Source organism: Vibrio sp. 1069, from assembly GCF_033340555.1.
In genome coordinates this window covers 173,015-230,685 of sequence record NZ_JAWOWP010000005.1, presented here as the reverse complement: position 1 = coordinate 230,685, position 57,671 = coordinate 173,015, and the positions used below count along the sequence as shown (strand labels likewise).

58 protein-coding genes (2 of these 58 running past the window's edge) are annotated in these 57,671 nt (G+C 44.3%); 25 read left to right on the top strand and 33 right to left on the bottom strand.

Annotation, left to right across the window (positions count from 1 at the left end):
* Window positions 1-2,089: the 3' portion of an efflux RND transporter permease subunit gene (locus R7040_RS11040; protein ID WP_213967454.1), read on the top strand. 1,013 nt of this gene lie to the left of the window's left edge; the window shows 2,089 of its 3,102 coding nt (coding positions 1,014-3,102); the start codon falls outside the window, past its left edge; it ends in the stop codon at window positions 2,087-2,089.
* 507 nt (window positions 2,090-2,596) lie between these two features.
* Here R7040_RS11040 and R7040_RS11035 read toward each other — a convergent pair.
* The 5 genes from R7040_RS11035 to R7040_RS11015 form a co-directional block, all read right to left on the bottom strand.
* Window positions 2,597-3,436 carry a hypothetical protein gene (locus R7040_RS11035; RefSeq protein ID WP_064354529.1) on the bottom strand — a complete coding sequence of 280 codons (840 nt, stop codon included), beginning with the start codon at window positions 3,434-3,436 and terminating at the stop codon, window positions 2,597-2,599.
* A gap of 170 nt (window positions 3,437-3,606) precedes the next feature.
* Entirely contained in the window at window positions 3,607-4,455 is an 849-nt protein-coding gene (locus tag R7040_RS11030) for a DNAase (protein WP_213967455.1), read from the bottom strand.
* A gap of 395 nt (window positions 4,456-4,850) precedes the next feature.
* A complete protein-coding gene (locus tag R7040_RS11025; protein WP_064354527.1) occupies window positions 4,851-5,117 on the bottom strand; it encodes a hypothetical protein in 267 nt (88 codons plus the stop codon).
* Window positions 5,118-5,441: 324 nt separating this feature from the next.
* Window positions 5,442-8,600 carry an efflux RND transporter permease subunit gene (locus R7040_RS11020; RefSeq protein WP_064354526.1) on the bottom strand — a complete coding sequence of 1,053 codons (3,159 nt, stop codon included), beginning with the start codon at window positions 8,598-8,600 and terminating at the stop codon, window positions 5,442-5,444.
* Window positions 8,601-8,613: 13 nt separating this feature from the next.
* The gene (locus R7040_RS11015; protein WP_025767993.1) at window positions 8,614-9,771 is read right to left on the bottom strand and encodes an efflux RND transporter periplasmic adaptor subunit; all 1,158 of its coding nucleotides are present in this window, start codon (window positions 9,769-9,771) and stop codon (window positions 8,614-8,616) included.
* A gap of 518 nt (window positions 9,772-10,289) precedes the next feature.
* Between R7040_RS11015 and R7040_RS11010 the strand changes: the two genes are divergently transcribed.
* A complete protein-coding gene (locus R7040_RS11010) occupies window positions 10,290-11,807 on the top strand; it encodes a phospholipase D family protein (RefSeq protein ID WP_213895803.1) in 1,518 nt (505 codons plus the stop codon).
* Window positions 11,808-11,899: 92 nt separating this feature from the next.
* Window positions 11,900-12,487, top strand: a complete 588-nt coding sequence (locus R7040_RS11005) for a class I SAM-dependent methyltransferase (protein WP_318096868.1) — start codon at window positions 11,900-11,902, stop codon at window positions 12,485-12,487.
* 54 nt (window positions 12,488-12,541) lie between these two features.
* Here R7040_RS11005 and R7040_RS11000 read toward each other — a convergent pair whose 3' ends face one another.
* Complete coding sequence (locus R7040_RS11000) at window positions 12,542-13,012, bottom strand: ASCH domain-containing protein (protein WP_005373887.1); 471 nt, start codon at window positions 13,010-13,012, stop codon at window positions 12,542-12,544.
* Window positions 13,013-13,212: 200 nt separating this feature from the next.
* Here R7040_RS11000 and R7040_RS10995 point away from each other — a divergent pair, with 200 nt between their 5' ends.
* Both R7040_RS10995 and R7040_RS10990 read left to right on the top strand, forming a co-directional pair.
* Complete coding sequence (locus R7040_RS10995; RefSeq protein WP_005373890.1) at window positions 13,213-14,058, top strand: tetratricopeptide repeat protein; 846 nt, start codon at window positions 13,213-13,215, stop codon at window positions 14,056-14,058.
* A 13-nt stretch (window positions 14,059-14,071) separates the two neighbouring features.
* Window positions 14,072-14,467 (top strand): DUF2391 family protein, encoded by a 396-nt coding sequence (locus R7040_RS10990; RefSeq protein WP_005373896.1) that lies wholly within the window; start codon window positions 14,072-14,074, stop codon window positions 14,465-14,467.
* 9 nt (window positions 14,468-14,476) lie between these two features.
* On the opposite strand, the gene soxR is transcribed toward R7040_RS10990, so the two are convergent.
* A complete protein-coding gene (soxR, locus tag R7040_RS10985; protein WP_064354523.1) occupies window positions 14,477-14,911 on the bottom strand; it encodes a redox-sensitive transcriptional activator SoxR in 435 nt (144 codons plus the stop codon).
* Window positions 14,912-15,112: 201 nt separating this feature from the next.
* On the opposite strand from soxR, the gene R7040_RS10980 reads away from it, so the two are divergent.
* The 5 genes from R7040_RS10980 to fusA all read left to right on the top strand — a co-directional run bounded on the left by R7040_RS10980 (window position 15,113) and on the right by fusA (window position 21,823).
* A complete protein-coding gene (locus tag R7040_RS10980; protein ID WP_017635140.1) occupies window positions 15,113-16,321 on the top strand; it encodes an MFS transporter in 1,209 nt (402 codons plus the stop codon).
* A gap of 154 nt (window positions 16,322-16,475) precedes the next feature.
* On the top strand, window positions 16,476-17,357 hold the full coding sequence (locus tag R7040_RS10975; RefSeq protein WP_047102778.1) for a LysR family transcriptional regulator: 882 nt from the start codon (window positions 16,476-16,478) through the stop codon (window positions 17,355-17,357).
* A 101-nt stretch (window positions 17,358-17,458) separates the two neighbouring features.
* Entirely contained in the window at window positions 17,459-18,463 is a 1,005-nt protein-coding gene (dgcN, locus tag R7040_RS10970; protein ID WP_064354551.1) for an N-acetyltransferase DgcN, read from the top strand.
* A gap of 49 nt (window positions 18,464-18,512) precedes the next feature.
* Window positions 18,513-19,505: an N-acetyl-D-Glu racemase DgcA gene (gene dgcA, locus R7040_RS10965; RefSeq protein ID WP_064354522.1), complete on the top strand. Its 993-nt coding sequence runs from the start codon at window positions 18,513-18,515 to the stop codon at window positions 19,503-19,505.
* Window positions 19,506-19,798: 293 nt separating this feature from the next.
* Window positions 19,799-21,823, top strand: coding sequence for an elongation factor G (gene fusA, locus R7040_RS10960; RefSeq protein WP_064354521.1), 2,025 nt, complete (start codon window positions 19,799-19,801; stop codon window positions 21,821-21,823).
* A gap of 75 nt (window positions 21,824-21,898) precedes the next feature.
* Here fusA and R7040_RS10955 read toward each other — a convergent pair whose 3' ends face one another.
* Complete coding sequence (locus R7040_RS10955; protein WP_005373920.1) at window positions 21,899-22,093, bottom strand: hypothetical protein; 195 nt, start codon at window positions 22,091-22,093, stop codon at window positions 21,899-21,901.
* Between the two features lie 187 nt (window positions 22,094-22,280).
* Here R7040_RS10955 and R7040_RS10950 point away from each other — a divergent pair, with 187 nt between their 5' ends.
* A complete protein-coding gene (locus tag R7040_RS10950; RefSeq protein WP_064354520.1) occupies window positions 22,281-23,093 on the top strand; it encodes a phosphotransferase in 813 nt (270 codons plus the stop codon).
* Here the strand turns inward: R7040_RS10950 and nqrM are convergent.
* From nqrM to R7040_RS10935, 3 genes are read right to left on the bottom strand one after another with little or no spacing between them, the layout of a single operon-like run.
* Entirely contained in the window at window positions 23,071-23,280 is a 210-nt protein-coding gene (gene nqrM, locus R7040_RS10945) for a (Na+)-NQR maturation NqrM (RefSeq protein WP_017635136.1), read from the bottom strand. The genes R7040_RS10950 and nqrM overlap by 23 nt on opposite strands.
* Before the next feature lies 1 nt (window position 23,281).
* Entirely contained in the window at window positions 23,282-23,788 is a 507-nt protein-coding gene (locus tag R7040_RS10940; RefSeq protein ID WP_064354519.1) for a NifB/NifX family molybdenum-iron cluster-binding protein, read from the bottom strand.
* On the bottom strand, window positions 23,785-24,075 hold the full coding sequence (locus R7040_RS10935) for a DUF134 domain-containing protein (protein ID WP_005373924.1): 291 nt from the start codon (window positions 24,073-24,075) through the stop codon (window positions 23,785-23,787). Before R7040_RS10935 ends, R7040_RS10940 begins: the two co-directional genes overlap by 4 nt.
* A 500-nt stretch (window positions 24,076-24,575) precedes the next feature.
* Between R7040_RS10935 and R7040_RS10930 the strand changes: the two genes are divergently transcribed.
* The 4 genes from R7040_RS10930 (at window position 24,576) to ompV (ending at window position 28,491) form a co-directional block, all read left to right on the top strand.
* Window positions 24,576-25,475, top strand: a complete 900-nt coding sequence (locus R7040_RS10930) for an ABC transporter permease (RefSeq protein ID WP_064354518.1) — start codon at window positions 24,576-24,578, stop codon at window positions 25,473-25,475.
* Window positions 25,468-26,697, top strand: a complete 1,230-nt coding sequence (locus R7040_RS10925) for a quaternary amine ABC transporter ATP-binding protein (protein WP_025768003.1) — start codon at window positions 25,468-25,470, stop codon at window positions 26,695-26,697. Before R7040_RS10930 ends, R7040_RS10925 begins: the two co-directional genes overlap by 8 nt.
* A 261-nt stretch (window positions 26,698-26,958) precedes the next feature.
* Window positions 26,959-27,492: a copper resistance protein NlpE gene (locus tag R7040_RS10920; RefSeq protein WP_005373930.1), complete on the top strand. Its 534-nt coding sequence runs from the start codon at window positions 26,959-26,961 to the stop codon at window positions 27,490-27,492.
* 222 nt (window positions 27,493-27,714) lie between these two features.
* Window positions 27,715-28,491 (top strand): outer membrane protein OmpV, encoded by a 777-nt coding sequence (ompV, locus tag R7040_RS10915; protein ID WP_017635134.1) that lies wholly within the window; start codon window positions 27,715-27,717, stop codon window positions 28,489-28,491.
* Window positions 28,492-28,566: 75 nt separating this feature from the next.
* On the opposite strand, the gene R7040_RS10910 is transcribed toward ompV, so the two are convergent.
* The 3 genes from R7040_RS10910 to R7040_RS10900 all read right to left on the bottom strand — a co-directional run bounded on the left by R7040_RS10910 (window position 28,567) and on the right by R7040_RS10900 (window position 32,074).
* Window positions 28,567-30,234 (bottom strand): ABC transporter substrate-binding protein, encoded by a 1,668-nt coding sequence (locus R7040_RS10910; protein WP_064354517.1) that lies wholly within the window; start codon window positions 30,232-30,234, stop codon window positions 28,567-28,569.
* A gap of 160 nt (window positions 30,235-30,394) precedes the next feature.
* Window positions 30,395-31,009 carry an outer membrane beta-barrel protein gene (locus tag R7040_RS10905; RefSeq protein WP_005373936.1) on the bottom strand — a complete coding sequence of 205 codons (615 nt, stop codon included), beginning with the start codon at window positions 31,007-31,009 and terminating at the stop codon, window positions 30,395-30,397.
* Window positions 31,010-31,189: 180 nt separating this feature from the next.
* A complete protein-coding gene (locus R7040_RS10900) occupies window positions 31,190-32,074 on the bottom strand; it encodes a LysR family transcriptional regulator (RefSeq protein ID WP_005387224.1) in 885 nt (294 codons plus the stop codon).
* A 93-nt stretch (window positions 32,075-32,167) separates the two neighbouring features.
* Here R7040_RS10900 and R7040_RS10895 point away from each other — a divergent pair, with 93 nt between their 5' ends.
* On the top strand, window positions 32,168-33,049 hold the full coding sequence (locus tag R7040_RS10895; protein ID WP_005373940.1) for a DMT family transporter: 882 nt from the start codon (window positions 32,168-32,170) through the stop codon (window positions 33,047-33,049).
* A 63-nt stretch (window positions 33,050-33,112) separates the two neighbouring features.
* On the opposite strand, the gene R7040_RS10890 is transcribed toward R7040_RS10895, so the two are convergent.
* The 4 genes from R7040_RS10890 to pncB form a co-directional block, all read right to left on the bottom strand.
* On the bottom strand, window positions 33,113-33,892 hold the full coding sequence (locus R7040_RS10890; RefSeq protein ID WP_033906303.1) for a methyltransferase domain-containing protein: 780 nt from the start codon (window positions 33,890-33,892) through the stop codon (window positions 33,113-33,115).
* 170 nt (window positions 33,893-34,062) lie between these two features.
* The gene (locus tag R7040_RS10885; protein ID WP_053307172.1) at window positions 34,063-34,581 is read right to left on the bottom strand and encodes a glycine zipper 2TM domain-containing protein; all 519 of its coding nucleotides are present in this window, start codon (window positions 34,579-34,581) and stop codon (window positions 34,063-34,065) included.
* 214 nt (window positions 34,582-34,795) lie between these two features.
* Window positions 34,796-35,155 carry a hypothetical protein gene (locus R7040_RS10880; RefSeq protein ID WP_017819785.1) on the bottom strand — a complete coding sequence of 120 codons (360 nt, stop codon included), beginning with the start codon at window positions 35,153-35,155 and terminating at the stop codon, window positions 34,796-34,798.
* Between the two features lie 320 nt (window positions 35,156-35,475).
* On the bottom strand, window positions 35,476-36,786 hold the full coding sequence (pncB, locus tag R7040_RS10875; RefSeq protein WP_315867689.1) for a nicotinate phosphoribosyltransferase: 1,311 nt from the start codon (window positions 36,784-36,786) through the stop codon (window positions 35,476-35,478).
* A 298-nt stretch (window positions 36,787-37,084) separates the two neighbouring features.
* Here pncB and R7040_RS10870 point away from each other — a divergent pair, with 298 nt between their 5' ends.
* The 4 genes from R7040_RS10870 to R7040_RS10855 all read left to right on the top strand — a co-directional run bounded on the left by R7040_RS10870 (window position 37,085) and on the right by R7040_RS10855 (window position 39,930).
* The gene (locus R7040_RS10870) at window positions 37,085-37,810 is read left to right on the top strand and encodes an NUDIX domain-containing protein (protein WP_005373953.1); all 726 of its coding nucleotides are present in this window, start codon (window positions 37,085-37,087) and stop codon (window positions 37,808-37,810) included.
* 32 nt (window positions 37,811-37,842) lie between these two features.
* Window positions 37,843-38,496, top strand: coding sequence for an isochorismatase family protein (locus R7040_RS10865; RefSeq protein ID WP_053307171.1), 654 nt, complete (start codon window positions 37,843-37,845; stop codon window positions 38,494-38,496).
* Window positions 38,497-38,525: 29 nt separating this feature from the next.
* Window positions 38,526-38,882 carry a VOC family protein gene (locus R7040_RS10860; protein WP_025768007.1) on the top strand — a complete coding sequence of 119 codons (357 nt, stop codon included), beginning with the start codon at window positions 38,526-38,528 and terminating at the stop codon, window positions 38,880-38,882.
* A gap of 154 nt (window positions 38,883-39,036) precedes the next feature.
* Entirely contained in the window at window positions 39,037-39,930 is an 894-nt protein-coding gene (locus R7040_RS10855; RefSeq protein ID WP_005373960.1) for a DMT family transporter, read from the top strand.
* Here R7040_RS10855 and R7040_RS10850 read toward each other — a convergent pair whose 3' ends face one another.
* The gene (locus R7040_RS10850) at window positions 39,931-40,671 is read right to left on the bottom strand and encodes a DNA-binding transcriptional regulator YciT (RefSeq protein WP_017635127.1); all 741 of its coding nucleotides are present in this window, start codon (window positions 40,669-40,671) and stop codon (window positions 39,931-39,933) included.
* Between the two features lie 217 nt (window positions 40,672-40,888).
* Between R7040_RS10850 and R7040_RS10845 the strand changes: the two genes are divergently transcribed.
* Complete coding sequence (locus R7040_RS10845; RefSeq protein WP_054701515.1) at window positions 40,889-41,368, top strand: peptide-methionine (S)-S-oxide reductase; 480 nt, start codon at window positions 40,889-40,891, stop codon at window positions 41,366-41,368.
* A 38-nt stretch (window positions 41,369-41,406) separates the two neighbouring features.
* Here the strand turns inward: R7040_RS10845 and R7040_RS10840 are convergent, their stop codons facing one another.
* The 4 genes from R7040_RS10840 to R7040_RS10825 form a co-directional block, all read right to left on the bottom strand.
* The gene (locus R7040_RS10840; protein ID WP_213967460.1) at window positions 41,407-42,462 is read right to left on the bottom strand and encodes an NAD(P)H-dependent flavin oxidoreductase; all 1,056 of its coding nucleotides are present in this window, start codon (window positions 42,460-42,462) and stop codon (window positions 41,407-41,409) included.
* A gap of 187 nt (window positions 42,463-42,649) precedes the next feature.
* The gene (gene eat / locus R7040_RS10835; protein ID WP_005373969.1) at window positions 42,650-44,053 is read right to left on the bottom strand and encodes an ethanolamine permease; all 1,404 of its coding nucleotides are present in this window, start codon (window positions 44,051-44,053) and stop codon (window positions 42,650-42,652) included.
* Between the two features lie 11 nt (window positions 44,054-44,064).
* The gene (gene eutC / locus R7040_RS10830) at window positions 44,065-44,949 is read right to left on the bottom strand and encodes an ethanolamine ammonia-lyase subunit EutC (protein WP_064354513.1); all 885 of its coding nucleotides are present in this window, start codon (window positions 44,947-44,949) and stop codon (window positions 44,065-44,067) included.
* Window positions 44,942-46,354 (bottom strand): ethanolamine ammonia-lyase subunit EutB, encoded by a 1,413-nt coding sequence (locus R7040_RS10825; RefSeq protein ID WP_053349343.1) that lies wholly within the window; start codon window positions 46,352-46,354, stop codon window positions 44,942-44,944. The genes eutC and R7040_RS10825 overlap by 8 nt, the downstream gene beginning before the upstream one ends.
* 184 nt (window positions 46,355-46,538) lie before the next feature.
* Here R7040_RS10825 and R7040_RS10820 point away from each other — a divergent pair, with 184 nt between their 5' ends.
* On the top strand, window positions 46,539-47,489 hold the full coding sequence (locus tag R7040_RS10820) for a helix-turn-helix domain-containing protein (protein WP_086047546.1): 951 nt from the start codon (window positions 46,539-46,541) through the stop codon (window positions 47,487-47,489).
* A gap of 44 nt (window positions 47,490-47,533) precedes the next feature.
* On the opposite strand, the gene R7040_RS10815 is transcribed toward R7040_RS10820, so the two are convergent.
* Complete coding sequence (locus R7040_RS10815) at window positions 47,534-48,061, bottom strand: TetR/AcrR family transcriptional regulator (protein ID WP_005373975.1); 528 nt, start codon at window positions 48,059-48,061, stop codon at window positions 47,534-47,536.
* A 122-nt stretch (window positions 48,062-48,183) separates the two neighbouring features.
* Here R7040_RS10815 and R7040_RS10810 point away from each other — a divergent pair, with 122 nt between their 5' ends.
* Entirely contained in the window at window positions 48,184-48,405 is a 222-nt protein-coding gene (locus R7040_RS10810) for a hypothetical protein (protein ID WP_017635120.1), read from the top strand.
* 98 nt (window positions 48,406-48,503) lie between these two features.
* On the opposite strand, the gene R7040_RS10805 is transcribed toward R7040_RS10810, so the two are convergent.
* Both R7040_RS10805 and R7040_RS10800 read right to left on the bottom strand, forming a co-directional pair.
* On the bottom strand, window positions 48,504-48,875 hold the full coding sequence (locus tag R7040_RS10805) for a VOC family protein (protein ID WP_318081313.1): 372 nt from the start codon (window positions 48,873-48,875) through the stop codon (window positions 48,504-48,506).
* Window positions 48,876-48,934: 59 nt separating this feature from the next.
* Window positions 48,935-49,825: a LysR family transcriptional regulator gene (locus tag R7040_RS10800; protein ID WP_005388706.1), complete on the bottom strand. Its 891-nt coding sequence runs from the start codon at window positions 49,823-49,825 to the stop codon at window positions 48,935-48,937.
* A gap of 109 nt (window positions 49,826-49,934) precedes the next feature.
* Here R7040_RS10800 and R7040_RS10795 point away from each other — a divergent pair, with 109 nt between their 5' ends.
* A complete protein-coding gene (locus R7040_RS10795; protein ID WP_064354511.1) occupies window positions 49,935-50,546 on the top strand; it encodes a LysE family translocator in 612 nt (203 codons plus the stop codon).
* A 130-nt stretch (window positions 50,547-50,676) separates the two neighbouring features.
* Here the strand turns inward: R7040_RS10795 and R7040_RS10790 are convergent, their stop codons facing one another.
* The 3 genes from R7040_RS10790 to R7040_RS10780 all read right to left on the bottom strand — a co-directional run bounded on the left by R7040_RS10790 (window position 50,677) and on the right by R7040_RS10780 (window position 52,914).
* Window positions 50,677-50,886 (bottom strand): hypothetical protein, encoded by a 210-nt coding sequence (locus R7040_RS10790; RefSeq protein ID WP_005373984.1) that lies wholly within the window; start codon window positions 50,884-50,886, stop codon window positions 50,677-50,679.
* A 105-nt stretch (window positions 50,887-50,991) separates the two neighbouring features.
* The gene (groL, locus tag R7040_RS10785) at window positions 50,992-52,590 is read right to left on the bottom strand and encodes a chaperonin GroEL (protein WP_053304624.1); all 1,599 of its coding nucleotides are present in this window, start codon (window positions 52,588-52,590) and stop codon (window positions 50,992-50,994) included.
* 33 nt (window positions 52,591-52,623) lie between these two features.
* The gene (locus R7040_RS10780) at window positions 52,624-52,914 is read right to left on the bottom strand and encodes a co-chaperone GroES (protein WP_005373989.1); all 291 of its coding nucleotides are present in this window, start codon (window positions 52,912-52,914) and stop codon (window positions 52,624-52,626) included.
* Between the two features lie 267 nt (window positions 52,915-53,181).
* Between R7040_RS10780 and R7040_RS10775 the strand changes: the two genes are divergently transcribed.
* On the top strand, window positions 53,182-53,532 hold the full coding sequence (locus tag R7040_RS10775; RefSeq protein WP_130546452.1) for a rhodanese-like domain-containing protein: 351 nt from the start codon (window positions 53,182-53,184) through the stop codon (window positions 53,530-53,532).
* Window positions 53,533-53,628: 96 nt separating this feature from the next.
* Here R7040_RS10775 and R7040_RS10770 read toward each other — a convergent pair whose 3' ends face one another.
* The 4 genes from R7040_RS10770 to R7040_RS10755 all read right to left on the bottom strand — a co-directional run.
* Window positions 53,629-54,027: a GFA family protein gene (locus R7040_RS10770; RefSeq protein ID WP_213967463.1), complete on the bottom strand. Its 399-nt coding sequence runs from the start codon at window positions 54,025-54,027 to the stop codon at window positions 53,629-53,631.
* Window positions 54,028-54,279: 252 nt separating this feature from the next.
* Window positions 54,280-54,543 carry a DUF3012 domain-containing protein gene (locus tag R7040_RS10765; RefSeq protein ID WP_213967464.1) on the bottom strand — a complete coding sequence of 88 codons (264 nt, stop codon included), beginning with the start codon at window positions 54,541-54,543 and terminating at the stop codon, window positions 54,280-54,282.
* 194 nt (window positions 54,544-54,737) lie between these two features.
* Complete coding sequence (fni, locus tag R7040_RS10760) at window positions 54,738-55,757, bottom strand: type 2 isopentenyl-diphosphate Delta-isomerase (protein ID WP_005373993.1); 1,020 nt, start codon at window positions 55,755-55,757, stop codon at window positions 54,738-54,740.
* A gap of 238 nt (window positions 55,758-55,995) precedes the next feature.
* A protein-coding gene (locus R7040_RS10755; protein WP_213967465.1) for a cation:proton antiporter crosses the window boundary here: on the bottom strand, window positions 55,996-57,671 show its 3' portion. It continues 124 nt past the right edge of the window; the window shows 1,676 of its 1,800 coding nt (coding positions 125-1,800); its start codon lies beyond the right edge, outside the window; it ends in the stop codon at window positions 55,996-55,998.

The window sequence follows — 57,671 nt, the reverse complement described above, 5'->3', positions numbered from 1 at the left end:
GGTCTTCGCCACCATGTGGTTGTTCTTTAGTTTTCGCTATTCCTTTTGGGTCGCAGCTGGTTTACCCGTTGCCTTCTTAGGTGGGTTATTTTTGATGGCGCAACTTGGCCTGTCCATCAACATCATGTCTTTGGTTGGGTTACTCATGGCCATCGGTATCATGATGGATGATGCCATCGTTATTGCCGAATCGATTGCCGCTCACCTCGACCGAGGAGAAGAGATCGATGATGCCGTTATCAAAGGAGTGAAAAAGGTACTGCCAGGGGTCATCTCTTCCTTTTTAACTACGGTGTGTATTTTTGGTAGCTTGTTATTCCTGCAAGGTGAAATGGGTGCGGTACTTAAAGCAGTTCCTCAAGTTCTGATCCTCGTTTTGAGTTTGAGTTTGGTGGAAGCCTTCTTGATCCTACCTAACCACCTTTCTCATTCGCTACATAAACAAAAGCAAGAGCGAAAAACACCGAAGTTCAAACAAAAGCTGCTCGCTTCTTTTGAAAACTTCCGCAACACCACCTTGGTCAACGCAGTAGATAAAGTGGTCGAGTATCGCTATGCCTTTATGGGTGGCGTGGTTGCCTTGCTTCTTATCTCCGCGGCCACGTTAGTAGGTGGTTTACTCAAGTTCCAACCCTTCCCTGAATTGGATGGCGACATTGCAGAAGCGCGTATTATTCTTCCTCCGGGTTCTTCTCTGTCTCAAACGGAAGCTGTCGTCGATAAGATCGTCGCTTCCGCTCAAAAGCTAGATAAAGAATGGACAGAAAAAGTGGAAGACGGCAATCCATTGGTTCTGCACATCACCAGTCAATTCAATGCTAACGCCGACGCGAATGAATCTGGCCCTCACATTGCCACGGTACGTCTGGATTTGCTGGGCGCCGAGAGCCGTAACACACTCATCGATGAATTTATCGACGCATGGCGTGAAGACATTGGTGAACTTGCCGATCCTATCTCACTGGTATTTAAACAACCGACCATGGGGCCAGGTGGACGAGCGATTGAAATTCGAGCGAAACATGATGATCTGGATGCGCTCAAAGCGGCCTCTATCGACATTCAGCAATACTTAAATGAGTTTGACGGTGTCCATGGCGTATTAGATGACATGCGCATGGGTAAAGAAGAAGTCTTGGTTAAACTTCGTCCTGGGGCGGAAGCTTATGGTATTAACGGTCAGCTCATTGCCAATCAATTGCGTGCGGCTTTCTTTGGCCAAACCGCAGACGAGATCCAAGTTGGGGTAGAAAACATTTCCATCGAAGTTCGCCTCGATAAAGCACAAGCCGGTGACTTACAGCAATTGGCAAACTTTCCGATTATCTTGTCCGATGGCAGTCAAATCCCCCTCGCAACCATTGCGACTTTGGATTTCCAACGTAATTACGTAAGAATCCAGCGCATTGATGGCTTGAGGACTGTGAGCGTATTCGGCGATATCGACAATACGAAAGCCAACTCAACCGCCATTATTCGTCAGTTCCAACAAGATGAAGCACCAAAGCTTATGCAAAAGTATCCTGGTCTTCGCTTTGATTTTGAAGGCGAAGCCAAAGATACCGCTGAAACTGGGGCATCAATGGGTAAAGGCTTCTTGCTTGGTTTGTTTGGCGTGTTTGCGATTCTGAGTTACCAATTCCGCAGTTATTTGGAACCATTCGTCGTCATGCTTGCGATTCCCCTCGCCTTTATTGGCGTGGTATGGGGACACATCCTACTCGGTCACTCATTGAGTATGCCAAGTATGATGGGCTTCGTCTCATTAGCGGGGATTGTGGTGAATGACTCGATTCTGTTAGTTCAGTACATACGCCATCATGTCGATGAAGGGGATAATGTGCACGACTCGGTCGTCAAAGCCAGTCGGGAACGCTTTAGAGCAGTATTCCTGACATCAATGACCACTGCAGCAGGTTTGCTTCCGTTACTGACTGAAACCAGCCTGCAAGCACAGGTTATCCAACCACTGGTTATCTCCATCGTGTTTGGTATTTTCGCATCCACTCTGCTGGTGTTGTTTATGATCCCTGCTGCGTATGCCATTTTAGCTGACTTCGGCCTAGTCCATAAGCACGAAGAAATCTAAAACGACTGATAAGTAAACTTATCAAAATGAACAAGAGCGGCTTAGGTCGCTTTTTGTTCAATACCAACGCGTTAAAAAACACACAATCAGTTAACAAACAGAGGGTTATTGTGTCTCATTAAGTGTAAATATGAACAGTTAAGGATTAAGTATGTTGAGTTTTATATAACCAAATCAAATAACCAACACAAGATTTATAATATGTTTTATTGTCAAAAACGGCATTTCACAGAGTAAAAATACACGCAGGCAACACATTCACAATTTAAACTCACGATAATGAAAACATTGATTGAAGAATTAACATTTTAACAATCATTACAACAATGTTAACTTTAGCCTCGTTGGTCGCACTGGTGGTAAGCCTCTCACCAAGCCTATTGTCAGTTTTATATGGACGTTCGACCACCTCCAAAATGAATAGACACCCAATTTGGTGCCCTTTTTTCGCCCGTGAAAGCATTCTTCGCGGGCTTTTTTCTTTAAGTTAAGTATGAACGCTCTGGATCAACTTTTTTTTGCCAACCTTTCGGATTTGGAGGTAGTATGCGAATCAATAAGCGGAGACAGTGCTAGCAACTCTAAAACATTTTTTTCAAAGATTTCATCCGCGTGTCTTACCCAATCTAAAAACTTTTTTTGAGCAAACATAGGCTCGATTTCATATAAAAATTCAATACTAAAGTAAAACTCATTTTTGATAGGCAAATTGTACACTCTTCGATAGTCTTTTTTATACTCCAAATTTCCTTCTACATATTTTGAAAATGTATTTCCACCAATCTTGATATCTTGGCATTTGATTGGAGGGTAACCACGAAGAAACTCTCCTACAAGGAACTCTTCTTTCGCTCTCTTTTTTTCTTCGTTTATCGGGTCCATTCCCCAACGATGATTTGCATACGCAATGGCATCATTCATCAACTCTGTATGATCACCTTTTTGAGAACCGTCAGGTGACTCTACAGCATGATAAAAATCCACGTACTCTTTCTCTATAAATGAAGATAGTTGATTAACACTAGTAATATATTTATCTGAAGATTTAATCCTTAACCGAATATATAAGCTACCTTGTTTATTGATTGGTAATAGTGGATTTATTATTTTATTTTGAAAAGAGAAATAAATCGTGGCCAAGTTTATAAACTTTTCATGCCGCTCTACTTTTGAATCAATATTGAATCGTTGTAATTCAATAAAATCTTGGTATACATGACCTTCATATATATTGTTCGGACATTCAAATGATAGTACTAAGTCATCTATCTGGAATACATTATGTAACAAGTGTGCAAAATCTGGTTTCCCTCTAAACCCATCTTTAAAGATTTTGATAAAATTCATATTTATATCTCTTGTTATTTAAATATGTATTGATATTTGTGATAAGCTCTATACTAAATCCATTGGCTTTATATGCGCCATGGCGTACAAAGGTAAATAGACATCCAATTTGATTCATTTTTCTCTCATGGCTACATACTTTGCTAGCTTTTCTTGACACTGACGCTGTGTTACTCAGCCTTAGTTTTTTCGTTCAATCCCTTTACTGCTTTGGCTGTATACGAGTCGATGAGCGGAGACAAATCCAGTAATTCCAATACTTTTTTTTCAAAGGTTTCATCCGCACTTCTCACCCAATCTAAAAACTTCTGCTTAGCAAACATCGATTCGTACTTATACCAAAACTCGATGCTCAGGTAGAATTCATTTTTTATGGGTAAATTGTATACTCTTCGTAATTCACTCTTATACTTAAGATTACCTTCTGAGTATTTTGAGTATTTGTTTTTTCCAACTTCAACTATCTCACACTTTATTGGTGGATAACCACTTAAGAAACCTCTAATTAAATATTCTTCTTTTTCTCTTTTTCGGTCTTCACTTTCTGGAATTTCTCCCCATTGTTTATTCGCACGCTTAGTCAATTCTTTCATCAAGTCTGTATGATACCCCCTCATAGAGCCTTCACTTTGCTCCGGGGCATGATAAAAATCATAATATTCTCTCTCTAAAAATGAGGACAATTGACTAATATTATCAATATCTTCTCCAGTAGATTTAACCCGTAGCCTAATATATAATCCACCTTGTTTGTTAATAGGAAGCAAAGGGTTTAATATTTTCTTCTGAAACAAAAAATATACCGTAGCTAACTTTACAAACCTTTCATGCCTCTCTATTTTTGATTCAACATCGAACTGTTCTAAATTAACAAGATCCTGGTATACATGTCCTTCATATATGTTGTTCGGACACTTAAATGACAGCACTAAGTCATCTATCTGGAACGCATTATGTAATAAGTCAGAGAAATCCGGCTTTCCTCTAAAACCATCTTTACACATTTTAATAAAACTCATATGTCTATCTCTTACTCTTCAAATATGCATCAATACCTTTAAACGAGAGCCTGCAATATGAGCTCTAATTCAAGTAAAGGTAAGCCACATACTAAGGTATTATGAAGATCAAAAAGGAGATCGGATCTTTTCTAAATTTTAAATATCTAACATCACCTCCACTTTACTGAAATCTACACTTTTGAAAGTTACATCCGCTCCATCCAGCAATAGCTCATCAAACACGCCAACTATTGATAATAAGCTTGAGGATCTGATCTCCACCCATGAAATGAGAAACAAAAAAGCCAGCCTTAAAAGGCTGGCAAGTAGAGCAACAAGGTCAGTGCTTACTGCTAACTAACACCGAACTCGTATTGGATTCATTTTCGTCTGTTAGTCTCTTTTATCGGCGTTTATGACTTGCTTGCTTTCTCTTTGTGGCACGTTACCTTTACTAACTGTTCTTGCTCATCTTTAATGTTTTTCACGATACGCTCATCACGTGCACGAATGGCATCCATGTTCATTTGCTGAATATCTGCTATAGCTTCATGTTTCATTTCAGAAAAGTCCTGACGTAAATCTGAGCTCCACTCCTCTTTGTCTAAAGTGTTAGCAGCAGCGATTGGTGATGACATTACAGCAATAAGACTTAGAGTAGATAGAAATACGCTTTTCATAATAAGCTCCTTGAGGATTAGCAGTTAATTTTAATTACAATTTATATATTGCACATACGATGCCAACTTTTATTTTGTTATTTTTCAACAACTTAAATAAAACCTCATATTCAACGTTATCTTCGTCTGGTAAATTTCGCTAACCAAGCGTCAAATTAACCATGCAAATTTAAAACATTAGAAACATACATATTAGAAATGCTTTGTCAGGCAGTTTTCTCATCAGATAATTACGTAACTGCCCACTAAAAAATCGCTTTGAATCAAAATACGGAAACAAAAAAGCAGCCCGAAGGCTGCTCCTAATCGTTAACATCAAGCTTGTTAACTCGATACGCTTGCTTCAACGCTCGACGTCACTGGCGACTTTCTGAAACGATTAATCAAACGATGGATAAACCTCTTAATCGATCTGAAAATATTTTTAATATCTTCAAGCATTAAATACAAACAAGGCACCAACACTAAAGTCAGAACCGTTGCGTACAACACCGCAAAGCCCAAAGCGACAGCCATCGGTATGACAAAACGCGCCTGCAAACTCGTTTCAAACATTATCGGCAATACACCCGCAAACGTCGTTATTGAGGTGAGCGTGATAGCTCGAAAACGAGCACAACCCGCCTCAACAACCGCTTGTTTGATGTTCATACCCTTTTCTCTCACTTGGTTTACGTAATCTGTCATAACCAGAGAGTCGTTAATAACCACGCCAGCAGCGGCGATCAAACCAAATGTCGACATCATACTTATGTCTAAACCTAGCCAGAAATGGCCCCAAATCGCCCCCGTCAGACTAAACGGAATGACGGACATTACAATCAAAGGTTGGGTATAACTTTTTAACGGTACAGCTAACAAGATGTAGACGATGATCATGCCTGCAATAAAGAACAAAATCTGTTCATTACGCTGCGCAGCCTGCTCTTCAATATCACCGCCCAATTCTGTTTTCACAGTTGGGAAGGCTTGCTTCATGTCCGGTAAGATATTGTCGTCAATGACCTTAACGATTTCTTGAGGCTCAACCAATTCTTCGTCTATGGAACCATAAACATAAACGGTTTGATACCCGCCTTCACGTCGAATGCTACTCACGCCCGGCTGCTCGTTGATCTTCACCACATCACCTAGCATGACCTTCTTACCTGCTGGTGTGGTAATCACAGCGTAACGCAATGATGAGAATGCTTCACGCGTCAATTGCGGGTAACGCACCATAACTTTAATTTCTTCACCATCACGAATAATGCGCTGTGCTTCGCCACCATAAAAGCTGCCACCAACTTGCTCTGCGATCATGGTGAGATCCAGACCGAGATCGTACGCTACAGGCGCAAGAGACAGGAGTACTTCTTTGCTTCCAGAATCAATAGAAGATGAAATATCATATAACCCTTCTTCCTGCTGTAAACGCTCTATCAAGTAACGCCCAGCCTCGTTGAGCTCACTGATGTTAGAACCAAACAACAAGTAGCCAAACTCATCTCTGTCACCACCACCCGCACTCTGCTCGCGGATTTTGATGCTCTTCATACCTGGGATAACAGGCATAGCTTCACGCCAACGTCGAGCCAGTTCAAATGTATTGAACGGGCGTAACTCTTCATCAACCAGAGGCACTAATACACGACCTTCGGTGCGGCTTCTGTTGTACGACAGCACATCACGAATCATTCCTTGACCATGTTCTGCAATGGTCTCAGATTCGATCTTTTGCATGACACGTTCAATAGTCTTGAGTGCACTGATTGTCTGCTCACTTGAAACGGTATCATTCATTTCAATAGTGATCGCAGGATAGTCGGTCGGCACTTTAGGGTTAGGGATCACCCGAACATAATTCGCGTTGATCAAAGCCGCGCTGATCAGCAGTAAACCACAGAACACCGCAAACACTGTCCAGCGCCAATGGGTGCATGTTGTTACAAAGTTACGATACGGACCGTTTACAAAGCCGAAGAAACGTTGGTTGAAACGATCTCGCCATCCACCAGGCTTGACTGGTTTAAAATGGGTATGCGCCAAGTGCGCTGGTAGGATCAACTTTGATTCAATCAAACTGAAGATCAAACAAAGAATCACAACCCCCGCGATACCATAAAAGAAAGCGCTATCAATACCACTCGAAAGCAAGAATGGTGCGAATACAGCAATCGTTGTCAGAACACCAAATGTCGCTGGCGTAGCAACACGTTTGACACCGCGTACCACGTTCTCGACACCGCCGCCCTTTTCTTCGATTTCACTGTACGCACTTTCTCCCATGACGATGGCGTCATCCACCACAATTCCGAGCACCATAATGAAAGCAAACAGCGAGACGATGTTCACTGTAATACCCAAAGCTGGCATCATCATCACCGCACCAAGGAAACACACTGGTAAGCCGATCATTACCCACATAGCCAAGCGGAAACGTAGGAAAATGGTCAGCATAATCGCGACTAATGCAGCGCCTTGCAGCAAGTTTTTCAACATCATGTCGAGACGCCCATTTAAATAATAAGTCGTATCAACTAAGACTTTGAGCTTAACATCCTGCGGTAATGTCTTGTTTTTTGCTTCAATATAATTACGAACGGACTGTGCAACAGGGATAATGTTCTGATCACGAGTTGCTTCAACAGACATGTAGATCGCATTTTGCCCTGAGTATTCAAAATAGCGCTCTTCTTCCGTAAAACCATCTTTGATCGTGGCGATATCTTGCAGTAAAACCTTCGCACCATTTGCGCCAAGCTTTACAGGAATATTTCTAAACTCATCACCACGGTAGTATTGGTTTTCAATCCTTACTGCAATCATCCCTGAATTTGTTTTTACTTCGCCCGCAGAAAAGTTAGCTGAATAACGGCTGATCGCGCTGCTGATATCGCTCAACGTCAGGTCGTATTTACGAAGAACAAGTGGGTCAACTTCAATCGCTATTTCTTCTTCTGGCGCACTCAGGTACACCAGCATGACGTTTTCTAACTGAAGTAATTCATCTTCGATTTGCTTAGCGATCGGTTTAAGCTCCTCGAGCGGTCGGTCCCCAACTAATCCCATTTCGATTACATCTTGGCGCCATTCAACTTGGTAAACATTGATTGGTTCCATACCCGTTGGTAAGTTAGACAATGTATCAATACGTTGGTTTACATCATCTAAGACACGCTTGATATCGGCATTAACGTCTACCTCGATGGAAACATACGCGCTACCTCTAGAGGCCGTTGAGACTGCTTTTTTAATCCCGGTGACGTCTTTAATCGATTCCTCGACCTTAACGAGAATACTCTCTTCTATCTCTTGAGGAGAAGCGCCAGGATAAGTCGCACGAACATCAATGTAGTTCACCTCAATATTCGGAAACATCTGCCTTTGAATAAAGAGAAAGCTCACCACACCCATGATAATGATGAACACCATCAAAAGGTTGGCAGCGACGGGGTTATTCGCAAAATAGGCAATCAAGCCCTTTTGTTTAGTATCTTCCATGACAAACTCCTACTTACTGTACGACGGTTTCGGAGTCGTCACTCTTTTTTGCGATTTGTACCGCCATGCCTTTTTGAGGGTACTCTGGTAAGGTCAGTACCAACTTATCACTTTGCTCTAAGCCTTCGCCCACCAGCAAAAACTCACCTTCTGCTCTCAAAACCGTGACAGTTCTGGGTTGAAGTTGATTATCGCCATTCACTACCCACACGGTACGATTTTTTACTAATTCCTGTGGTAAGCGGTAGATATGCTTAAGTTCCTTACCAGTGAAGCTCACTTCAACGTAGGAGCCGAATTTAATTGGAGGCTGCTGGTTATCGACACCGTATGGGTCCGCGATTTGAATGACCATGTTAATCATTCGGGTAGCGCTATCAATCATGCCTAAATCACGAACTACTCGACCTTCTCTAGTGGTAGAAAATACACCTTGCTGCGTCACTGTCGCAGTGAGTTCACCAATGGATTCGGGTAAAAATGCACTATCAAAACCGGCAATGGGTACATGCACCTCTGCCACTTCGATGTTGTTTAACGTGGCAACTCGAGAACCAGATGTAACAAATTGACCAACACCAATATCACGCTCAACAACCAGCGCATCGTAAGGTGCAACGACTTTGCAATTTTCTAACTCTCTTTTTGCTCGTTTGAGTGCCGCTTGAGCCGACTTCACTTGGGCTTGTGCGCTCAAAACGTGAGGCTTGCGTAAATACAGATCCGTCACTTGCTTATCGCTCAGTCTCTTTGCCTGACGTTTTGCAACTTCGGCTTTCGCTTGTTCCTCAATCAAGTTTGCGCGTGCACTAGCTAAATCGGCTTCAGCTTGTAAAACCGACGCTTCATAGTTGTCACTTTCAATTGTGAAAAGAACCTCTCCTCGTTTCACGATGCCACCCGTTACAAAATTCGGGTGCCAACTTATCACTTCACCACTGACTTGCGCGGAAAGGTGTGTTTTTTCAAAAGGGACTAATTCACCGTGACTGGTAATCACCACTTTGTGATCAGTAGGAAAAAGAGAAGAAGCCTGAACAGTAGGTTCTGTAATTGCATCTTTGGTTGACTCTTTTTCCGGCGCAGTTGCGGCAATTGCAGCATATCCTGCATAAGAGCCTCCAACGACGACGAAGGGTAAAAGCCAACGTAATATGGGTTTTGCTAACATCGAAAATCCTTTTTTATTGTTGTTTTCAACACCACACTTTTATTCAGTCCATTGCTCCCGGTAAGCATGGTGGTGAGAGAATTGAATTTGAATAAACATCAAAGCGGCACTTGCCTAGTCTTTTAAGCAGCGAACTAGATAGTTATTGCCAATTCAAAGTTAATAAAATTAACAAAAAATTAACCAACTGCGCAAGTTGCTCTGACTTAACTTTTATTCTAAACAGCAAATGACATGCCAAGCATTTATTTATTAAAAATCATATGGTTATATAAAAACCATTATTTTATCCAGTGTGCTATTGGTCATAATCACCAGATATTAGTGATTATGACCAATACGGCCATAATGATAATTAAAATAAATGATTATCTGCGCTCTAAAAGTTGAACTTGGTGCAGGCTCTATGGCAATTCATTGATTAATCGCTCGTTATCAAACGGTTCTGGGTGCATGTGGCGTCAGCTTAAGTCTATAATTTGGAGTAGGTAACACTCTGTAAGACAAGGAAATGTGCTTTGTTACAAACGCTCGCCAAGTTGCTCTTCCCCTCGCTGCTCACTATTTTATCGGCATGCTCATCCGTATCGTTGAATGACGCCAGTGAAAAGTCCACCAGCTTTCAGCTCGGTTATCAAAAGGATTCTGTTCTTGCGCAGTACTTTGAAGCTTACGGGAGAGATCCTAAGTCCATAACTGGCTTTGCACCGTTAAATCAGGGACACGATGCCCTTCTTGCTCGAACCTCTTTGATCGAGTCCGCCCAGAAAAGTCTTGATCTTCAATACTATATTTACCGTGGTGACGAAACGAGTCAGCTAATAACGTGGCGCTTGTATGAAGCGGCAAAGCGTGGTGTTCGAGTAAGGCTGTTGCTTGACGATATGCAAAAGCGAAACGACGATGTGATGGCTGCCCTCAATGCACATCCTAATATAGAAATCCGCTTATTTAACCCGCATCAGTATCGCGACTCCCGTTGGTTCGCTCTTGCTAGCGATTTTGAACGCCTTAATCGTCGTATGCACAATAAGTCTCTGATTGCAGACAGTGTTTCCGCCATTGTCGGAGGTAGAAATATCGGCAATGAATACTTCTCTTTTGAATCGCAAGTTGAGTTTGGTGATTTTGATCTTCTGCTCTATGGTGAGGCGGTACAACAAACTGCCGATCAGTTCGACCTCTACTGGAATAGCGCCTATGCGATACCAATGGAATGGATTACACCGAATTCACAGCAAATTACCGACCAAGCGATTCAAAAGCAGGTCAATAAACTCCGGTTAGAGGAAAAGTTTTCAACCGGCCGCTATGACTTCACCCAACTGGATATGTACCAAGATCTAAAACAAGGCAAACTCAAGCTCTACTGGGGAGAAGCGAAAGTATGGTTTGATCTGCCCGATAAAGTCGCAACCCGAGAGAGCCAACTTATTGATAATTTGTCGGAACTGGTTAAAAGTGTTGAGGATTCATTTGTGCTCATTTCTCCCTATTTCGTTCCAACTGAAGCAGGTACTCAAGCATTAAGTAACGCGGCCAAGCGAGGCGTTGATATCACGATTGTGACCAATAGCCTCGCGTCTAACGATGTGTTTGCCGTGCATGGTTGGTACGCAAAATATCGAAAAGATCTACTCGAAGCTGGAATCAAGCTTTGGGAAGTAAAAGCGAGCGCAAAACTCAAAAGTAAGTGGAGCATCACGGGGAGTAGCAGAGCAAGTTTACACGCTAAAGCAATGACGATTGATAACAAAACACTTTTCGTTGGTTCAATGAACTGGGACCCACGTTCGGCAGCTTTGAATACCGAAATGGCAGTTGTTATAGAACAGCCAGAATATGTGCAAATGTTTCTAGAACAACTGCCGAATCAACTGTCGAGTAACGCCTATGCCTTAACTCTGCGCGACGGGGACATTGTCTGGACCGACGTAAAAACAGGCGAAGAATACGACTCCGAACCAGAAGCAGGAGTATGGCGAAAAATGGGTGCTTGGTTCTCCGGAATATTACCAATTGAAGATCAGCTATAACAGTTGCCAATACTGCAAACCTACCCAGTCAAGCGAAACAAAATGGACGCTAGTTTTGGGGCTGGGGGGCACAACCAACATAAGGAAGTTCAATGCCAGCGCAATGGAATGAATACTATCAGAAGATTTTAAGCCAACCTCACCGCCCAAACGTGGAAAATGCCCTGAACCTACTTAAGATAGAAGGCAAAGTCGCTCTCGATATTGGCTGCGGAATAGGTCGAGACAGCCACTTTCTCCTCGAACAGGGATTTAAGGTTCACGCATGTGATAGCAATGAAGATGCAGTAAAAACTTGTTTAACACGCTTTGAAGGTAATAAGCGATTTTCGGTTTCGCAGTGCTGTTTTACTGAATTTAATTACCCTCAGTGCAGCTTGGTTATCGCAAATGCCAGTTTGTTCTTTTGCCCTGACACAGGCTTCAAACAAGTCTGGACAAAACTAGACAGCGCATTACAACCGGGCGGTATCTTCTGCGGCGATTTCTTGGGAGTGAAAGACTCCTGGGTTACCTCCGAAATGCACCCAAACATTACCGCATTAACAAAAAAGGAAGTGGAAAGCTTATTCGAGGGTTACGACCTCATTTCATTGCATGAAAGAGATGAAGACGGGACCACTGTAGTAGGAAGCCAAAAACATTGGCATATGTTTAGTGTGACCGCTCGAAAGCGCTAAAAATGGTCTCTCAATAAAGAAAGCAGCACTTCAAATCAGTGCTGCTATCAGAGATTAATTGACGGGATACACCACTTCAAAACGCTCTAAAACCAGCGTACGTTTCTCATGCCAATCGATGTTCAACTCATCGCATTCAGCTTTAAAAAATGCAGTATGAGCATCACGCCACCAGTTTAAGGTTCTATCACCTTCGCCTTCTGCGAAGGCAAATTCTGCGGTTACATCCTCATATTTGCATGTACTTACGTCAGTAATTCGTATCACGCAAACCGGGTCCCCATCCCAATTCGTCACTACTTGTAAATGACCGACTTGGGGCATGGTTTCACCATGTTCTCGATACCAAAGCTCCAAACTGCACGATGCAGTTTTCTGTCCAATACGAACCAAATCTGCGCATACATTCGCGTTGTATTCGTCGGCACAATAATAGTCAGCACTGACTGATGGTACAGCTTCCCTTTGTTCTGGTGATAATAATTCTAGGAATTGTTCTAAGTAATCCTTAGCTCGCGCGTCCATGCTCACTCCATTAATCATAAATTCGCAAGGAGGATAAAAGATATCACAACAAATAACCACCAGGAACAAACTGAAAAACAACAAGAATATGACTTCTACGAAGACGACAGTTATTTCTTTTGTAATAACTTTGCTAAACGTTTGTGCTATTTGCTATTGTTGCATGGTCTATCTGTACTCTTCTCGTGAAAGGACGTTATATGCGCTTATTTATTGGTATTTTTTTCTCGCTGATACTTGCCTTGCCAACAATGGCATCGGAGGAAAAGTATTCAGAATCGGATCTGTTAGATAGACCATTAATGGAACGCTATATTTTAGATGAACTAAAAGCGCTGCGTCAGGACTATCAAAGCCTAGAAAAGCGAATGATCACAGAGATCACCGATCGCGAGCTAACGGTCGCAGATAAATCGTTGAACTATGCCAACGTGACCGTTACATACTTCTTCTACATCATTGCTGGTGTCGCATCGCTGATTGCCTTTGTCGGATGGCAATCTCTGCGCGAGTTTAAACACAACACCAAAGAGATGGCTGATAAACGATTGGAGAAGATCGCCCAAGAATATGAGAAAAAGTTTGTCGCCCTTGAGCGAGATTTAAAACGCAAAACTCGCATTATCAGCGAAAACAACAAAGAGATTGAGAAAATCAACGAGATCCATAACTTATGGCTACGTGCACAAAGCTCTCAAACTCCAGAACAACGTATTGAAATCTATGATGAAATCTTATTAATTCGTCCAGGTGATTTAGAAGCGTTGACTTACAAAGCCGACGCAGCGATGGAAATCAACGAATACCATTGGGCACTTAGCATTTGTAACCGCGTACTTGAAGTCGATTACACCAACGGCCCTGCACTGTATCAACGCGCGTGTGCATACTCTCGCCTTGGTATCGAAGAGCAAGCTATTGAAGACTTGGAACGCGCAATTGAATACAGCCCATCCATTCGTGATTTACTTGCCGAAGAACGAGACCTCGAATTGCTGCACGGTAATGAGCGTTTTGAAAAGCTCTTACATCTAGCAAGCGAATAATGGAATAAACAGCATGAGCAGCCACTTTAATCTAGAAGACGCTAGCCAAGTATTGGTTGGCGCTTTTGCCCTAGCAGTCCCGATCTCATTTTCGGAGGAAGCGTGGCGATTGGGTGAGAGCCTACCAATGGCAAACTTGCTCATGCTGTTAAGTCTTTCTGTCATTTTCCTCAGTTTTTTCGCGTATCAAAGCGTGTTTCAAAGCCACATCAAGAATCGCGTATCCATCTTTATTTTTCGTGTGGTTATCGCGTACCTCATTGCGGCCGTTGTGGTAGCGTTAGTTCTTTTCTGTCTTGATAAACTGCCACTCATGAATGAGCCTTTGGTTGCGATAAAACGCGTTATCGTCATCACAATGCCTGCTTCGATGGGCGCGATCGTAGTCGACAGTTTCGACAAAGAATAGAGATAATCGCTACTCTTCTTCTAACGTTAAGTTCGACCCCGAGTGGTCTTTCCCTAATATATCTTCTGGGTTTCGAAGTGCGCAGGTTTCTAACGACAAGCACCCGCAGCCAATGCATCCGCCTAAATCGTTTTGCAACGCTTTAAGTTTTTGAATCTTTTGTTCTAACTGTTCATGCCAATGGCTTGCCATTTCTTCCCATTGCGCTTTGTTAGGGGCTTGGTGTTTCGGCAGTTCATCTAACGCATGTTTAATTTCTTCTAACGACAACCCAACTTGCTGCGCTGCTTTGATCACCGCAACACGGCGCAACACACTGCGATGGTAGCGACGCTGATTACCTTGATTTCTCCAGCTCGAAATCAGTCCTTTTTGCTCGTAAAAATGTAGGGCAGATACTTTCACTCCAGAACGTTTTGCCACTTCTCCTACGCTGATTTCCATCCTTGACTCCCTGCGTATCAATTTTGTTAAAAAAATGCTTTACCTCAAGTTTACTTGAGGTTTTAAAGTTGCACCATCTTAATTAACGCTAAACCCCGGCGATCTCAAGATAATGTATTCAGCGCGAACGACTTGGTTGTTAACCACAAGACAGTTGGACATCAACCTTTTGAAATCCATCGGGAGTTAGAGGCAAACATAATGAAAAATAAAACTCAGCCGTACTTAGCTGGCCGCTTCTTCGACAGTATCTCCTCTGGCTTATTCATGATGGCGCTGCCATGGGTCATGCTTTCCGAACCTAACATGGGCACTTTCGTAGCTTTAGTATCTCTGAGCTGCACCGCGATTTCTTTTCTAGCAACGCCTTTCTTTTCCACTTTAATTGACCGACATTCACGCAAAGTACTACTCGTGCTCAATCAATGGATTCAATCGGGTATGGCTTTGGTGGTGTTCATTGCTTATTGGTTAGGGTTCGAGTCACACTGGTTGCTGGCTTTTGCACAATTGGTGTATTGGGTTTCGAGTAATTTTGCATGGACGACCAACAACGCTTTCACCCAAGAAAATTATCAGCACCATGAGTATGCGAAAATTTCGGGTCAGCAAGAAATTGTAATGCAATCCACAACCCTCGGAGCTGGCGCGTTGGGTATTGTTTTGCTTGAAATGTGGGGTATGAAAGAGTTTGCTTTGTTTGCGGCCAGCGCCTCTGCGTTAGCAGCGATGTTCTATATTCTGACGCCTTATACCCAACAATTAAGGGCATCAAAATCCGTTGCTTTCATCGCGCAACTCAAAGAGAGCAAACAAATATTCCGCCTCGAACCCCGATTTTATGGCTTTATTCTGCTCTCTTGCCTCTCTTATCCTGCATTGACGTATTTGAGCAAACTGGTGCCGATTTGGTTTTCTGAACAAGGCATCTCTGGCGATTGGTTTGCAGGGTTCAACATCAGTTTTGGCCTCGGCTCGTTGCTAACCGGCTTTATTGTCACCAAAGTGCTAAGCCGTGCCTCCCATAGCCACATTATGTTCGCTTCGATGGTTATGGTCTCTTTTGCGCTTATCGGGATGAGTTTTGCGATGAGCCCGCTGACCATCTTATTGTTTACGGCGCTGTTTGGCGTATTTAACGCGCTAAATCGCATTGCGAGAGTCAACTGGATGCATCACACCGTAGCGGTTCATCAACGAGGTCGCGTCGATGGCGGCATCAGCATGTTTGCCACCACCATTCAATCTCTCAGTTACGTCCTGATTGCAATGTTGAGTCATTACGAACTAACACAATACGGTTTTGCAATCGCAGCTGCTGTCATGGTGTTAGCAGTGATTTTGATGGGATTACTCAGTCGAGACGTAGAGCCGTTTAACGACCTGCCCCTTCATGCAGCAGCAAAGTGAAGCATAGAAATTGAGAAGTTGAGAAATTGAAAAAGCGAGATAGGAAGGCAACCAACATCGTCTTCCTATTTTTTACGCCAGCACTTTTACCTCTATCGCTCATCAGCAAGGTTGGGTATTCTGAGGTGAGCAACATGAGCAGAGGGAAATCGCAGTGAACTTAAGGCAATTAGAAGTCTTTTACGCCATTATGCAAGCAGGAACGGTGTCAGGCGCGGCTCGCTTACTGCACGTTTCCCAACCTAATGTCACTCGAGTTCTCGCCCATACAGAACAACAACTGAGCTTCGCTTTATTTGAGCGTGTAAAGGGCCGTCTCGTTCCCACTCAAGAAGCCAAAGCCTTATTGCCAGAGGCTGAAAAAGTCTATCAACAACTCGGACAATTTCGCTCTCTGACCAACAAAGTCAAACAGGGAACTCAACATTTACGAGTCGGTGCTCCGCCTGTTTTGGCCGCACACTTGTTAGCGCCGACTGTCGCGTTGCTGTCGAAAGAGCACGGCATCTCCTTTGAGCTCTCAACGGCTAATCGCGATGAGCTGTGCTCAGGTTTACTGAAACATGAATTGGATGTCGCCATTGCGTTCGGTGAAGAAACGCCACCAGCGATCATGGGACACATGTTATTAAAAGAAAACTTGGCGCTAATTGCCCCTAAAAGCGCAGCGATACCCACAGAAAAAACCGTCACTTTAGAAGAACTCATCAGTCACGATTTACCCATTATCGGTTTAGATAGCCGAGACCCTCTGGGCTTATTGCTGCATCAAACCTTATCGGCGCGTGACGAGCATTATCAACATGCCATCACCGTCCGCAGCTACTCCGCGGCGGCTGAACTGGTGAAAAACGAAGCAGGATTCGCGATTGTAGACCCTTGGACTGCAAAACAATATCGCCAAGATAATGCCGTTTCCGTGCATGCTTTGGAGCCAAATATGTCCTTCTCTGTCTCTATTTTATTCGCAGAGCACACACCTCAATCCATTGCGACAAAGCAATTTATCACCGCCCTAAAACAACAGATGGTTTAAAGGTATAACCTGAAGTTATACCCGCCTAACAAATAAGCATTCGGTTTCCTAAATCAGTCTGGCTACATTAATGAGCAATAACGATGACGAAGGGAACCATCATGCAAATTGCTCAACCTTACCTACTCTTTCTTGGCGATGTAACCGATCCACTCGCAGCAAAAACCGCGCGTGGCATATATCAATGGCGACCTGAGATTTGTCTTGGCCAAATCCGCCTGACGCCAGAAACCGTATCGCTTGGTTTAACCGACATGACACTACAACAAGCGCAGCAGCAAGGAGCAAAAACGCTGGTGCTCGGCACAGCAAATCCAGGAGGCGTCATTCCCGAAGCTTGGCAAGCAACCTTACTTGAAGCGGCAGAGATGGGGTTTGAAATTGCATCGGGCATGCACCAACGTTTGGCGGAATTTTCTCCTCTTGCCGATCTAGAACAACGCGGATTAACCAAACTGTATGATGTTCGCCATTATGATGCCCCGCTCAAGGTCGGCAATGGCAAAGCTCGCGCAGGCAAGCGAGTACTTACTGTAGGGACAGATTGCTCCGTTGGCAAAATGTACTCTGCCCTTGCCATTGAGCATGCATTGAAGCGTAAAAACTGTCGTGCAGAGTTCAAAGCAACGGGTCAAACCGGAATTCTCATCGCAGGCAGTGGCATTTCGATTGATGCCGTAGTTGCCGATTTTATCTCCGGCGCAGTAGAAGCGATCAGCCCTGAGTTCACCGATCACGATTGGGACATCATCGAAGGGCAAGGTTCATTGTTTAACCCTTCGTTTGCTGGCGTAAGTTTGGGCTTACTTCACGGCGCACAAGCTGACGCTCTGATACTGTGCCATGAGATTGGTCGCCCGCACATCCGCAACTTACCACATGCGAGCTTGCCAACCATTGAACAAACGATAGAAGCGAATCTGGCCGCTGCTCGCCTAACAAATCCAAACGCTCAATTAGTGAGTATTTGCTTAAACACTTCGGCGCTCAGCGAAGAAGATGCAGCCCAGTTATGCCAGGGTTGGAGCGACAAATACCAAGTGCCCGTCACCGACCCTGTACGTTTTGGCGTTGATGCGGTTGCAGATAGGCTCCTTACGATTTAAGAAACATTTACGGTTTAGAAAATAACTGCGGTTTAGGGAAACTAGTGAGATGAAAATTCATGTAGAACCTGTCACGCTTGCCATGGCGACACCATTTCGCATCTCTCGCGGCAGTCGGACAGAGTGCCACGTAGTCCGCGTGACAATTGAACATCGAGGCATGACCGCCCAAGGTGAATGCACGCCATACCCTCGTTATGGTGAATCGGTTGAATCGGTGATTAAGGCGATTTCTCACGCCGCACATGAACTGCAAAGTTTGTATGCCAAAGGTGATGCTGATGTGATGGCTCTCAAAAGCCAGCTTCAATCGTTATTACCCGCAGGGGCGGCAAGAAATGCATTGGATTGCGCCCTTTGGCATCTTCACGCGCTTTTGAGCCAAAAGCAGCAGGTTCACGACCTCTTTACGTTACCCGAGGCGATTGTGACGGCGATGACGGTTTCTATCGACAAGCCGCAAGCGATGGCAAAACAGGCACAAGCTTACCTTAGCCAAGGCGCAAAACTGCTTAAGGTAAAACTGGATGGTGAAAACGTGATTGAGCGCGTTGCAGCAGTACGCGATGCCGCGCCGCACGCACAAATTGTCTTAGATGCGAATGAAGCGTGGCAAAACCTCGACCTCGCGACGGTATTTGCTCAACTCGAACCGTTTAATATCACCATGATCGAGCAACCGTTGCCACAAGACTGCGACGACGTACTCGCCAGCATTCCGCACCCCATTCCACTTTGCGCCGATGAAAGTTGTCACACCAGAGAGCAATTGCATCAGTTGGTTGGCAAATATGAAATGGTGAACATTAAGCTAGATAAAACTGGCGGGCTCACTGAAGCACTATTATTATCCGACGACGCCCAAAAACTCGGTTTTAGCCTCATGTCCGGTTGTATGTTGGGGACGTCGCTTGCGATGCGTGCTGCCTTACCCATTGCTGCTCAGGCAAGCGTTGTCGATCTTGATGGCCCGGTGCTGCTCGGACAAGATGTAACGCCAAGCTTGGTTTATTGCGACGGCGAAATCGTTCTTTCCAAATAGCCTAAACAATCCAGAGGTTTTGCTCCAAAAGTCAGAACCTCTGAGTTTATGATCTCGATTAAAAAACAATCAGCCCCATCATGAAATAAGTCACATAAATTATATGGTTATTGAGGCATGCTAAGATTCCAGTAGTCCAAGAAGGTGGTCTTATGCATCGAGTCATCCGGAAAATGACGTGGAAAACGAATAGGCGGTAATCCCGCCCTACTCCAATGCAGTGCGTGGGTTTCTATAACAACCCACTTCCTAGCAATTCGTAGGTTTTTCACGCCATCTTGCAAGGAGGCTCTATGCCTATCAACAAAATACGCAATATCGCTTTTGTCGGCCAAACCGGGACCGGTAAAACCACGCTGATAGAAAAACTGCTCTTCACCTGCGATGCCACGCACCATTTAGGCAGCGTAGAAAAAGGCGATACCGTTACCGACTTCGACCCTCAATCCATCCAATATCAACACAGTATTGAAGCAACGCCAGTCGCACTGCGCTGGAATAAACACCGGCTCAATATCATCGACACTCCGGGACAAAACGAGTTACTTGGCCGTACTATCAGCGTTTTTCCTGCCGTTGAAACATCTGCCCTTGTCATCGACCCTCAAACCCCACTTAACCAAACTTCCGATCGCTTATTCACCTTTGCTAAAGAGCAGCAAAAATGTCAGATGATCATCATCAATAAGCTCGATAACCACGGTAATCAGTTAGAAAGATTGATGGAGAACATCGTTGAGCATTTTGGTGACCACTGCTTGCCGATCAACTTACCTTCGGCTGACGGGGAATCTGTAGTTGACTGCTATTTCGAACCAGAATTGGGACGAGAAACCTTACTTGCAACGGTAGATGAAGCTCATGAGACCTTAATTGACCAAGTCATCGAAGTCGATGAAGAACTGATGGAACTGTATCTGGAACAAGGCTCCGAACTCACCGCAGAGCAACTGCATGATCCGTTTGAAGAAGCACTGAGAACTGGACATGTGATTCCGGTCTGTTTTGTCTCAGCACAAACCGGCGCGGGCGTCGAGTTGCTGCTGCGCACCTTGGCGGAGATCATGCCCATGCCAAACGAGGGTAACCCTCCTCAACTGGAAAAGAACGGCAAAAAAATCAAAGTAAATTGCGAAACCTTAGAGCACACCGTCGCACACGTGTACAAAGTCAGCGTCGACCCATATATGGGAAAACTTGCCTACTTACGTGTGTATCAGGGGGAAATCAATGCGGGCAGCCAGCTTTATATTGGCGAAAGCAACAAGGCATTTAAAGTTGGGCACTTATATCAACTGCAGGGCAAAGATAGAACCGAGATCCCTCGCGCGCTTGCGGGCGACTTCTGCGTTTTAGCCAAAGTGGATGATCTCGAATTCGATTCAATCGTTCATGACTCTCACGAAGAAGATGGAGTTCAACTCAAAACGTTGGATCTTCCTGACTCCATGTATTCTTTGTGCTTGAAGCCTCTTAAGCGTGGAGATGAGCAAAAATTAGGAGATGTGCTGAATAAAATTGCCAGTGAAGACCCTTCTCTGCGCATCGAACATCGCGCTCGCACCAACGAAACCATCATCAGCGGCCAAGGGGAGTTTCACCTCAAAGTCGCATTAGAAAAGATGGCGAACGTGTACAAACTGGACGTCGAAACCTGCCAACCAAGCGTCGAATACTTTGAAACCATCACCAAACCTGCCGAAGGGCATTATCGACACAAAAAACAAAGTGGCGGTGCAGGTCAGTTTGGTGAAGTGCAATTGAAGGTTCGTCCACTCGAACGTGGCGCCGGATTTAAGTTCATCAACAAAGTGGTGGGTGGCGCAATTCCAACCGCGCTCATTCCTGCTGTAGAAAAAGGTATTTTGCAAGCGTTAGAGGAAGGCGCGATTTCTGGCAACCCAATTAAGGATGTGGAAGTCACCGTTTATGACGGTAAATATCACTCCGTCGATTCGAAAGAAATTGCGTTTGTCATCGCAGGTAAGAAAGCGTTTTTAAATGCGATTAACAACGCCGATCCTATTGTGCTAGAACCCATTGTCCAGATGGAACTGCACATCCCAACCGCGAATGTTGGCGATGTTTCTGGTGATTTATCTGGCAACCGAGGCTTAATCGAAGGCTCCGAGCCAATCGACAGCAGCTTCACCTTACTCAGAGCCAAGTCACCTGTAAACGAGCTGCAAGATTACGCTCGTCGATTACGCTCTATCACTGGTGGTGAAGGCAGCTTTAGTATGACCTTAAGTCATTACGAGCCTGCGCCACCAGCAGTGCAAAAACAGGTCTGCCAAGGCAGTACACAACAAGGTTAATTCCCTAAGATTCAAATCAATCACATAAACAAAAAAGCGCCCTCATTTTGAGGGCGCTTTTATGTAAAAGAAAAATTATTTATCGAGAGACAAACCTATCTGACTGATTTTGCTTTCAAACTCTTCGATGCTGTTCGCTTTGTAAGTCGGAGCACCGTTAAAGTAGCGCGGTTTCTCTGGCAGCATCGCATTTTTCAGCTCTTGTTCTTGATCGATATTGTCATGGTAAACCGTTACACGATTTGGAATATCCTGCTTCATTACAGCCATTTTGGTTCTCCTTTATTAAAACGAATAGTAAGCGTAGAACGAATTTATCGGAGTACAGGCGAGACTGTGTAAAATTTAGACACTCACAGCAAAATCATATTTAAACAGTTGCATTTAATATTTTTGAGGCACTTTGTCGTGGCTATTGGCAAACGTGAGTGCAGCGATTAAGGTGAGCTCTCTCTACATGAAGACAGGAAGTCCGGTGTCGCAACAAGAACTCAACCAAATGGGCAGTGCCAAAGTTTTTCTCATCGAAAAAGATGGCGTCCAAGTAATAGAAAAACGTAACCCTACTCAAATAGAAGTGGCGTTTTATCAACGCCATGCCGAGCAGTTTAACGCGCTTGGAATACACGTACCGCGCTTGATTCAACTCGACGACCAGAAAAACGTTCTGTACATTGAATACGTTCCCCACGCAGTCGAGCAAGCATTCTTACTTGAAGATGATCGAGTCATTGAACAACTCTTCAAACTGCACCGACTTCCACCAACATCAGATGGTGTTTATCACCGCCACCAGTGGACACCACAAGCGACTCAACAAGCACTCGCAACACTTAAACTGGGCTCAGAGACAGAACAGTTCTTCCACCAGCTACAACAACGATCGGCGCACCTTTTCGATGGGCAGAACTTGATCTCCGGAGACACCAATGCAGGAAACTGGGGACAGCGCCAAAATGGCGAGCTGGTGCTGTTCGACTGGGAGCGCTTTTCTACAGGGCATGTCGCGATAGATTTAGCGCCGCTCATCGAGGGCATGGGCACATTTGATGATTACTTGAAGGTGGCAGGCAAGTATGTAAAGTGCGCCGAGAAAGGTGAAACAACAGAATTGGCGCGCGATATCGGACTAGCAAAAGCGTGGATCGTTGTCGAGGTAGTCAACATACTGGTCTCCAGAGAGAATCCGCAGACCAGCAAGTATTTGGACTGGTTTCGGCAAACCTTGCCGCAATGGGCCAAAAGCCTTAGCGCTCAGGTGATGAGTTAGGCTCTGAGATTTGATATAAACGCCTTTCAGGTTCTGCGCATGAGGTTTCGCAGTTGCATACTTTATCAACACCGACGTTGTTTAAACCGCCGCAACTTCCTTGAATACGCTTGTTATGAAAAATGACGCCAAGTGACATCAACAAAATGATTGCGAGAAAACCAAGAAAGGTAAATAACCAAACCATATTAACCTGCCTTATTAGCCATCGACTCTAGCTTAAGTATAGCAGGGCTAGATGTTGCTTTGAGTAGCGCTTTAGGTCTTGCCAACAAGGAGGGTTTTGATTTTTGGCCACCACAACCACAGGAGCCGCAGCCGCCTTTTTGTTTGTGAACACTTTTCTTATGATTGTTTGATGGGCGTCCTTGAGAGGGCTCAATCAAAGGCTCTCTTGGAACCGCAAGCACATCTTCCAATGAACTACGAGTAGACAGCCTAAATACTGGCGTGCCACTGCTAAGTAGCTTTGCCAATGCACGTTCACCGATATTTCGCACAAGAACAGCATCCACATTGTACCCTTGTAGAGACTGAATCAACTGAGACTTCGCATTACAACCAGCTTGTGGCATAGAAGCAATGTTCGCTAAGTTTTTTAGCATACCGTCAGTATCAGAATAAATAGCAATGTATGGTGCTTTTACAAAGTGGTTTGCCACCCGCTCACCATCATTAGGAATAGCATAAATCATAAGTTTGACTCCTCATTCGGAAAAACTAATGCATGACCTTCAACTAAACTTTTTGCGACTTTCAATCTTGCACTTTTTACTGTGTTACCAAAAGTTTGTCTGGAAACGCCCATCTGCTCCGCAGCTTGCTGCTGGCTAAGCCCCTCTAAGTCGGCTAAACGTAGCGCTTCTAACTCTTCTGGTAATATGGCGACTTGCTCCAACTGATTAAATGGAATGCCATTGGGCTTAAAGCAATGGTGAGCCGCACGTCCGCATATTCGTCTTTCTATCTTTGGTCTTGCCATCATTGTCCCTCAAAAACACAGAGTCAAATTACGCCTTAAACTGGCATATGCCAATAACATTTTTAGCATATGCCAATAAACTAAGTTTGCAAAAATCAACACGACAAATACGTAATACATCAGCATTAATTAGACATCTAATAATTTAGGAATTTTGATGACAAACGAACAAAAAGATCAATTCTAATTAACCGGATAATAAAAACGTTAGTTTGCGCAGATTTTTCATACAAATACACGCTAATGTGTTCATTTTATTGAAGAAGAAAAACTATAATCCAAGCAAATCATTAGTTTGAACACTAATGATTGTTTTATTTAAAAGGATGTATACCTAAGGAACGAAAAAGAGAAGTTTGACAACATTGGTCTGAGCTTAAAGGGTAATACGTTCGATACAGAACCTGTCGAACGACCATTACTTGGCCTAGGTGCCCTACTCTTCTTGCCAAATTAAGTTTCTTGAAAGCGCTTAGGTATATCAGAAAAAGGAAGTACATATGTCTGACTCAAATTGGCTCAGCGAATTCCCGGAAATGGATGCCTCTGATCTCAGGGCGATTCGCAAAACACTCGACGGCGCCTACAGAGATTTCTCTCGCGAGTATGGTGAACTCATTGAGTCTCTGTTTGATCCGCTCCTTTCGTTTCTTGTCTGGTTTGAAAAACTTCTGATTTCTACACCTTGGTTCATTATTTTAGGTGTCTGCACCACTCTCGTTTATGCCGCCAGCCGCTCTTGGAAACTGGCCGCTGCATGTTTTGGTTCGCTGATTCTGATTGGCTATTTTGGAATGTGGGAAGACACTATGCGTACGCTCAGTATCATCACTGTATGTACTATGCTTGCCATCGCACTTGGTATCCCTATCGGCATCGCTATGGCGCGCTCTAATCGCATTCAGTCGGTGGTAACACCATTACTCGACGTCATGCAGACCATGCCGGCATTTGTGTATCTCATTCCAGTTGTGATGTTATTGGGCATTGGGAAAATTCCTGGCCTTATCGCAGTAGTGATCTACGCGATTCCACCGGTTATTCGTTTAACCAATTTGGGCATTCGTCTAGTTGATAAAGAAGTATTGGAAGCCGCAACCGCATTTGGTGCCAGCACTCGGCAACGGCTTTTTGGGGTTCAGCTTCCGCTTGCAATGCCAACCATCATGGCGGGAATTAACCAAACGATCATGATGGCACTGTCAATGGTGGTCATCGCATCAATGATTGGGGTAAAAGGTTTAGGTCAGCCTGTTCTAAAGTCTATTACCAATCAATATTTCACTCTTGGTCTTCTCAATGGTTTAGCCATTGTCGCCCTAGCAATCCTTTTTGACCGTGCTTCACAAGCGTATGCGAAACGCACTCAAGCTCATTTAGGAGACTCAAAACATGACTAGTCCACTTATCGAAATCAGCGGTCTGTATAAAATCTTCGGCCCCAAACCCAATAGCGTGATTGAGCGCGTTAAGTTGGGACATAGTAAAGAGCAGGTTTTAGCGGAAACGGGCCACACGGTCGGACTAAAAGACATCAACCTGCAAATTCAAAAGGGTGAAATTTTTGTCATTATGGGATTATCCGGTTCTGGAAAATCCACCATGATTCGCCACTTCAACCGATTAATCGATCCAACCATGGGGCAGATTTTGGTAGAAGGGGTGGATGTCATGCAACTTTCTAACAAAGAGCTTGAACAGTTTCGCCGTCACAAGATGTCTATGGTGTTCCAACGCTTTGGCTTGCTGCCTCATCGCACTGTTATCGACAACATCGCATATGGTTTAGAAGTTCAGGGAATAAATAAAGAGGCGCGCTTAGAAAAAGCAAATGAATGGTTAGAAACCGTTGGACTGACGGGTTATGAGCACCAGTATCCTGCTCAACTATCGGGTGGACAGCAACAGCGTGTGGGCCTTGCACGGGCACTGGCTACCGACGCCGAAATACTGTTGATGGACGAGGCTTTCTCAGCATTGGACCCTCTGATTCGGAGCGAAATGCAAGATCAGTTGGTAGAGCTGCAACAGAAGCTGCACAAAACCATTATTTTCATTACTCATGATTTAGATGAAGCGCTTCGACTTGGCGATCGCATCGCGATACTTAAAGACGGTGAACTTGTCCAACAAGGTTCACCGGACGAAATCTTACTGCATCCTGCCGATGAGTACGTTGAAGCCTTTGTAAAAGACGTCAATAGAGCGCGAGCACTGACGGTCGAAACGCTGATGCAGCCACCTTCGTACTGTGTTCGCGCTGAAACCATTGAAGATGCGCTGAGTGAAATGAAACGTGTTAAACGTGATTATGCCTACCATGAGACCAATGCAGGCTATCAAGGCGTGATAACACAGCAAGGATTGCTAAACGCAGCGAAGTTAACTCACCTATCAGATTGGCGTGATGATATCTATGAAGAGGTGCCTATCATCTCTCCACATTTAGCCATTGAGCAAGTGCTGACTGAAGTCATGTCGTGTGAATATTCACTGCCCGTCATCGATAAGCACGGCAATTTGAAAGGCGAATTAAATCGTCAGGTTATTGCGGAGCTGTTTTCTGATCAACGAAGCACAAAACGAGGCACTTCACGCTCAAGCTTCAATAACGTTTCTTAGATGATGTTGATAATACAACTCACAATAATGTGGGCTGTTATCAATTAACTCGCTCCCACTCCCCTTTTTAGATATTTGTCTGTGGGCTCAAGCTTGATACCCAAAGCAACATTTACATTGTTCTGATTTTCCTGACAATTTCATGCTCATATCCGGTTTTATTGACATAGTTAGATCATTCTATTGCTTTTTGATGACGCAAATCCTCGATAAATGTCTACTATTACTCTCATACAAAATCTTGATTTAAAGAGGGATAAAATGAAAAAGACAATGTTGGCACTAACAGGCGCGGTAATCATTCTTGCAGGCTGTCAAGATGAGAAACCTGCCGAAACAAGCGCAGTTGAAGTACCTCAGGCAACGGAAACTGAAGTCACCACCAGTGCAGACGTTACGACTGAGACAATTGACACGTTACCAGTAGAAGAAGAACAGGTAATTACTGAAGAGACATTTGTAGACTCTGAACACAACGCACAAAGTGCTCTGGACTGGAACGGCACCTACAAAGGAACACTACCTTGCGCGGATTGTGCTGGTATCGATATGACCATCACACTAAATCAAGATGGCACTTACGTACTTGAAGAAAGCTACCAAGACAAAGAAGACGGTCAATCAAAATCTGAAGGTCAATTCACTTGGGACGCAAATGGCAGCATCGTAACGTTGACAAATGAAGATGCACCAAACCAATACTTTGTTGGTGAAAACGTACTTATGAAGCTAGACATGAATGGCGAAAAAGTAACGGGTGACCTAGCACCACTATACAACTTAACGAAACAGTAAGAAGTTAGTATCAATACCTGATAAATACCCCAAATCCGAGCCACCCCAGCTCGGATTTTTTCGCTGTTTTAACGAAAGCTATTCCAGCAACCTTTCTATTCTGAAGCAACATTCTGCTTCTTACCCTGATTGTTCATTACATTTCCATACGCTTTGCCGATAGATGCTTACAACGTCATTTTGTACAGTGTTCAAAACAAAACAGAACAACTCGGAAAAATGATGAAAAAAACATTAATTGCACTACTTACTCTGACAGCTGCTGGCTCAGCTTTCGCTGGCGATACTTACATTCGTAACGGTAACATCTACAACAACGAAGGCGGTTGGAACGTAGAAGCTGGTGTGGCTCAAGGCAGCGATCTTTTCAAAGATCAAAAGCATAATACAGCACCAATTCTCAACGGTGGTTACCATGGTGACGACTTTAATGCCGACCTAAGTGGCATTAACTACCGCTTCTTCGGTAACACCAATGAGTTAATCAACATGAGTGCCTACCTTGTAGGTAGTGGTGTAATGCGCGACGGTGATACAGCGAAAAGCCTGAAAGGCACAGATAAACGCCGTTTCGCCGTCGATCTAGGTTTAAACGCAGACTTTACACTGGATCAAAACAACGTCATTTCTACATACCTTCAGCACGATATCAGCGGTGCTTACAAAGGTTACTTAGCGGGCGCGACTTACTTCCACATCATGAAATTCGGTAGTGTTGATTTTGTTCCTTTTGCTAACCTAACTTATCAAAGTGAAGACTACGTAGATTACTACTTTGGTGTGAAACAACGCGAAGCAAACGCAAACCGCAAAGCATACAAAGGTGATTCAACGGTAAGCTATGGTGTGGGCTACAAACTTGTTATGCCAATCAACGACAACTGGCAAGTAAGCCAAATGACACAATACACGCGCCTAGGCAGCGGTATCAGCGACTCTTCTATCGTTGATAGCGCAAACCAATGGGTTGTTGGCGCAAGTGTGTCGTACAACTTCTAATCCGATACGCCCTTATAAAGCCATCATTTCGATGGCTTTATGCGTTGGACATTTGCATAATCTTGAACACCGACTCTAGTGTGAATGAGCAATCCATAACCTATGTAAATCGCTATAGCCTGTATTCTTCACCTGCACACCTCGCACTTGCTGTGTTTTTGTCACTTCTTCGTAGCCAACAAACAAAGGCAAATATAGGTACTGATCGCGCAGCGCTTTCTCTAGGTTTAATAAAGACTGTAGCGAGTGATCATCTGCCATCGCCCTGCGAACCTTTTCTCTATGGCTTAACATCTGGCTTTGATCAAAACTAAAACGCAGTCCAGTTGCTATCGACAGCCATTCGAAGATGCCATATTCAAATGGTGCTTCCATGACTTCCTCAATGAAGAGCAAATCTGCTTGGTGAGACACTACCTCAGGAAAACTAATGTCATCAATAACAATGATCTCTAACTCTAATCCCGTTGCACGAATCACACTGTGCAACCATTCGGAATGACGAATTAAACTCGGAATCGTCCAGACAGGTTCAGCTAATACCACTTTACCTTTCAGTTTAGGTATCACAACACCATCTGTTATTGATAAATCTTGCTCGTGAGTCTCTAACTGAATGCTGTCAACGGCACTTGGCGCATCATAAATTCGCTTTTGCACATGGATGTAATCAGCGAGTTGATACCAAGTCTCTTTTGTGAGTTGGGATTCCACGCGTTCGCGGTAGGTCAAATATGAAAATGCGCTAATTTTTTCCACTTCAACGTGATCGGAGCTTTGGTTAAAGCTCAACATATTTAAGGTTTTAACATCACCATGAGACAGCGTTATTTGATCTAACAATGCGCGTGCTGAAAAATACTCTTTGTGCGCTTCAAGAGTCATACTCTCCTGGTTCCAGCCGCTGATTTTAAATGGTCCAGTCCCTATGTGGTAGGAATAACTAGAACCGAAAGAGACGACATCTCGACACAGAATAGACGCATGAGGAGTTGCTAGCATGTATGGAAACAACTTGTTCGGATACTTCAATATAATTTTTAAGCAGTTAGATGTTTCTGCAACCACGCTATCAATACACTGCCAGAGCTCGTGAACTGGTCCTTTTATCTCCCTAAGTCTTTCTATACTCCAAACCACATCCTGTATGTTAAGGGGCTCGCCATCATGGCGATATATGCCTGGCCGCAACCATAACGTCATTACCTTGCCTTCCATTTTCCATTCGTGTGCTAACGATGGCTCGATACCACCATTGGAATTTTGGGTCAGCAATACGTCATAAACGCTTTTCGCGACGTGTAATTCAGTGTGACGGTAAGTATTCGCAGGGTCGATTTTGGATACCCAAGGGTAAGAAGAAATCAAAATAGCGTTATTTGATTCATTCAATCGATTCACTTTTTCAGAAGCGATAGTTAGTGCTCTAACCGCGGTTTGACCGAACCAATCAATAAGTTTCGTTATTGAGTTCATTCTTCCTCTGCCAAGCTCCTCAACCAAAAACTCGGTCATCGCTTGTTGGAGGGAAATATTAATACTGAGACGGCTAGCGTTACTTCGGCCAATCGCAGGTTGCCAATCGACCCAATCGTAAGTGGCAAGCTTTTTCATCACAATAGAAACATTGCGCCTCGACGTGCAAATCACCGCTTCTAGCTCAGAAAGCGTAACAAGGTGATACTGGTGAGGTTCAAAGTGCTTTAACAGTAGATCCAGATACCTAAGATTGACATCGTTCACAAAGATTCCTAAGAGTTATTCCAAAGCAAAAAAATAGCACAGGACGCTTAGCAACTAAACTTCCTGTGCTATATCTAAACAAATTCAAAGCTTGGACTCAGCTCGACCAACAGAAGTCAAAAACGTTTACTAAGCCAAGAGGTAACTTGAATAAGTATTCTTAGAAACGGTAGCTCATACCTACAGAGAATACATTGATGTCTGCATCAACCGTTACTTTTTCATTGCCAAATTTCGCAATGTCTAGCTCAGGCATCATGTATTCCCATTCAACTTGTAGAGCAAAGTTTTCAGTAATAGCGAACTCTGCACCTAAACCGTACATGCCTGTTACAGTGCTGTCAGAAATGGTGGTATGGCCTGCGCTACCGTCAATCACAGAGTTGCTAATTTTGAATTCAGCATTGAAGTAAGAAAGACCAGCTTTAGCAAAAAGGTTGAAACGATCGCCAATCGGTAGAGTCGCTTTTGGCTGAATCGATAGATACTTCATATCACCAACAGTAACAACTTTGCCGTCTAAAGCATCGTAGCCACCAATGGCTGCTTCTAGAGAAATGTATTCGTTGAATTTGTAACCACCGAATACTTTGCCTGAAAGGCTTGAGTCATCTTCAAGTTTAAGTTTAGTGCTAGCGTTAGTACCACCACCATTGATAGAGCCATTAACATCACCAAACGATGCTTGACCTACAGATGCACCAACGTAAGGAGCTGCGTTTGCAACAGAACATGTTGCTAGAAGGGCTGTCATTAGCCATGTTTTTTTAAACATTGTATTTCACTGCCTGTTAATTATTGAGGTTGTGTTTTGCCCATCCTTAAGCATGCCATGCTATCCATTTCACTTGGTTTCAAAACCAAGTGGATGTTAATGAATAAAAACTCAATAAAACATGAAATATTTAGACACAACTTTGCCACTTTCTTTCTTAATTTTGACAATTTAGTCATTTCACAAGCATTGCTGCTTCAACCAGTTAGTGAGTTTGATGATTTCCGCTTGCTTGGCTCGACTCTTTTTATGAATAAAATAAAAGCTGTCGCCGGTTTCCAATCCATGAGAAGGGATATACACCAAATCGTGCGCTTTATCTCTTTCATTAAGCATAAAATCATTCGCAAATGCGATGCCTTGGTCATAACGCGCCGCCTCAATTGCCAACAACATATGACTAAAATGTTGAACATCGACATCTTTCGGCAAGGTGTAACCGCCCGCTCTGCACCACTCAGCCCAGTCTTTTCCTCTCTCACGATAAATTGAGTCTGTCGACAAAATAGGGTATCGCCAAAGCGCTTCTGGAATCGGTTGATCTTGCAACTCTTTCCAAATTTTATGGCTGCAGACCGGATACAGCGTCTCCGCGTATAACTTTACCGACATGTAGTTTCGCTTTGGCTTTTCTACCGTGATAAAACAATCGCCAACGCTGTCTGTCTGTTCAGGATCACCAACGACCATATTGAGTGTCAGATCGATTTCTGGATGTAAGCGCTTAAAATCAGACAAACGAGGAATAAGCCACTTTACGGCAAGCGAGCTATAAATCGCCAACCGTATGCTGCCTTTGTCCCCTTCTCGCACCTTTTGGCTGGCCATCGCAATTGAGCTAATTGCTGGGCTAATATCCTCTAAATAGCGGGTGCCCGTATCGGACAAAGAGAGCTTTCTGCCTTGACGGATAAATAATGATTCACCCAAATAATCTTCTAATAGTCGTATCTGGTGACTAACGGCACTTTGCGTCACATTGAGTTCTTCAGCAGCAAGCGAAAAGCTAGAGTTTCTGGCAACAGATTCAAAACAGTGAACCGCTCTGAGTGGTGGCAATTTCATTATCTAAAAATCTCATACTTAAACTAATAAATATCACTTCACTTCATCCTATGACATCACCTACTCTTTGGCAAAGAAAGAGGAGAGGAAAAAGTGAAAGTTACATCGGTCGGAGCAGCGATGCTGCTATTAATTGTTGGAAATCTCATTGCGGTGCTTTCGGACTCTTTAATTAAAAGTGTCGGAAATGAAGTGCCTATTTTTCAATTTGTCTTTTTCCGACAAATTTCAGCGGTGCTTTTCCTGCTGCCAGTCTACTTGCTAACAAAAAATGCGCCTTTTCTTGAAGGGTTTAAGTGGCATGCTGTTCGCGCTCACGTATGGTTACTTGGTGCAATATTCATGGTTTTGGCGATCTCATCTTTACCGCTCGCAACTGCGAACGCGATCTTTTACGCCGCGCCATTAATCATGTTGCCGCTTGCAGCAATCTTTTTTGGAGAACAGTTGTCTAAGCAATCGGTCGCCGCAGCGATAATGGGCTTTGCCGGTGTATTGGTCATCATTCGTCCAGACCAAATCGATTGGGCAGCGATTTCAGCTTTAGTTGTTGCAATTACTTTAGCAATCAATAACTTGCTCATTAGAAAACTGCCAAAAAATCAGTCTGTGATGCAAACATTATTGATGACAAACTTGGCAGGTATTCCAGTAGCCTTCTTGCTTGTTCTGATCGAAGCAGAACCTTGGGACTGGAGTGCTTTCCCTGTTGCTGCTGGCTCAAGTCTGTTCATCATGATTTATGCAGCAACATGTGTCATCGCTTACCGCTCGATCGATAGCAACAAAATTGCCAGCGCTGAATACAGTGGCTTAATTGGTGCCGTGTTTGTGGGATTGATTTGGTTTGGAGAAGTGCCAGATATATTTATGGCAATAGGAACCATTATGATTGTTGTGCCTCTGGTTTGGCTTTCTAAACGAGAACGTCGTAAGAAAAAGTTGCAAGAGCAACAAGAAGCGCACGTTACTTAAAGTTGTGCTCTAACCCAAAGACTAAAAAACCGAGCCGTAAGTGCTCGGTTTTTTTATGTGGCTCTAATCGGTTTTTACGTAAGCGACTACGTGAGATAAAAACTGCCTTGCAAAGCGATCATTAAACCGGATGCGATATTCATGCTCGGCTTCCGACACTAGACGCCAGCCTTCAGCAAAGTATTCTTTGATATCATCAACCGCCTCTTCTTTATTTTTGATGTGTTTCGCGTTCCACTGATAAGTGCAAGAGACAACGATCAGCCCACCCACCTTGGTGGTTTTTTTTAGAGCATTGATCACGCTAAGTGGCGACTCACATTGATCAATCACATTTAAACATACGACTAAATCAAAGCGAGATTGGAGAGTATCGAGCTCAAAAGGCTGGTTAATTAGCGTCAAATCAACATGAGCACATTTCTGTACGATATCTCTATTCTCTACCTCTAAAGTGTTTAAGGTGTTCACATCGTGAAGGTAAGTAAGCTCGACGCGTTGTTCTTCTATTAATAGTTGCTTCAAGCCATCCATTAACCTATTTGAAGGCTCCACAAGCGTCGCTTCTTTAAGGTTAGGTAAGCGTTGCACTAACTCATAATAATTTCTTCCCAGCGCCGCCCCAACCTCAAGTAGGGAATACGGCTGAACGCTGCTTTCGATTACCGCCTGCGCAATAAAATCAGCAACTTGGGAGCAGTGAGGTGATGACAAAAAAGAAAGTGGGACTTGTTTTGAGCGACTGGTTATCATCTCAATCTGTTGCTCCTCAATGAACTTGTCGAACCATTGAGCTTCGAAATAACCAGCCAGACCGTGCTCGGTCAGGTAAAAATCTTCCATGTTTTTTCCGTTCGTACTTTTAGAAAAGTGATTGTATCGGACGCGGAAATTAACGGGTATTTCTGGCCGCACATTCCAATAGGAAAACAGATGAAAACGCCGCGTATGTGAAAAAGCCCTTTCATCTCAAAGATAAAAGGGCTTGTTAATCGCTTCGGTTAAGTCGCTAACTATTGTGGTAGAACAACGTTACCATCTTGAATTGGGAACGTTTTTGTCGCTGGTTTGCTCGCCAAACGAACCGTCGTTGGTGCACCTGAAACTTCGTAAGTGACGTCGTAACCCACTACTTTATCAGATGTCGTATATTCTGTATGACACTGTTTTTTCGTCGTTGTTACTACATCACCTTTTTGCACATTCTCCTGGATCTTACGACCTGTCAGTGCACCAGCAATCGTACCAGCTGCAGTTGCAATCACTTTACCTGAGCCACCACCGATTTGGTTGCCCAGCGCGGCTCCAGCTGCTGCGCCACCAACCGTACCAATAATTTTATTGTCATCCGCAGGGGCAACTTGCTCGGTTACTACCACGTCTTTACATACTTGGTGCGGCTTTTTCACCGTTTCAGTCACCGCTTCAACCAAAGTAATGTTTGCTTGAGTTGGAGCTGGTGGCGTTTTGTCTTTACAGCCTGCTAGTACAGCAACAACTGCCATTGCAATTGCGATAGATTTCATATTCATGATTTACATCCCAGTATGGTTTGCTTTAATGAGTGTTATGGTAAATCGCAAAAGGGAAATCACATCAGACGAAAACAAACCCTCTGTCATTAACAAGTAAAGAAACACTGTTTTATAAAAGATACGTCAAGAAACACTCAGCAACGTGTCAACAGAGCTAAAACTGTATCACTACTGATTATGATTGGGCTGGACTAGTCTATGAGATTTATTTTTAAGCCAAGCTCAAAAATAGTTCGTCATCCGTTAAATACTTATGACGGTGGCTTAGATTACGCACGTGCATAAACATAAAATCAGGGAAACCAGGCGCTATAATGTTATTTGGTTCCCAGCATACACCGCCAACAAACACATATCGCCCCTGCTTGTCATCTTCGTGAAGGGGGTTATTAAGAGGAGAAGAAAACTCTGCTCGGCAACCTTCAACCACACAAACAATTTGTCCTTTAAAAAGGCCAATCACGCGCTTTACAAGATTTGCCTTGATACCACACCTCCATGCTTGGCGAGTGGCCATCTCATAGCCATATTTTCGGATCGCTTTCTTTTGCAAATGTACTACTAGGTTCATTTTGACTCCTGATTCAAGCAACTACGTGAAGCCCAAAGTCATAAAAGCAGATAGACGTCTATACCCGAGTGAGCTCATGGTACGTGGGAATAAACTACGTGATTAGACTGAGTTTAGTGTCGGATGAGATACACCGTCCACGATGCTGTAACGTATCGATTTACACTAATCAAAGGCAGATAACACATCAACTTTTGAGTGCTTTCCTGCGCTGTATCTGGTTACTTCTGTATATTACTATAACGAAATCACCCTCCACGTTTACCTATATAAATTTGTCGTAACGATAGAGGGTGCTTATCAAGGAGAGAGGATAACGCCTACGCGTCAATGAGATAATTTTGACCTTCAGTTTCTAAACGATCGATCATTTTACGACACTCATTTAAATCAAGAGGTTGTTCAAAGCGGCGCTTGAGATTCATCAAAAAGAAGATATCTTCACACATGGCTTTCTCAGGTTCGTCACTGATTTTGGCGACCGGTGAACCATTGCACGTGACCATTTTTATCACGATAGAAAGTGGCTGGTAGGCTTCACCATCTTTATTGACATAATCACCCATATCATTGGCAAGAAAAGTACCGATACCAAAACTCACCTGAATACGTCCTTGGAAATACTCGCAAATATCTAACGCTTGTTCGAAGTTAAGTCCGTCGGTAAACACCAGTGTTTTTGTTAATGGGTCTATATTCAGTGACTGGTAGTGTGCAATCATTTTTTCACCCCAGCTATAAGGGCAACCACTATCGTGACGTACACCGAAGTACGCGTTACTTAGTTCTTTATCAAAGTCTTTAAGGAAAGCATCGATACCAATCGTATCGGTTAACGCAATGCCTAGTGCACCATTAAACATTTTTTGCCAACGTTGCAACGCCACTTTTTGCGAATCTCGCACATTCACCAGAGCTTGGTGTCCCATAAACCATTCATGAGCAACGGTGCCGATAGGCGTCAAGTTTAGCTCTTTTGCTAAGTGATAGTTGCTTGTTCCTGTCAAACATTCCGGCACTTCCTGGCACAAATATTCCAGCATAGTGCGCTGAGCTTGGAAGGAAAAACGTCGACGCGTCGACATGTCAGAAAATTTAAAGTTAGTGATGTTACGACGTTTTAGTTCCGACTTTAGGTGCCGAACTTTCTCTTCTAAAACAGTGGTAAATTGCACAACAGGGATATCTGACCAACGCTGACGGCTACGAACTTCAGACACGATGCTCATGATGATCGTTTCGTACAAGATGGTATCTCGCCACAAACCGTTAATAGTAATTCTTAACTGGCTTGAGCCATCAGCCATGGCTTTGTTATGGAAAGAGACATCGCTTTGTGGGTTGAAACGGAAATGGCGCAGTGCATCAACAAAGTCAGGATTCAGGTAAGGCGCGACACGCTTAATATATTCAATTTCTTCTTGCGTAAATTGAATATCTTGCAGTTTAAGGACTTCGGCTTTTACCTCAGGCAAAAGCTCAGAAAGGTCTTCCTCACTGCGCACGATAAACTTATATGACACCATCGCATCAGGGTAAAGCGCTGTTACAGCACTCATCATATTGACTTTGTAGACATCGAAATCCAAAGCGCTTTGAATGATGCGGGAAGAAAATAGTTTGGTGGTCATTAGGTGCCCTTCTACATGCCCTTCCTGGGTATATAACTTTTTGTTACTAACTAATTTGCGTAAACAATAAACACCCATCTATAGTTTGTCAACTTTTGTTACTAACCACTCATTTTTATAAGGTTTTTTTGTCTAGAATTCGAACAAGCATTGTGAATAAGTCAGAGTCATCCGTAAATTTATGCTCAAACCGTATTAAGAACACTACCGAAAACGTTTCTAACAACTCGTTACTTACCCATTGATTGACCACTTGTTATGCGCTAGATTACTTACAAATCAATATTAGGACCCAACCATGATCGTATCTGTCGACATTATTCCATTCAGGCTATCTGGCTGTGCCGATAAGGGATTGGAAGTGTTGTTGATTAAACGTTCAAATCCAAATCGGCCATACCATGGAGTCTGGGCACTACCGGGCGGATTTGTCTTTGATAAAGACTTAACCAGTGAAGGCGGACGCCCGGCCGATGAAAACTTTGAAGCGGCGCGTCGCCGAATTTGCCGTGAGAAAATCCATACCTACCCTCGCCATTTTAGCGAAGCGTTTATCGACGGTGATCCAAAGCGCGATCCAGAAGACTGGAGCTTAAACATTACGCACTACGCCTTAGTCGATCGTAACAATGTAGAGCAAATAAATAATGCAGGTGTACCGGAATGCCAACTTAAATGGTTTTCGCTACAGGCTATTCTCAATGGAGAAGAAACCCTCGCATTTGATCATCAAAAAACCATTGAAAAAGCGTGGCAAAAGCTTCGTGCATCCATTGAATACACATCGGTTCTTTTGTTTGCATTAGACAAAGAGTTTTTGGTTGCGGACATCATTTCTGCTTATCAAGAGTTTGGTATTGATATCAGCCGAATGACGATTAAGCGCCGCTTGATAGATTCAGGCGTACTAAAACCCACTAATAAAGTCGCTTCAACCAACAAAGGCAAAGGTGGAAAACCCGCAATGGTATATACGCTGACTAGCGACGAAGTAACCTTTTTTCAAAACTGTTTGCGTGGATAAACGCAGACAATCAGACAGACAAGGAGTCTGCCATGACTGTTCGAGTAAACTATCAAACTACAGCAGTGATCGACGTTGATCCAGAGAAAGGCTTTAGTGAGTTATGTCCAGATGAACTGCCCGTTGCAGGTGCGTTGGAAATCGTACCGGAACTTTTGAACAATCATGCCAAAGGCCGATTAAAACTGGTCAGTCGTGACTTACACCCACCAAAAGCAAAGTGGGATGCAGAATCGCCATCCAATATGCTTGAGCCCGTTGGTTTACCGAATGTGGATATAAAGTGGAACCGTCACTGTGTGCTTGGCACAACAGGTTCTGAGCTGCTAGATGGCTTACCACCCGTGTTGGACTATGATTTTCAAGTTAATAAAGGTATGGATCCTGACGCACACCCTTACGGTATTTTTTTCCATGATATTGCCGACACCAAAACGACAGGCGCGCATGAATTTCTAAAGTTCAACGGGATTGATACCTTAGTTATCGGTGGCCTTGCCTTAGACTTTTGCGTGAAAAAATCCGTCATGCAAGCGCTGGAACTTGGCTACAATGTGGTAGTTAATCTTGCTTCAACTCGTGCGGTGCTGCCTGATAATGTAGAGAATGTGCTGACAGAGCTCAGAGATAATGGCGCATTATTTGTCGAAAAAGCGGACGACATCATCGTAGAAAAGTTCGCCTAGAAACGATAGTAACCGAGAAGGATTTCACCATGCATCAACATGAAAAATTGAATTACGTTGAATTTGGTTCCACTAATGTCAGTGCGACCAAACAATTTTTTGAGCGTGCTTTTGACTGGAGCTTTACCGATTATGGTCCAGAATATTCTGCATTTTCAGGACAAGGGTTGGATGGCGGATTCTTCAAATCTGAGTTTATAAACCAAACCGCAAATGGTGGCGCACTTTTAGTATTTTATAGCTCAGACATTCAGGCCACTCAGACAAAAGTAGAGCTGCATGGTGGAAAAGTTATCCGCCCTATTTTCGAATTCCCCGGCGGCTGTCGATTCCACTTCACTGAACCGAGTGGAAATGAATTCGCAGTATGGTCAGAGAGCCATTAAGTCATCACAAATCAACAACACACCATCAACGTGAGCCCAAGCTAGCCAGATCCGGAACTGGCATTACATTTCTGGTTGACCTCATCCTTGGTTTAATTCACTGTTAGCGCAACAATTAATCGATGAGGCGCTAGACCTCGACCAAGGATGTCAAATGACTGCCGTCAGTTTTTTTCGCTTACTCTGCCTCGCTGCTATTTGGGGTGGCTCGTTTCTGTTTATGCGAGTCGCCGCCAACACATTCGGGCCGGCTTACTTAATCGAATTTCGAGTTACATTTGCCGCCGTCGCTTTGTTATTGATCGCCGTATATTTGAAGAAGAAACTCACGTTAACTGCGCATACTAAACACTTCTTTATTATTGGCTTATTCAATAGCGCAGTTCCATTTTTACTCTTTGCGTACGCAGCCCAGACACTGAATGCATCAACTTTAGCAATATTGAACTCAACCGCCCCAATATGGGGAGCACTAGTTGGCTTTGTTTGGTACCGCAGCCCACTCACAGCGAAATCTGTTCTCGGTATGCTAATAGGCATAGGAGGCGTTGCAGTCTTGGTCGGCTTAGATACTTCAACCATAGGTGAAGAAGCCATGCTCCCTATTGCCGCCAGTTTGATGGCTTCTTTCAGCTATGGCATTGCTACCAACTACACTAAAAATGCGCCACAAGTACCTGCTTTTGACAATGCTCACGGCAGTATGTGGGCGGCGGTTATTTGGGTACTGCCGCTGCTACCATTCTTACCAATGCGTGCAGAGCCAAGTCATTTCGAATGGAGCTCTGTTGTCACGCTCGGCGTTGTATGCACAGGGTTCGCTTATTTGCTCTATTTCCGCTTAGTTTCTGATATCGGCCCAGCGTCAGCACTGACTGTCACTTTTCTTGTTCCTGTTTTTGGTATCTTATGGGGCTACTTGGTGCTAGATGAGCCCGTCGGCTCTAACACCATCATAGGAACAATTCTAGTGCTTAGCGGCACTATGCTAGTCACCGGTTTCTCCCCAACAGCAATGCTCGCGAAGAGAAAACGAAGCGTGGCTTAATCAGCCTAATATAACTTCCACACCTCGCTTTTTGATTTGTTCAAGGTCGCTTTTCGGAGCGGCTTTGTCAGTCAGCAGCACTGATATTTCGTCAGTCTTACCAATTGATGAGGGATAAATTTGCCCAAATTTACTAGAATCCGTTAGAACAATATTGCGCCTTTTTTTCGCAATGATGGTTTCTGCAATCTCAGCGCGCATCATGTCGCGGCTAGTAAAGCCAGTGTCTTGATGGAAGCCGTCAATACCCAAGAAGGCCGTGCTGAAATGAATGTTCTCAATACACAACTTAGTCAGCGGTCCGACCAAGCTCTCGCCTTGGTGCTGATACACGCCACCAAGCAAGATAATGTTGGCAGAAGTGTTACGGATGAGATGGGCGATATACGCCGATGGCGTAATAATGGTCACATCGCCGCGCTCAGCCAATGTCCGAGCCAACAACGCATTGGCACTGCCTCCTTCAATCAGCACTGTCTCATTCGGTGCGACCAAATCCGCAGCTTGGTTTGCGAGCGATTGTTTAATATCGAAACGTACTTCTAGGCGGGCATCAATGTCATCACTTTGCAACGCGGTAGCTGCGCCGTGAACGCGCTTTAGGTAGCCCTGTTGCTCCAGAAAGTTCAAATCCTGTCTGATGGTCACGCCCGACACGCCAATGATGTCAGAAAGCTCCGTGACTTGAACGCGTTTACGGTCGTTCACTAATTGCAGGATTTCATTTTGTCTTGGGTTCACAGATTCGCTCCTTATTGATGAGCTTACAGTATACTCACCTGATGTTTCATATGAAAAGAACTTGAAAGTAAAAAGGAAAAAACGCGTGGTCTGATTAGCCAAGCTGCACCTTGCGAATATCGCTCCCATCAACAGATAATAGGGCAACGAAAATGGGATGGAAGAAGAGGGGTTAGCTCCCTACATCCCAACAACGGTAAAGACTAGGATAAAAGTAATGGAAGAAATTTACTTCGCAGGCGGTTGCCTTTGGGGCGTGCAAGAATTTATGCGCCACCTTCCGGGCGTAATCAACACAGAAGCCGGGCGAGCAAATGGCACAACGGATAACACTCAATCCGAATACGATGGCTACGCAGAGTGCGTGAAAACCCAGTTCGACCCTGAGCAAGTTTCGGTTGAAACTTTAATGGGGTATTTGTTTGAGATAATCGACCCTTACAGCGTTAACAAGCAAGGTGAAGACGTTGGTGAGAAGTACCGTACTGGTGTTTATAGCCAAAACGAACAGCATCTCACCATCGCGAAAGCGTTTATCGCAGCACGACCGGACGCCGACAAGATCGCCGTAGAAGTACTGCCACTCACAAATTATGTGCCAAGTGATGATGAGCACCAAGACAGACTCACAAACTTTCCGAATGATTACTGCCACATCCCATTAGATTTACTACATAAATACAGGGATAACTCGTAACCATTCAGTCAGCATCGCTTTAAAAGGCAAGACGCACATCAGTTTAAATCGATGCCTTCCACTAATGACAATGTCATTTCTGCCGCCGATATTTCTTTACAACCCGACGAGTTTTGTCCGCACCACAACGGAGTGAATTCATCTCGGTTTTGCTTTTCCATCAGCGCTCTTAGTTGAGCCATTTCAATGGAGGCGTATGGGAATTTCGGCGCAAACTCACTGATGTAGCCTAGCTCCGACATCGCGCGATTCACAATGCCTCTCGCTGGTCGGCCCGAGAAAACATTGGTCACAGCGGTATGTTGCGCGCGTTCACTGGCAATGGCATATCGATGTAAAGACGATGTTTTCGCCTCATCACACAACAAATAGACGCTGCCAACTTGAACGGCACTCGCTCCTAATCTCAACGCGGCTTCCACCCCACTTCTATCAGCGATTCCGCCTGCAGCAATAACGGGCAAATTCACCCGTTTGGCGATTTGTGGTAATAACGCCATCAAACTTAATTGAGTAGTTAAATCATCCGATAAAAACATACCTCGGTGTCCACCAGCCTCCAAGCCTTGGGCGATAATACCGTCAACGCCTTTTGCTTCTAGCCAAAGTGCTTCGTCCACCGTGGTCGCTGACGAAAGGATCTTCCCTCCCCACCCTCTAATTCGAGCTAACAAATAATCGTCTGGCAAACCAAAGTGGAAACTTATCACTGGCGGTGCAAATGGTTCAATCGCGTCAGCAATATCATGATTGAAAGGCATCCTTGTCGGAGCGTTTGGCTGAACCTGAACGGTTGCATCAACCTCGGAAAAATACGGTTGCAGCGTTTTTTGCCACTTTTCGTGCTTGTTGGCGTCATACTCCGGCATTTCATGGCAAAAGAAATTGAGGTTAAACGGTCGGTTAGTTGCCTGCTTGATAAGTTGAAGTTCTTTTACGATGGCGTCTTTGTTCAGCATTCCACAAGGTAACGAGCCAAGCCCGCCAACATTACTGACGGCGATGGTCATTTGGCTGTCTTGCACACCGGCCATTGGCGCTTGAATAATCGGTAACTCTGTTCCCAAAAGTGTATTAAATACCTTGTTTATCATGATCTTTCCTTGAAAACTTAACCTTTACCTGTGATGGATCTGCGCCATCGTTATCCAGACTAGACTTTCACATGATTAACCGCTTATAAAGTTAAAGTGATGCATTTGTGCGCTATGCACTTTTGATAGAAATGACAAAGGGAGCCTATGGCTCCCTTAATATGCTGAATAAAAAGAATCAAAGTGACTATCGTACGACATCTGATTCAAGCTCTAGCTCTGCCACAGACAGCATGGCAAACTCTTCCTCGGCGGTTGCTGCCACCAATTTGTTGCGGCTGTATAACCCATAATAAACACCACCGATAAGAAACAATCCCATTGTCATGAAAAAGGCTGAGGGATCAAAAGCATAAACACCTGTCATTGCGATCAAAGAAAGCACCAGAGAAATACTCGAAGTAATTATCCCACCAGGCGTTTTATATGGACGAGTTAATTCCGGCTGTTTAATTCGCAATAAAATATGGCTCAAGGACATTAATGCGTACGATACAGTCGCACCGACAACAGCCATCGCCAAGATTAAGTCCCCCTCACCCGTAAGTGAAACCAAGAACCCAAAAACGCCCGGAACCAAAAGCGCACGAGAAGGCACTTTTTTGTCACTGGTTAATGACAAAGTTTGCGGTAAATAACCCGCGCGGGAAAGCGCAAACACCAAGCGACTGTAACCATAAATGATTGAAAAGAAAGAAGCGATAAGGCCAGCCAATCCAAGTAAGTTCACGGCCATTGCTACCGTTGAATTGCCCGTAAGCTTTAGGGCGTCAACTAATGGCACCGCGCTATCGCCTATGACCTTTGAGCCAACCGCACCAGCCAAAAGGACGACTACGAGAGTTGCGGTTAGCAATAAAAACAGCATCGCACCAATGATGCCTTTGGGAACATCTTTTGCCGGATTTTTTGCCTCCTCTGCCGCTAAAGGCACACCTTCAACCGCAAGAAACAACCACATTGCAAATGGCAACGCAGCCCATACGCCATACCACCCAAACGGCAAGATTTCTGTTGCCTGAGCCGTCGCCGGAGCAATATCGAATAAGTTATTAACGTCAAAGTGACCAATAAGCACAGCAGCAGTAATGAGAATAGCTAGCACAGCCAAACCGCTGATGACCATCATTACTTTGAGAGCTTCGCCAACCCCTGCCATATGAATAGCGATAAAGACGGCGTAGAAAAGTGCGTAAACAACAGGACCATCGATACCAACCAATTCATTCACTGCCGAGCCAATAAAAATCACTATCGCAGCAGGCGCGAGCGCATATTCAATCAAAACTGATAAGCCAGTGAAAAAGCCGCCTGTCGGCCCCATCGCCTGTCTTGCGAAGCTGTAACCACCACCCGCAGCAGGAATAGCCGCAGACATTTCAGCTAAAGACAATACTAGCGTGAAATACATTACTGCCATCGCGATAGCAGCAATAAGAAAGCCTCCCCATCCTGCTTGAGCGATGCCAAAGTTCCAACCGGCGAAGTCACCAGATATAACATACGAGACACCTAAGCCAGCAAGTAAAATCCAACCTGCGGTGCCTCTTTTTAGCTGCCTTTTGGCCAAGTACTCCTGATGTTTAGACATAGTAAATCCTTCTACTTTGATGAAATTAAAAAGTTGTCGCTGTGTTTATCTTCAACGCTTGCGCCACTTGGCTCATTGATATCTGAGCGATCTTTCAGATTCACTCCTGACAGTTGTAATTTTCGAGCTTCCTTGAGCAAGTAAAATGCGCGTTCACAGGCATCGTCATAGTTGAGCCCCTGAGGGCGCACATTGGAAATGCAGTTTCTTTGGGAATCTTTAGAGCCTCGTTTAGCCCCCCAAGTGAGATACATACCCATGCTATCCGGAGAAGTTAGACCGGGTCTCTCTCCAATTAAAACCAGCACGGCCTTGGCGTTAAAACATTCACCAACATCATCCCCTACCGCTACTCTTCCTTGCTTTACGATTGTGATAGGTGCGAATTTCCATTGATGTTCATCACCAGCGCTTAAAAGAGAAATCAATCGAGTAACAACAGGCACGGCATGGTTTTGAATTGCGACGGAAGAAAGTCCATCAGCAATAACAATCGCAAGATCAATGTCAGTGTTATGCTCATTTGCTATCGAGTTGAGCGTTTGCCAAGAAGATTCATCAAGCAGCCTTCCTAAATCGGGCCTTTGCAGGTACATAAGCCGGTCACTCACTTGACTGCTAACTATGACAGGAGGTTCTAAGGTATTTTCAAGAATCGAGTAAGAGTCCGATAAACCAGCAACGAGAGAGTCAACATTCAAACTGCAATGCACTGCATCCATAGCTTGGGCGTGATCCAGCTGAAATGAGAGTAACTCGTTGGTTGGTACACTGTTCCCGCTGCGACCCAGAGCGATCCGAGCAGAGGTGAAGTCGCGTAACTTGCCCCAAGGGTTATGTGTGACAACTTCAGACTCATCTTGTGGGGACTGAGCAATGGTGATTACTTTACCCATGAGAATACCCCTTATTCACTTGGTTAATTGCTCCCGAAAACGAGCGAGAGATTTGCTCACTTAACCGAACGTCTTGCACGCTCTCGAAAATCTGCATCTCCATTAACCATTGTTCAAACTCTGGTGCTGGCTTCAAACCGAGTACTTTTCTTGCGTAAAGGGCATCGTGAAATGAGGTAGTTTGATAGTTGAGCATGATGTCATCAGACCCTGGAATACCCATGATGAACGAGCACTCGGCCACACCTAATAGTGTCAGCAAGTTATCCATGTCATTCTGATCGGCATAGGCATGATTGGTGTAACAGATATCGCAACCCATAGGTAAACCAAGCAACTTCCCACAGAAATGATCTTCAAGCCCAGCACGAATGATCTGTTTGCCATCAAACAGATACTCAGGGCCAATAAACCCAACAACTGTATTAACCAACAAAGGATCGAACTGTTTCGCGACAGCATAAGCACGGGCTTCACAAGTCTGTTGATCGACCCCATGAAATGCATTCGCAGACAGCGCGGTACCTTGTCCGGTTTCAAAATACATCACATTGTTTCCTACGCTACCTCGATTCAAAGACAACGCGGCTTCATGGGCCTCTTTCAAAATCGACAAGTCGATTCCGAAGGTATCATTCGTCCCTTGCGTGCCACCTATCGACTGAAAAACGAGATCGACTGGTGCACCCATTTCAATGGCTTCGATCGTGTTCGTTACATGAGTTAACACACAAGACTGAGTCGGTATTTGATAGTGTTGAATCACCTCATCCATTAAGTTCATTAACTTGATAGCTTGAGGCACATTATCTGTTGCCGGATTGATACCGATAACCGCGTCGCCATTTCCGTACATCAGACCATCAAAAATGGTCGCTGCGATACCGTTGAGAGAATCAGTGGGATGATTCGGCTGTAAGCGAGTAGACAGGCGACTCGGCAAACCAATCGTATTCCGAAAAGCCGTGACAACTTGGCATTTTTTAGCAACGAGAATCAAATCCTGGTTGCGCATAATCTTACTGACTGCGGCCACCATTTCTGGTGTTAAACCTTGACGAATTTTAGCCAACGTTTCACCATCGGCTTCTTCACTCAGCAGCCAATTTCGAAAATCTCCGACCGTCAAGTGCTCAATCGGCTTAAAGGCTTCAAGGTCATGCGTATCGATAATTAGACGAGTGATATCGTCGCTTTCGTATGGAATAACCGCCTCGTTAAGAAACGTTTTAAGTGGTAACTCAGACAGCGCCATTTGTGCGACTACACGTTCTGCCGCTGACTGAGCACAAACCCCGGCTAACGCATCGCCTGAGCGCTCCGGTGTCGCTTTCGCCATCAAGTCAGCTAATGACTTAAAGGTATAGACTTTACTTCCTTGTTGCCGACGATAAGTTGCCGTCATTGCTCTTCCTCTTCACTATTTGGTTCGCTTTTTGCTGAACTATCAATAAGCTTTAAGAAAGTATTGCCAAATGTGTTCCGTAGCGTTATCAAAAACTGGCAACATTTATAAACCAATAATAAACAATGAGTTATGTAAATACTGCTCCAACATGACTCACAAAAAAGGAATGAGCATCACAAGGATGAGTAACCAAATACCCCAAACTGCACCAATGCTGTGCATCCATCACACTAAGGATGCAAACCAACAAGCTGCGAGTCTGATAAACTGGCAACAGGAATATGACCAACTCAGCGATGGTCGATTTTTAGGTCAAATTCGAGAACGACGATTTCCCAATTTCCATGTGTTTCGTGAAGACAGTAACCGCTCGCTAAGACAGCAATGCAGGGTTGAAGAGGGAGGTATTTGGTTGGGTTTGAGTGCGGAAAATAAGCCGCTACACCTAAATCACAGTCAGTTTAATTCAAGCCAACTTTTGCTTAGGCAAGGTGGCGCTGATTTTGAGTTAATGACACCGGAGCAGTTTTCTATCTATGGAATAGTGCTCGACAAAAACTTCGTTCACATCATAGAAAATCAACTTGAGCTTGGGAGTATCCAAAACAACACATTACACTTAACGGGTTTGACGGAAAAACACATTCAACAACTTAAATACTACTTAGGCACGTTACTTGGGTCCGCCGAGCCAAGATGGTCTGAAACCACACATCAAGCAATCTTAAAAGATATTGTGCTGGAGTTGTTCTCACTCAGTTCACTGCACACGAGCCATCCGATATCAATCTCTCATCGTCAACACGTGATGCACCGTATAAAACAACAGCTACAGGATCTAGACTACCGTACACCGATAACCGTCAGTGAACTGTGTGACGCAGTACACGTCAGTCGTCGCACACTACAGTACACCTTTGAACATTGCTGTAATACTTCCCCAAAGCAGTTCATACATCGAATGCGCCTGAATCAAGTACGTAGAGTGCTACAAAGCCCTGAAGATAATCGAACAATTGCAGAAATTGCTTTTGACTTTGGTTTTTTCCATCTCGGGCAGTTCAGTCAAAGCTACAAGCGGCTATTTAGTGAGACGCCAACTGAAACGAGAAAATGGGAGTCCAGCAAATAAAATGACAGGCAGTATATTCTTTCAGATCCTGCGTTGGTGCCATGTTATGCAGTCGCAATGATTTGCTGAAACTTAGCATGAAGCTCTTCAAGTGCCGCTTCAACATCCGGTTCTGCACGGCTCAAGTGCGAGATTAACGTCATAAAATAGCAGTCAAAAATCAGCGGTATTTTTCCCTCAAGGACGGAGCTTCCGTTTACAGATTGAAACAAAGCTTGGTTAAACGACTGATAATAATCCAAATCCCAAATCACTTCTTTCAACAAAGCTCGGCTCAGCTCAACGTTCGCAAAATAGTAGCGATAGTATTTCTCCGTCAGCGCCAAACCAATGTCGATATCGGTTTTACCTTCCACACTGACTAGCGTTTCTTGGCTGATCTGTTGCAGTTGCGCCAGCATCCCTTCGCGCAAAATCGACAGTTTAGTCGGGAAATGGCTAAACACTGTACCATCGGCTACTCCTGCTTCTCTCGCTATCTGCCTTGTGGTCGTCATGTCATAGCCATTTTGAGCAAAAGATGCCCATGCGGCTTTTAGAATTTTATCTCTGGTTTGTTGTCGCTTCGTCATTGATGTGTCTGCTTAATGAGCCTGAAAGGATCATACCTTGCGTGGTTGAGATTGACAAATTGAGCGCGCTCATTTATAAAATTGAGCATGCTCATTTTATATAAAAACAAAAGGAATCGCTCATGTACGTATTAAACAAACTAGGCCAAGGATTGATTTTCTTCCCGACCATCTTCTGCTTTTCGTATATTTTAAGACCGATATTAATGGTCATCCTTATTCCAGGAGGACTCGCACTTTTGGCGTTAATCGGTGGCGCAGAAGTCAGAGCGGAACTCAAAGCCATGCTGCTTGAGGAGTTTTTTGGCGTTAGCCCATCGCACACCACCTCGAAAAAGGCGTGAGTGCGCTACAAACGTTGGCAAGGCTAAGTAAAAAAGAAAACGCGCAGATATCGAGATCTCAATACCTGCGCGTAGATGCGGTGAAAATAAGACTGGCTTTAGTCAGTATTCATGTTCTGGCCAATTCGCCATAAAACGCCACTAGGGTCAAACAAACAACATTCGCGTATGCCCCAAGGTTGCTCGACTAGCTCTGTCAAACGCGAACCAAATTCCTCATGACCCACTTTGGATAAGTGCTGATGCCAACTTTCCGCGTCTTCTACGAGCAAGTGCATCATGAAGTTATTGCCGTGTTCTGACTCATAAAAATTCTGTAAAAGAAACGCGCAGCTACCTTGAGAGAAGTATGCTACATCACCGAAGTCCGACGCCATTTCAAAGCCAATCGCCTCATAAAAGCGTTTTGATAGCGCGTAATCTTTCGCCGGAACAAATGATTTGATTTCAACAATATTGAGGTTTTCCATTTCCAATTTCCTAAGCCTTTTTCCATAAAACTGACTGACGTAATCTCGCTCTATGCCTTCTATTCGCCTTGCGTGATCTGCTGTGATGACAGTGGCACACACTCTGCCATTTGCGTTTGTAACCACGTGATAAATTTATGTTCGAGTTCTGTACGCTTTTTATCTTGACTCAATAAAACGTAATTGCAACTTGATGGAGAAAACCCAAATGGTGCGACCAAATTACCACGCTTAATATCGTCCATGACAAAAGGATACGATCCCATTGCGACGCCTAAGCCATCCACTGCGGCTTGTATGCAAAAATAAAAATGCGCGAATGATTGCTGAGTGTTGCCGTTGAAAGTTTCACAACGTGTTGATTGCTGCCAATCCGCCCAAGCATTCGGTCTGGTTTGGCTATTCAACAATCGAGCTGCTTTCAAATTGTCTTTAATGGATTGCCAATACTCAGGAGAAAATACCGGCCCCACCCACTCTTCCACAAGAATGGTTTTGTCGTAATCGTGATGCTGCGCAAAATCGTCTCGACGAATCGCCATCGAAAGCCCAGTTGATCCTAATGTTACCGGGCCACCAGCCGTCGACAAACGAACATCAGCACGGTGTTCATCATTAAACGCGGCCAACCTTGGCATCAACCAGCGCATGGTTAATGTCGGTTCACAAGACACTTCAAGATGTTGATGCTTCTCTTGAATAAGCGTATTCACGCCTGTTTCTAGCGTTTGGAATGCCGTTTCTGTGTATGTCTTGAGTAATTCGCCTTCTGCCGTCAACACGACTTTCCTGCCCTCTTTGAAGAACAAAGGTTGAGACAGATATTGCTCAAGTTGCTTGATCTGCTTACTCACGGCTCCGTGGGTAATGTTCAGTTTGTCAGCCGCTTCAGTGTAGCTTGAAGAACTCGCCGCAACGTGGAAGACATAAAAAGATTTCAGGTGACGCATCTGTGAGTTTTTCTCACCAATATGGGAATGTTTTTCGATTATAGTCAGTAATAAAGACGCCTACAATTTCGCTACATCCCAGACTTCATCATTCAAACAGGAAATCGATATGGAATTTGTAACTCTTGCGTTATTAGGTGTGCTTATTGTCATTAGCCCTGGCGCAGACTTTGTTTTGGTATTAAGAAATAGCTTAAATCAAGGACGAAAAGCAGGCGTATACAGTGCGATTGGTATCAGCATGGCGATCAGCATCCACATCGCTTACTCCATGCTAGGGATCAGTTACTTAATTTCACAAAATGAATGGTTGTTTAATCTCGTGCGCTATCTTGGGGCCGCTTATCTTGTCTACCTTGGGATTAAAGGAATATTCTCCTCGCAGCCTGCGTCAAACTCAGAAACCATTCAACAGAGCGAGTATTCAATGTGGCGATTTTTCATGCAGGGATTTCTGTGTAATTTACTCAATCCCAAGACGATGCTGTTTTTTCTGAGTATTTTTAGCCAAGTGATTTCTCCCGACTCTAGTCAGCAACCCATCGCCTTGTTTTACGGGATTTATATGATTGCGCTGCATGGTATTTGGTTTTCTATCGTTGCTGTTTTATTCACGTCATCCCAGCTACAAGCTTTCTTGTTGAAGATTAAGCATCGACTCAATCAAGCATGTGGGGCGGGATTAATCATTTTCGGCGCAATGCTGGGCTTAAAGGTGTAGTGCGCTTGCGGTCCGATTACCCCAGTTCAAATTGATCATTGAACAAGTGGCAGTAATCAAATAAAAATCTACATTATCAATACTTTAAATTAGAAAAAACAGCCAACGTGCGCTGGCTGTTTCGATACAGTTAATGGATGACCCGAGCGTCCCCTTTAAATAACTGAGACAGATCGATAGTGAATATCGTCACTGTCGGACGTTTAGGCAGAGCATTTTCGATCGAAAACTCTGGCCCAGCTGGAACGAGGGGGAAGTGAATAGCAGTCGGCCACGTTGACGAAGCTTCATTACCGCCCGGCTCAGATATTGAGAAAGAAAACGCAGGTAAACGGGTCATAACACTTACCTCAAATGACTGATTAGCGGGCTCAAGCGAGCCCGCTTAGATTTTGCAATGTTATTGTTATTTTAACGCTTACTTAATCACTAACGGTTGATGACGTTAGATATCAAGTTCTTTGTCTTCAACGTGGTTGGTGATCATCGCTTCAGTGGTGATCATCAAGCCAGCAACAGACGCAGCGAATTGAAGCGCTGAGCGTGTTACTTTCGCAGGGTCCAAGATGCCCATTTCGATCATGTTGCCGTATTCACCTGTTGCAGCGTTGTAACCGTAATCGGAATCACCAGCTTTGACAGCGTTCGCCACAACAGAAGCTTCGTCACCTGCGTTAGTTGCGATTTGACGAAGAGGCTCTTCCATTGCACGTAGCGCAACTCGGATACCCACGTTTTGGTCATCATTGTCGCCTTTTAGATCCGCCAATTCTTTCGCGATCTTAGTTAGGGCAACACCACCACCAGCAACAATACCTTCTTCAACCGCTGCGCGAGTAGCGTGTAGTGCATCGTCCACGCGATCTTTCTTCTCTTTCATCTCAACTTCGGTTGCAGCGCCGATCTTGATCACCGCTACGCCGCCAGAAAGCTTCGCAACACGTTGTTGAAGCTTGTCTTTATCGTATTGAGAGGTGGTTGTTTCGATTTGTTTTTCAATCGAAGCCACACGATCAGCAATCGCGCTTGCTTCTGCTGCGCCACCCACAATGGTTGTTGTGTCTTTGGTGATGGTCACTTTCTTCGCACTACCTAGTTGCTCTAACGTTGCTTTTTCGAGCTCTAGGCCGATTTCTTCAGAGATGACCGTACCAGCAGTTAGTACCGCAATGTCTTCCATCATCGCTTTACGGTTGTCACCAAAGCCAGGCGCTTTCACCGCGGTCGCACGCACGATGCCGCGCATGTTGTTCACAACCAATGTCGCTAGCGCTTCACCTTCGATGTCTTCAGCAATGATCAATAGCGAGCGAGAAGATTTCGCCACTTCTTCTAGTACAGGCAATAGCTCGCGGATGCTGCTGACTTTTTTGTCCACCAATAGGATGTAAGGGTTGTCTAGCTCGACGCTGCCATTTTCTTGGTTAGTGATGAAGTATGGCGACAAGTAACCGCGGTCAAATTGCATACCTTCAACCACAGACAATTCGTTGTTTAGACCTTGGCCTTCTTCAACCGTAATCACGCCATTGCGACCCACTTTCTCCATCGCTTCTGCAATGATTTCACCGATCGCGCGATCGCTGTTTGCAGAAATGCTACCCACTTGGGTGATAGATTCTTTGTCGCTGCATGGCTTAGACATTTCACGTAGTTTCTCAACCGCCGCTTCAGTGGCTTTGTCGATACCACGTTTTAGGTCCATTGGGTTCATGCCAGAGGCTACCGCTTTAAGACCTTCATTGATGAAAGATTGCGCCAGTACGGTAGCGGTCGTTGTACCGTCCCCCGCTTCATCATTCGCTTTGGACGCCACTTGTTTCACCATTTGTGCGCCCATGTTTTCGAACTTATCTTTCAGTTCGATTTCTTTCGCTACAGACACGCCATCTTTGGTGATGGTTGGCGCGCCGTAAGATTTATCAAGCACAACGTTGCGGCCTTTCGGGCCTAGTGTCACTTTTACTGCGTCCGCCAGTAAGTTCACACCTTTCAGCATTTTTTGACGTGCGTCATTAGCAAATAATACGTCTTTTGCAGCCATGGTTATCTCCTCAAAAAACTACTACAAAAATAATTACTCAACGATTGCTAACACATCAGATTCGGACAGAATTAAGTATTCTGCGCCGTCAATTTTCTCGGTTTTCACGCCGTAACCGTCATTGAAAATGATTTGGTCGCCCACTTTGACTTCCATCGCAGCGCGTTCGCCATTTTCAAGACGTTTACCTAAACCAACAGCAATGACTTTCCCGCGGTTTGATTTTTTCACCGACTGAGAAGTTAAAACGATTCCCCCTTCAGATTTATTTTCCACCTCTTGTCTTTCAACAATTAGCTTGTCATTTAAAGGACGAATTTTCATTTTTAAGTGCCTCCTACTTGGAACCAAAAATAAAAGACAAAATAAACATCAAGATGGATTTGCGAGTCGACAGCTCGCTTTCGATGAAAATAATAAGGTCGAAAAATGAGAGTTCAAGAGGTGAATTTGATAAAAATTTTTTATTAAATTAAATAAAATTTTCTATCGAATTATCTCATTCACAACCACTTAGCATCTCTTTATGATGGAAAATGTGCTCAATCAAATCTAGAGTGGTTACGTACTCTTAAAAAGGATGATCAAACAATGAAAAAGGCCGTATCTCTATTTCTTGCAACGTTGTGCGTGGGCTTCCTCTCACCCAACGTGTCGGCTTCTGAACGCGCTGAACAAGGGTGGCAATTGATTGACAAGGGCGCGATGATTGTCGATGTGCGCACGCCGCAAGAGTTTTCTGAAGGGCATTTGGATAATGCCGTCAACTTCCCTTTATCTGAACTTGATAAACATTTTCAAGACGTCGATAAAGATCAAGCTATCGTGTTGTACTGTCGCAGTGGTAACCGCTCTGGCAAAGCGTATCAATACTTACAATCACAAGGCTTTACGAATCTGCACAATGCAGGTGGCTTAGAAGAACTACAAGACGCCAAATAGTCGTCTCCGTTCTAATATACAAAGTAAAAGCACAGAGCGTGTCGCAAGCGTATTGTAACGCGCTCTGTTTCTAAATACTTATCTACAACAACTCTACTATCTGGGCCCTGCATCAAATTGAGTCAGGTTATCCGATATCTCGAGCCATGGCGCTTTCGACGCGACAAAAATATGGAAATCAGGCTTGTGAGAAGGTGTGTCATCCAAGATACCAAGGCGAATATTGACGATCCCATTGTTCTTTTTCGAATACAGGCTCGATCCGCAGTGGCGACAAAAGCATAGCATGGTATTTTCGCTTTTCTGATAAGTTTGAATATCTTCTTTCCCTTGGATAATAAGCAGTTTATCCAACGCAATACCACCGGCAGATGAATAGTCAGAACCTGTGAACTTGCGGCATTCAGAGCAATGGCAATTTCCCATGTACTTAAATTCATCTGCCACTTCCAACTTTACCTTGCCGCACAGACATGAGCCTTTTAGTACTTCCATTTGAATTCCTTTTTGTTATGAATCTAATTGAATTAGATGGCTATCTCGACACCATGCCACTGCAATACGAAAAATTAAAGACAGGCAATACAGGTTTTCAAAAATGAAACGAAAATGTAAAACATTCCATTCAGAGGGAAGTGCGCTCGACACGTGAAAAATCGAGCTATTTTAGATACAAAAACACCAAGCTATAACGCTTGGTGCTTCCCTCACAGAATGTCGCCTCAGAAAAGGCGCTTTCCGCTGTGCTTAAAAAATGCAGTGTTTAGTAAAGCTGCTCGCTTCATTTGCAGTCCAGTCACCTTTCGGCTTATCTTTCAGGTTTTGACACCATTGCTCGCTGCCGACACCATCTTGCAGAACACAATGCTTTGCAAAGTCTACCGCGTTGTCTGCTGTCCATTCTGTTTTTGGCTTATCGCGCATGTCGTTACACCAGCCTTCAGTGCCCACTTCATCACTACAAGCGGTCAAAGCAGAAGCCGCCAACATCAGCATGACTAGTTTTTTCATAAATTTAAGGTTCCAGTTGCAAACAATAGTAAAATTAAACTCAATCTCTTCAACACGTGCCCATTCAAGTGTCTGAATAAAGGCGTCACTAGCTGAAGTGACTTTTGTATCAACTATAACGAAATTATCAGTCTACGTGTTAAGACATCGAAAAATTATTGAGCGACTCTGTGTAAAGCGCGCCATTCTAAAAGCTATAGGCAGCGCGCTTTTGTTAGCTCACCAACCTTAAAAGAGCCAGTACCAAAGCACGTTAAACGCAGCTCTAATGCCATTTGTTCAAAGTGATCGACGACAGACTGCGTGCTGATCGTCGCAGCTTTTAATACCGCACCAGCTTGCCCAATGAGATTAGCCCCCAAATGAATGGCTTTCGCCGCTTCAAGTCCGTTATGAACACCTCCCGAGGCGATCAAGGGTAATGTAGGATGCAGTGCGCGGATTTGAGCCAAACATGTTGCTGTAGGGACACCCCAATCGCGGAAAAGCTCGGCTGCACGCTGCATTTTCGGATTATCTTGGCAATACCCTTCAACCGCACTCCAGCTTGTGCCACCCGCGCCCGCAACGTCAATTGCATCCACACCAGCATCAATTAATCGCTGCGCAACGTGTCCGCTAATACCAAAACCGACTTCTTTGATAATGATAGGAACCTTCACGCGAGATTTAAGCATCTCAATTGCCTGGAAAACACCAACCCAATTGTGGTCGCCATTTTTCTGAAACGCTTCCTGCATTGGATTAACGTGCACAAACAAGGCATCGGCTTGAATCGCCTCAACCGCACGTTGCGCATTATCGAGTTTACCTTTATCGAGCAATTGAGCGGCTCCAAGGTTGGAATACAACGGTACTTCTTTCGCCAACTCACGAATGGTTTTACCCAAGCCCGAATGCTGACTTTCTTCTAAGCTAATCCGTTGCGAGCCCACACCCATGGCAATACCTAATTCACTTGCTGCTTCAGCTAAACGACAATTGATCGTTTCTGCGTCTTTTGCTCCGCCAGTCATCGAGCTAATCAAAAACGGTAGCGCTAATTGATGACCAAGAAACTCTGTCGATAAATCGATCGCGTGAAAGTCACATTCTGGCAGCGCACAGTGTTCAAACTCGACAGACTCAAAACCCGCCGTTTTATGCTTCATGCTCATATCATGATGTAAAACAGCATCTAGGTGTAAATCTTTTCGGTTAGTTTGCGGAGCCATAATGTCACCCTAAAGTAAAACAGTCGCGCAGTATTGCGATCCTTATCAGTAACGTCAATGCGAATTTTGTGAATTTGCCGGATTACTTTTCCGAAACGAGTAATGAATCTCGACTGCCCCTGACATTATAAGAAAAGAAACTCGCTTTCCGTTTTAAACAAGCCGGCAAGTTTCTCTTCAAATTGAGATAATCAGCGTACGATACCCATGATGAAAATGGATCACATTGCTCTGTAGTTTACTTTACGCTGTCCGACAGAATTAGCGACACAACAGTGCTTGTCGTCGTTGGTTCAAACTGTTCGGGATCATCACAGAATTGAATTTTTCCTTTTTCTTCTACATGGAACAGCGGTACAACTGAACTACCTTTGTGATGCGATAAATAATCTTGATACGTGAAGTTATCGCTCAATTTCGTGTGTTTAACCTCTGCACCACGACTTAACATACTGGCTAGCTGGGTATAGCTTACATTGCCGCCCATCAGCAATTTACCATGGTACTCCTGAGCCACGGAGTGCTTCTCGCTGCCATTGCCGTTGGTTTTCACTTTTTGTAAGCAGTGAACTTTATCTTCCCCAAACTCGTCGACGAATTGCATGCAAGCCATAATGTTGAAATGCTGATCGGGCGTTAATGCAACCACTTGTCCAACTCCTATCAAGTTCAAGTTGTCGTCCGCGTGACTAGAAATAGGGTTGCCGTAATAGTAATCCAACCCCAACATACGAACCTGACTGATGTACTCCCAGTTTGAGTCAGTCATTAATACGCGGCGGTCATAACGCGCCAGCGCCTGCCCTATTTCTCTTGCTACTCGGTTAGCACCAATCAACAAGAAGCCGCGTGGTGCTGGCTCTGCAACGCCCAACGTCAGCGCTACAGGACGTGCCGTCGCACTTTGTAACACGACCGTTCCTATAATCACCATGAAGGTCATAGGGACCAGTAAAATCGCTTCATCAATGCCGTATTCGGTCAATTTGATCGCGAAAAGAGACGAAATCGAAGCAGCAACAATACCGCGCGGTGCAACCCAAGACAAAAACAGCTTATCTTTAAGACGCAAGTTGCTGCGGAAGGTTGAAAGAAAAATCGATAACGGACGCGACACTAACTGCATAAATACAAACAACAATAACGCACCGCTACCTAGCGCAGCAAAATCATCCAGACTGATTCGAGCCGCAAGGAAGATGAACAATCCGGTGATCAGTAAAATGGTTAAATGCTCTTTAAAGTGCAGAATTTGCTGAATATTGATGTCTTTAGCGTTTGCGAGCCACATACCCATTACGGTGACGGTTAGTAACCCAGCTTCAGACTCAATGTGGTTAGAGACCGAAAATACACCTAGAACCACCATCAAAACCGCAAATGGCTGCAAATATTCCGGTAGCCAAGAGCGACGCATGATCGTCGCAACTGCATAGCCTGAGGCCGCACCTAGCATGACACCGACAGCAATGATCGTCCCAAACACTTCGACGCTATTTATCGCGCTGTGAGATACGATAAACTCGTAAACCATCACAACAAAAAGCGCACCGAGCGGGTCAATCAAAATCCCTTCCCATCGCAAAATGTTAGCAAGCGTACTGTTAGGTCTTACGGTTCGTAGAAGTGGCACGATGACCGTCGGCCCTGTTACTACGGTTAAGCTGCCGAACAACATGGCAAGCTCCCAAGTAAAGCCGAGGAAATAGTGTGTTGCGATACTGGTCGCCGCCCACGAAATGATCGCCCCGATGGAAACAATGCTCCATACCGAACCACTCACGCCACGAATTTCTTTAAAATTTAAGGTCAAACTGCCTTCAAATAAAATCACTGCCACCGCCAAAGAGACCAACGGAAAGAGCAAATTACCTAATATCTCATCAGGATTTAACCACTGCATAAATGGCCCGA

Coding starts and splice junctions, on each gene's coding strand:
- R7040_RS11035 (WP_064354529.1), bottom strand. CDS start 3,436: ATGAATTTTATCAAAATCTTTAAAGATGGGTTTAGAGGGAAACCAGAT.
- R7040_RS11030 (WP_213967455.1), bottom strand. CDS start 4,455: ATGAGTTTTATTAAAATGTGTAAAGATGGTTTTAGAGGAAAGCCGGAT.
- R7040_RS11025 (WP_064354527.1), bottom strand. CDS start 5,117: ATGAAAAGCGTATTTCTATCTACTCTAAGTCTTATTGCTGTAATGTCA.
- R7040_RS11020 (WP_064354526.1), bottom strand. CDS start 8,600: ATGGAAGATACTAAACAAAAGGGCTTGATTGCCTATTTTGCGAATAAC.
- R7040_RS11015 (WP_025767993.1), bottom strand. CDS start 9,771: ATGTTAGCAAAACCCATATTACGTTGGCTTTTACCCTTCGTCGTCGTT.
- R7040_RS11005 (WP_318096868.1), top strand. CDS start 11,900: ATGCCAGCGCAATGGAATGAATACTATCAGAAGATTTTAAGCCAACCT.
- R7040_RS11000 (WP_005373887.1), bottom strand. CDS start 13,012: ATGGACGCGCGAGCTAAGGATTACTTAGAACAATTCCTAGAATTATTA.
- R7040_RS10995 (WP_005373890.1), top strand. CDS start 13,213: ATGCGCTTATTTATTGGTATTTTTTTCTCGCTGATACTTGCCTTGCCA.
- R7040_RS10990 (WP_005373896.1), top strand. CDS start 14,072: ATGAGCAGCCACTTTAATCTAGAAGACGCTAGCCAAGTATTGGTTGGC.
- soxR (WP_064354523.1), bottom strand. CDS start 14,911: ATGGAAATCAGCGTAGGAGAAGTGGCAAAACGTTCTGGAGTGAAAGTA.
- R7040_RS10980 (WP_017635140.1), top strand. CDS start 15,113: ATGAAAAATAAAACTCAGCCGTACTTAGCTGGCCGCTTCTTCGACAGT.
- dgcN (WP_064354551.1), top strand. CDS start 17,459: ATGCAAATTGCTCAACCTTACCTACTCTTTCTTGGCGATGTAACCGAT.
- dgcA (WP_064354522.1), top strand. CDS start 18,513: ATGAAAATTCATGTAGAACCTGTCACGCTTGCCATGGCGACACCATTT.
- fusA (WP_064354521.1), top strand. CDS start 19,799: ATGCCTATCAACAAAATACGCAATATCGCTTTTGTCGGCCAAACCGGG.
- R7040_RS10955 (WP_005373920.1), bottom strand. CDS start 22,093: ATGGCTGTAATGAAGCAGGATATTCCAAATCGTGTAACGGTTTACCAT.
- R7040_RS10950 (WP_064354520.1), top strand. CDS start 22,281: ATGAAGACAGGAAGTCCGGTGTCGCAACAAGAACTCAACCAAATGGGC.
- nqrM (WP_017635136.1), bottom strand. CDS start 23,280: ATGGTTTGGTTATTTACCTTTCTTGGTTTTCTCGCAATCATTTTGTTG.
- R7040_RS10940 (WP_064354519.1), bottom strand. CDS start 23,788: ATGATTTATGCTATTCCTAATGATGGTGAGCGGGTGGCAAACCACTTT.
- R7040_RS10935 (WP_005373924.1), bottom strand. CDS start 24,075: ATGGCAAGACCAAAGATAGAAAGACGAATATGCGGACGTGCGGCTCAC.
- R7040_RS10930 (WP_064354518.1), top strand. CDS start 24,576: ATGTCTGACTCAAATTGGCTCAGCGAATTCCCGGAAATGGATGCCTCT.
- R7040_RS10925 (WP_025768003.1), top strand. CDS start 25,468: ATGACTAGTCCACTTATCGAAATCAGCGGTCTGTATAAAATCTTCGGC.
- R7040_RS10920 (WP_005373930.1), top strand. CDS start 26,959: ATGAAAAAGACAATGTTGGCACTAACAGGCGCGGTAATCATTCTTGCA.
- ompV (WP_017635134.1), top strand. CDS start 27,715: ATGAAAAAAACATTAATTGCACTACTTACTCTGACAGCTGCTGGCTCA.
- R7040_RS10905 (WP_005373936.1), bottom strand. CDS start 31,009: ATGTTTAAAAAAACATGGCTAATGACAGCCCTTCTAGCAACATGTTCT.
- R7040_RS10900 (WP_005387224.1), bottom strand. CDS start 32,074: ATGAAATTGCCACCACTCAGAGCGGTTCACTGTTTTGAATCTGTTGCC.
- R7040_RS10890 (WP_033906303.1), bottom strand. CDS start 33,892: ATGGAAGATTTTTACCTGACCGAGCACGGTCTGGCTGGTTATTTCGAA.
- R7040_RS10885 (WP_053307172.1), bottom strand. CDS start 34,581: ATGAATATGAAATCTATCGCAATTGCAATGGCAGTTGTTGCTGTACTA.
- R7040_RS10880 (WP_017819785.1), bottom strand. CDS start 35,155: ATGAACCTAGTAGTACATTTGCAAAAGAAAGCGATCCGAAAATATGGC.
- pncB (WP_315867689.1), bottom strand. CDS start 36,786: ATGACCACCAAACTATTTTCTTCCCGCATCATTCAAAGCGCTTTGGAT.
- R7040_RS10870 (WP_005373953.1), top strand. CDS start 37,085: ATGATCGTATCTGTCGACATTATTCCATTCAGGCTATCTGGCTGTGCC.
- R7040_RS10865 (WP_053307171.1), top strand. CDS start 37,843: ATGACTGTTCGAGTAAACTATCAAACTACAGCAGTGATCGACGTTGAT.
- R7040_RS10860 (WP_025768007.1), top strand. CDS start 38,526: ATGCATCAACATGAAAAATTGAATTACGTTGAATTTGGTTCCACTAAT.
- R7040_RS10855 (WP_005373960.1), top strand. CDS start 39,037: ATGACTGCCGTCAGTTTTTTTCGCTTACTCTGCCTCGCTGCTATTTGG.
- R7040_RS10845 (WP_054701515.1), top strand. CDS start 40,889: ATGGAAGAAATTTACTTCGCAGGCGGTTGCCTTTGGGGCGTGCAAGAA.
- R7040_RS10840 (WP_213967460.1), bottom strand. CDS start 42,462: ATGATAAACAAGGTATTTAATACACTTTTGGGAACAGAGTTACCGATT.
- eat (WP_005373969.1), bottom strand. CDS start 44,053: ATGTCTAAACATCAGGAGTACTTGGCCAAAAGGCAGCTAAAAAGAGGC.
- eutC (WP_064354513.1), bottom strand. CDS start 44,949: ATGGGTAAAGTAATCACCATTGCTCAGTCCCCACAAGATGAGTCTGAA.
- R7040_RS10825 (WP_053349343.1), bottom strand. CDS start 46,354: ATGACGGCAACTTATCGTCGGCAACAAGGAAGTAAAGTCTATACCTTT.
- R7040_RS10820 (WP_086047546.1), top strand. CDS start 46,539: ATGAGTAACCAAATACCCCAAACTGCACCAATGCTGTGCATCCATCAC.
- R7040_RS10815 (WP_005373975.1), bottom strand. CDS start 48,061: ATGACGAAGCGACAACAAACCAGAGATAAAATTCTAAAAGCCGCATGG.
- R7040_RS10810 (WP_017635120.1), top strand. CDS start 48,184: ATGTACGTATTAAACAAACTAGGCCAAGGATTGATTTTCTTCCCGACC.
- R7040_RS10805 (WP_318081313.1), bottom strand. CDS start 48,875: ATGGAAAACCTCAATATTGTTGAAATCAAATCATTTGTTCCGGCGAAA.
- R7040_RS10800 (WP_005388706.1), bottom strand. CDS start 49,825: ATGCGTCACCTGAAATCTTTTTATGTCTTCCACGTTGCGGCGAGTTCT.
- R7040_RS10795 (WP_064354511.1), top strand. CDS start 49,935: ATGGAATTTGTAACTCTTGCGTTATTAGGTGTGCTTATTGTCATTAGC.
- R7040_RS10790 (WP_005373984.1), bottom strand. CDS start 50,886: ATGACCCGTTTACCTGCGTTTTCTTTCTCAATATCTGAGCCGGGCGGT.
- groL (WP_053304624.1), bottom strand. CDS start 52,590: ATGGCTGCAAAAGACGTATTATTTGCTAATGACGCACGTCAAAAAATG.
- R7040_RS10780 (WP_005373989.1), bottom strand. CDS start 52,914: ATGAAAATTCGTCCTTTAAATGACAAGCTAATTGTTGAAAGACAAGAG.
- R7040_RS10775 (WP_130546452.1), top strand. CDS start 53,182: ATGAAAAAGGCCGTATCTCTATTTCTTGCAACGTTGTGCGTGGGCTTC.
- R7040_RS10770 (WP_213967463.1), bottom strand. CDS start 54,027: ATGGAAGTACTAAAAGGCTCATGTCTGTGCGGCAAGGTAAAGTTGGAA.
- R7040_RS10765 (WP_213967464.1), bottom strand. CDS start 54,543: ATGAAAAAACTAGTCATGCTGATGTTGGCGGCTTCTGCTTTGACCGCT.
- fni (WP_005373993.1), bottom strand. CDS start 55,757: ATGGCTCCGCAAACTAACCGAAAAGATTTACACCTAGATGCTGTTTTA.